The following is a 57,671-nucleotide window of genomic DNA, read 5'->3' as shown; positions in this document are numbered from 1 at the left end:
TTAAAATACTTTCCCCGTTAGTACTTAGCATATATTCATGATAATCTTGATAATTTCCTTCAAACCATGTAGCATTATTTTCTTTATCATATGATATAATATGAGTGGTTATTCTATCTAAAAACCACCTATCATGACTAATCACTAATACACAACCTGCAAAATCTAAAATAGCATCTTCAAGTGCTCTTAACGTATCAATATCTAAATCATTAGACGGCTCATCTAATAATATAACATTTGCTCCTTCTTTTAGTAATTTCGCCAAATGTACTCTGTTACGTTCTCCACCTGAAAGTTGTCCAACTTTTTTTTGTTGATCACCGCCTCTAAAATTAAAAGCTGCACAATAAGCTCTACTTTTAATTATTCTATTACCAAGTTGTAATTCATCTAGACCTTCTGAAATTTCTTCCCATATAGTCTTATTATCATCTAAATGATCCCGTGATTGATCGACATAACCTAATTTTACCGTTTGACCAATTTTAATAGAACCACTATCTGGCATTATTTTACCTGTAATAATATTAAACAAAGTAGACTTACCTGCTCCATTCGGTCCAATAATTCCTACAATAGCTCCACGTGGAACTTTAAAACTAAAATCTGATAATAATATTTTATTATTAAATTTTTTAGCTATATGTTCTGCTTCAACAACAAGATCACCTAAACGAGGTCCGTTAGGTATAATTATTTGAGTGGGATTGGTTTTTTGTTCTTGTTGTTTATTTAATAACTCTTGATATGCTGTAATACGTGCTTTATTTTTTGATTGTCTAGCTTTTGGAGTTTGACGAATCCACTCAAGTTCACGATTCAATTGTTTTTTTCTATCATCGTCTTCTTTACTTTCTAAAGCTAATTTTTTTTGCTTCTGCTCAAGCCAAGAACTATAATTTGATTCCCACGGTATACAATTTCCACGATCTATTTCTAATATCCATTCTGTAACATTATCTAAAAAATAACGATCATGGGTAATTACTATTACAGTACCTTCATAATGCTTTAAATAATCCTCAAGCCAAGAAACTGATTCTGCATCCAAATGATTTGTAGGTTCATCAAGTAACAACATATCAGGTTTCTCTAAAAGCAATTTACATAAAGCCACTCTTCTTTTTTCTCCACCGGAAATTTTTGTAATATCTGCTTCTTTCGGCGGGCAACGTAAAGCAAGCATTGCGATCTCTATTTCACGTTCTAGATTCCATCCATCACAATTGTCTATTTTTTCTTGCAATTCTGCTTGTTTATCAAAAAGCTTTTGCATTTCTTCATCAGTGATTGCAGCAGCAAATTTGTTACTTATATAATTAAATTCATCAATAAGTTTTTTCTTTTCATGAAGACCTTCTATGATATTATCAAAAACATTTTTACTAGCATCAAGATACGGTTCTTGAGGTAAATATCCTACTTTTATACCAATTCTAGCTGTTGCTTTACCTTCAAACTCTTTATCAACACCTGCCATTATTTTTAATAAAGTCGATTTGCCTGCTCCATTTGGACCTATTATACCGATTTTAGCTTTTGGTAAAAATGATAAATTTGTTTCTTTTAAAATTCGTTTACCATTTATAATTTTGCTTAAACCAACCATTTCATAAACATATTGATATGACATAAATTACTTATTTCCTTATATTATTATTTTACACCGATATATATATTTACTACTGTATTGTATGAATTTATTGCTCTATGATCATATAATTCAAAATCAGAAATTGTAATTTCTATCATTGTTTTCTCGTTTAGATATTTATCTTAAGAAATAAAATGCTGTATATATACTTATAATTTTAGCAGCTTGAGGATTGTGTATACTTTTATACTTATAATTCTTCGTTCAAGCTTATTGATAATTTTTCCATATGCATTTTAATTTAATTTTAATAATATCAAGTCTAATTCTTCCAAATCTTTATAATGAAATATTAATTTTCCGCCTAATGGATAATTTTCTATTGTTATTTTTATACCAAATTTTTCTGATAAAGCTTTTACTAATAATTCTAGATCATTATCCGTAGAGTTGTCCTTTAAAAAACGCTTTCCTATTTTGTTATTATTGTTAGGGGATTTTGTATACTCATTTTTATACCATTGTCTTACTAGTTCTTCTGTTTGACGTACATTTAAATCATTATTTATAATATGATCGGCTATTACTTCTGCATGTTCATGATTTATCAAACACCGAGCTTGACCCATACTTAATATATTTTCATTTACTTTATCTTGAATAGACTGTGGCAAATTATTAAGCCTTAATAAATTAGCTATATGACTACGACTTTTACCGAGCCTTTCAGCTAATTTTTCTGCCGTATAATTAAAATTTTCTATTAAATATTTAAAGCCACGAGCTTCTTCCATCACTGTTAAATCAGTTCTTTGTATGTTCTCAATTAATGCTATTTCCATACTCTCTCTAGCATCTAAATTTTTTATAATTACCGGTATCTCTAAAACTTTTGCTAATTTACATGCACGCCAGCGTCGCTCTCCTGCTATAATTTGGAAATTATTATCAACAATAATAGGCTGTAATAAACCATTATTCAATATAGAATCTGCTAATTCTTTTATTTTATCATATTCAAAGTTTTTTCTAGGCTGATTCTCATTTGGTCTTATTTTATCAATATTTATTATTTGTACTATTTCTGATTCTATAGAAATAACTTCTTCTCCAAGTAATGAAGATAATCCTCTTCCTAGTACTTTATTTTTTGCCATATCTTTCTAAGATTTCTTTTGTAAGTTCTATATATGCAACTGCTCCCGAACATTTATAATCATATATAATAGCCGGTTTTCCATATGAAGGAGCTTCAGATAGTTTAATATTTCTTGGAATAACGGTTCTAAATACTAATTCTCCTAAGCATTTTCTAACATCATCTTCTACTTGTTCAGTTAAACGATTACGCTTATCATACATTGTAAATAATATACCTGCAATCTTTATCTTAGGATTTAATTTTTTCTCTACAATTTCAATTGTTTTTAACAAATGACTTAATCCTTCTAAAGAATAAAAATCACATTGCATTGGAATCAGTACTTCATCGCTTGCAACTAAAGCGTTTACCGTTAATAAATTTAATGAAGGAGGGCAATCAATAATTATATAATCATATAATATTTTTATTTCTTCCAATAGCTTCATTAAAATATATTCTCGGTCCTTTAATTTTGTTAAGTCTAATTCAGCCGCAGATAGATTAGTGTTTGAAGTAATTATTTCTAAATTTGGTATATCTGTAGAAATTATTGCATCTTTCAATTCTATTAAATTTGTTAATACTTGGTATATAGTATTTTTGCGTTGTTGCTGACTAATTCCAAAACCGGTACTACTATTCCCTTGAGGATCAAGATCTATAACTAAAATTTTTTTATTTACAGCAGCAAAAGCTGTAGCTAAATTTACAGTAGTTGTAGTTTTAGCTACCCCTCCTTTTTGATTAACAATAGCAATTACTTTCATATCATTTTTGTCAAATTACTAACTTCTAGAATTTTCCCTTCTTCACAAGTAATACTTTGATGTATTAAATAACCAAATAACCACCTCTCTTTAGCTTCTACTATTTCAGTTAAATAATTTTTTCCTTTTAATAACAAAAATTTTTCCCGTACTGAAATATTTTTTATGCAATTAAATATTGTATTTAAGTTAGAGAAAGCTCTACAAGTTAATATACTACAATCTATTTCTACTTTTTCTATTCTTTGATTGATTATTTGTATGTTATTATTTGATATCTTTGATGCTTTTTCTAAAAATATACATTTACGTAAATCAGCTTCTATTAAACTTACTTGCGCTACCCCCGCTATAGATAATACTATACCAGGCAAACCGGAACCGCTTCCTATATCAACCAAATGTATTTCTTTATTATCAATATATTGTATTAATTGTAATGAGTCTAATATATGACGTTGCCAAAAATTATGTATAGTATTATCCGATACAAGATTGATTGATTTATTCCATTTTTTAACTAACTTTTGAAAAATTTCTAACTTTTCAATTATTTCACGTGGAACTTCCATCACTATATTTAGTTTTTAAATAAATTATAATAGCCGTAATTGCTGCAGGTGTAATCCCTGGAATTCGACGTGCTACACCAATAGTAGTAGGTTTATGGGAAGAAAGTTTTTCCTGTATCTCTAATGATATACTTGGTATTTTAAAATAGTCAATATTTTTAGGTATTAACTGCGCCTCTTCACTTTGAAATAAATTAATATCTGCGTGTTGTCTAGTTAAATATGAAGCATATTTTGCTTCAATATAGAGTAATTGCAAAATGTTATTATTTTGTATTTCTTTAAGCATAGGAAAAATTTTAATAGCTTGTTCAACATTAAAATTAGGTATTTTAAATAAGTCTAATACTGTTTTATATGTACCATCCTGTGCAACCTGTATACCCATTTTAGCAAGTTTACTAGTAGTTAAAGACAAGGTATTTAATAATGATTTTATTTTTCCTATATCTTCACATTTTTTTGTGAATATTTTTTTACGTTTTTCTGATACGACTCCAATGTTCATCCCTAATTCCGTTAAACGTAAATCAGAGTTATCTGCTCTTAAAGATAATCTATATTCTGAACGAGAAGTAAACATACGATAAGGTTCTATAGTACCAAATGTTGTTAAATCGTCAATCATTACTCCAATATAACTGTTTGCTCTTGTTAACATAAACGGTGCTTGATCTTTTACTGCTAAAGCAGCATTTATACCGGCTATTATACCTTGCCCTGCGGCTTCCTCATATCCTGTAGTACCGTTAATTTGCCCTGCAAAATACAATCCAGCTATTTTTTTTGTCTCTAGCGTAACACTTATTTCACGTGGATCAACATAATCATATTCTATAGCATAACCTGGACGTAAAACCTTTACATTTTCTAATCCTGGTATTGTTTTGATTAATTTATGTTGCACATCTTCAGGCAAAGAAGTAGAAATACCGTTTGGATAAATCGTATAATCATCTAACCCTTCAGGTTCTAAAAATATACGATGTTCTGATTTTGTACTAAATCTGACTATTTTATCTTCAATAGAAGGACAATATCGCGGTCCTATTCCTTCTATTTGCCCTGAATACATTGCGGATTTATCAAGATTCTCACGTATAATATCATGAGTTTCTGAGGTTGTTTTTGTGATAAAACAATTTATCTGAGAAACATTAACAATATTTGTTAATTCAGAAAAAGGACGAGGAATTTTATCGCCTGGCTGTAAAATTGTTTTACTATAATCAATAGTACGTCCATCAATTCGAGGCGGTGTACCTGTTTTTAAACGAGCCAGTTTAAAGCCTATTTGTTTTAATGTATTTGATAATCCATACGAAGGCTCTTCATCTACTCTACCGGCAGGAATTTTTTTTTGTCCAATATGAATAAGACCTGATAGAAAAGTACCTGTAGTTAATATAATTTTTTGACAAAGAATTTTGCTACCGTTATTTAAAATAACCGCTTCAATTTTAGAAGATTTAATTTCTATATCTTCCACTTTTCCATATAATATATCTAGATTAGGATAATTTGTTAATATTTGATACATCGCTTTTTTATAAAGCTTTCGATCAGCTTGAGCTCTAGGTCCCCAAACTGCTGGTCCTCTAGTCTCATTCAGCATTTTATAATGTATACCGGCTTGGTCTATAACATAACCCATTAACCCATCAAGTGCATCGATTTCTTTAACTAATGTGCCTTTTGCAATTCCACCGATTGCTGGATTGCAAGACATTTCGCCTAAATTTTCCGGTTTTAACGTAATTAAGAGAGTAGGAACTCCAAGACGTGCAGAAGCGGCGGCTGCTTCTACACCTGCATGTCCACCGCCTATAACTATTACGTCATATTTTAGCATTAATTATTCTATAATTTCAGATTTATTAAAGAAAAATTCGATTTCTCTTTTCGCACTATTTTCACTATCTGAACCATGAATACTATTAGCCTCAATTGATTCGCCTAAATCTTTTCTAATAGTGCCTGCTTCAGCTTCAGCAGGATTAGTTGCACCCATAACGGTGCGGTTTAAAGTTATAGCATCCTCCCCCTTAAGCACTTGAAGTACTACCGCTCCTGAAGTAATATATTCAACTAAGCTATTAAAAAACGGTCTTGCTCTATGCTCATCATAAAAACATTCAGCTTCATATTTAGTTAAAAATTTCATTTTCTGAGCCACTATTTTTAAACCGACATTTTCTAAGTAAGTATTAACTTGCCCTATTTTATTCCTTTTGATAGCATCAGGCTTAATCATTGAAAAAGTATATTGTATTGTCATTTTATAACCTATTTATTATAATTATTAAATTTATTTTTTAGCTGAACGATTCCATATTAAAGCAAATAATCCTCCTCCTAAAAGAGCAGAAATACTGAAAAATATAAATACCCCATTCCAACCATAATTATCGCTAATCCATCCTACGCCGACTCCCGCAATAGCCGCTCCTAAATAACCAAATAATCCTGATAATCCATTAGCCGTACCAACAGCCTGACGGGTACTAAAATCAGCAGCTGCTATACCTACAAGGAGCTGAGGTCCTGAAACAAAAAAGCCTATTAAAGAAAGAATTACTATACTTAATAATTCACTGTGAATAGGAAGTTTCCAAAACAAGACTAACAATAAGCTAAGCAATACCATACATATGGATGCAACAGGACCTCGACGACCTTGAAATAGTTTATCAGATAAAACACCTGCTATTAATGCCCCTGGGATACCTATCATTTCATATAAACCGATTTGTAAGCCTGCATTTGCAAGACTTATATTACGTAAATCTTTTAAAAATGTTGGAGCCCAATAAATTACTCCGGAACGTATTATATAAACAAACATGTTTGCTAAACAAACATACCATATTAGCTTATTACAAAAGACCATTTTAAGTAATTGTGGAGTTAATAGCTTCTCATAATCTCCTATAGCTTCAGGCGGATATTCTTTATATTCCTCTACGGTAGATAAACCTACTTCTTTTGGAGAATTACGAAGCCTATTATATAAAAAAAGCGATACTACACAAGCAACTACACCTGGAACAAAAAAAGCAGTTCTCCAATCAAACTTATCGATTAAATAACCGCAGCTTATCATAGCAAGGGCACCACCTATTTGATTAGAAGTTGCACCCATAGCCCATTTAGTTCCAAGTTCTTTTGAAGCGAACCAGTGAGTAAGCATCTTTGTTGCAGGAGGCCAGCCCATAGATTGAAACCAGTTACTGGCTATCCATAAAATTCCTATAAGCCATAAAGAATCTGAAAAACCTATTAGCATAGTAATGATCCCGACAAACAAAAGACCCAACACCATAAATATCCGAGCATTAACTTTATCGCTAATAAACCCGTTACAAGCTTTACTAACTCCATACATAATAGATGAAGCAGTTAATATCCAGCCAATTTGTGTTTTAGTAACCCCAAAATATTCCCTTATAGCAGGAGTTGCTATATTAAAATTCTGACGACAAAAATAAAAAGTTGCGTAACCTATAATAATAGAATACAAAATCCTTACTCGCCAACTATTATATTTTTTTACATATGGCGATCTTGGAGTTTTAATTTTGGATCTTGTATTTGTCATATTATAAACTCTCCGACTATAAAAAAAGCAAGTTTAAGATTCTAGCAGTAAATAAATTTTCATTAATAATTAAAGAGCTTTTTTGCTACAAATTATAAGATTTTTGAAGGAATATTATTCATATTTCACAAAAATCTTATAATTTGTAGCAAAAAAGCTCTTTAATTATTAATGAAAATTTATTTACTGCTAGAATCTTAGAAGCTTATTTTTTTATAATATTAAATTTTAACAAATTCTATTTTTCAGTTTTATTTACCAAAACTTTATACTCTTTATTTAAACCTTTGACAGCATATATCCATAATATTACTATTACAAAGAATATAGAAGCAAAATAAGGAGTTGCCTCTACAAAACCAAATGCAGGAAATAAAATAAAGAATGTAGATTGAATAATAGCACCACCTGATTTACCAAATCTTCCTCCGATAACTTCAACAGCAGCTTGCCCTTTTGCTCGTAAATCCTTATCAAGCGGAATATACGCCATGTTTTTAGTGGCATCAAATAAAGAATATTTTACACCTTTACTTAAAACATTTTGAATCATACCGATCATAACAGCAAGTGCTAAAGGACCTGAAGCAAGAATACCTGTTAAATGCATAGCAATAACACTATCAAAAAAGATAAATGCAAAAAACGCTGCACCGGTAATTAACATCATTAATGGAGTTATCATAGCTGCAGTTAGCCATGATACTTTTCTTAAAATATTACTACCTATAAGCATGAAAGCAATTGCAACCCAACCCTGATAAAATTGGAACTTACCCATATATATAGTATAAGCCTCTTTCGTCGGATATAATTCTTTTACTTTGGATTTCCAAACACCTTCAACTAAATTTACTGAAACACCGTAAGCAATAAGTAACAATGCAATATAACCTACATACTTAGAAGTAAAGATCATTTTAAAACTGTCTATTAATGACATTTTAGCTTTAGCTTTCTTTTCTTTTACTAATGCCGGATCATAAAGTCTAGGATCGGTTAGAACGTTTTTATTCATCCATCTATATGTTAATATTACCAAAAAGCTACTTGTTATCATTATAACAAATAAAGGCACAAATTTTAGATGTTCTGCAACTATTTGAGTTTTTTCATGCAAGCAATATCCAATAATTACGGATGTTACAGGCAATGCTAAATTAGCAAGTAAACCAAACATTGAGTAAAAACGTTTAGCTTCATCGGTTTTAGTAATTTGGTTAGCAAATTGCCAAAATAATAAACTAAGCATCATTGTTCCCCAAAGCTCTGCCATAGTATAAAAAGATGCAAAACTCCATTTCCCAACTATTCTTATAAACCATTTGAAATTAGGATAAGCGAAACTCCAAGATTCTATGGTTTCAGGATCAGGATGAACTAAATCAGGGTATGGGTAAAGAACAAACGCAAATAATGCAAAATACCCTAAGAAAAATGAAGTAATAACATAAAACACGTTTTCTTGCTTTAAAATATCGCAGAGCTTAACATAAATTACCATAGCGATTACGGCAGAAGGTAGTACTATATATGTTTTTAAGAAACTTATTGCTTCTGCCCCTATATCTGTTACTACAAACCCGTCTTTAATTGAACGAAGCGTTGAGTAGTTTAATAAAATACAGAACATCATAAACGCCATAGGAAGAAACTTCTTATTTTCATATCTTTCTATAGGCCAAATTACCTTTCTTAGTTCCGAGAGATAATTGTCACTTTTGGGAGTACTCATAAATTAAATTTTTCTATTTATTTTGAAGATAAACATTGTACTAGAATATGTTAGAAAAGTCAAACCTATTGATTTTTTCTCAAAAGAAATTAAATAAAATTATTAACTATAGGATGCGTAAAAGAAATATGACAATTTATTTACTTGATTTTAGTTTCTATCTATCAATTTTCTATTTATAAATTATTATAATAGAAATATATGTCCAAATTAAAAACAGCTCTATTATTAACTGCTATAATTTTTATAACAGGTTGTAAAAGTAATATGAAAAATGAACACAATATTTCATTACCGCAATATGTGACTTTGAATACTCAAACCTTAAATAGTTCAGAGGATAAAACTATTAGAATAAAGGCAAAAACTTTAAACTTTCCGTTATCTTCAGAAGATTTACGTGATATATCTATTTTAGAAAAGAAATATGATCAAGAAGAAAATTGTGCAGGACTTGCTGCACCGCAAATAGGCATATCAAAATGTATAATAATATTTGCAGTACATGAAGATGCAGAGTTAAAAAAATGGCGTCCTGACCTTAAGGATACAATGCCTAAAACTATTTGGATTAACCCCTCATATAAACCGATAGGTATTGATAAACATGAAGATTACGAGTGATGCTTTTCTGTTGAAAATGCTACAGGACCGGTAGCAAGATTCAAGAAAATTCATTATCACGCATATGATATAAATGGAAATCAAATTCAAGGTATCGTAGAAGGATTTTTAGCAAGAGTTATCCAGCATGAAATTGATCATCTAAACGGAAAAGTATTTTTAGATTATGTAGCTCCCAAAAAAATAATGACTAAAGAAGAATATTTAGAAATGCGTAAAAAAGCAATGGAGCAGGAAAATATAAAATCTTAGAGTTCTCTAAATCTCAAATATCATTCTAGCTAAAATTTGAGTATGTCATTACCGCGAAAGCGGAAATCTAGAAAAAAGCAAAATTATCCGAGCTTTTAATATGAAAAATTAAATATATTTGTATCTTTTAGTTACTGAATTCCTGCCTTCGCAGGAATGACATTGTTCCATGTTAAGGCAACGTAAATTTACTTTATATTATTTGGTATAATACTATTGCATCGGATACGGGACGCACTAGATGTTCGCCTAAAGCTTCATCTTCATCACCTATTACATTAAGGCTTAACATATAATCTGCAAGTTCTGTTTTAGTTAATCCTATCACAGTATCATTAACAAGGTGTTTTTCTAAAATTTTTAAAGCTTAAGGGATTGTTAATTTATCAACATTTATTTCTTTCTCTTTCCGTAATATTGATCTTACTTGCACAAGCTTAAGGTCTTTTACATGTTGCTTATAAATATGCTCAACTATAACTATAGCGCCGTCATTACGCACTCCTAAGGCAGTACGAGCATGAGCCGGATCATCTTGTTTTGGATTATCTACAACATTTTTACCGTTTTGAACCAATAAGGGAATACCGGTTACTATTGAAGCAGTGTTACTTAAATTTATAAGCTTACCGTCTTTATCGATAAATTCCAAATTTAACTTTACAGAATAATTTATATTTACTACCGGCAAACTTGTTTCTTGTGGAAAGGACAATATAAAGCCTTTCTGTGGAATTTGATTATCACCATGCTTGCTTATTGCCGTAACAATAAAATTAGACCTATTCTAATCAATCAAAATTTCTTTGTTAGTATACGGCGTTAATGTGGTAGACGCCCAAACACTCATTATAGAAAGTAATATCTTTTAGGTTTGAAAAATAATTAACTTGATTTGAAATAACAGATTTATCGCCTATTTCTACTAAAATTTTTGCACTAGCCTTGGTAATTTGAATATTGCCCTGATCTATAATTAACAAACTTTGTAGTTGTTTTCTAAGACTAAATAGCTTGCCGTCAATCATTAAAGTAAGGCTTGGTCTGCCGTTATCACTACCGGCGATTTCAAAGAATCCGGCATTAATAGCAGCAGCTGCATTAGTGCGGTGTGCCATAACGTTTACTGTTTCTCTGCCTATAACCTGATTATGAGCTTTAACTAGTTTTAACCCAAAATTCTTAGGATCAATAGTTAACACATGAATCACATGCTTATCTTTTTCATAACGATTATATGTTAAGCCTTTATATTCCTTTGCATATATTTTAAAACTGATTATTAAAACAAGAAATAAGTAAACTAATCTAATCATATTGTTTTACTTTTTTTAACAATAAAATTTAACCATAATGCCTCTTTACTTGGAGAGAATCTCTTACTCCTTTCCGTCCATATTTTAACTATTTCAAAAAGCCTGTTAAAATAAGGTTTTATTGTATCTTCATGCATATTGTAAAAATCGCGATCATCACGTTGTATAATATCTGAACTGTATCCGTAAGAAGCATCAAAAATGCCTTCCAGCTTTAATGCAGCATGAATTTTTTATACACATTGATTGTTTCATTATAAGGTACATGAAGGAGAGTTGCTTGAGCCCAAACATTATCAAACGACTCCTTAAAATCGATATCTTGAAAAGTGGAGTGCAGTACATCTATTCCGGTTTCTTTTGTAGCTAATTTAACCATTTCGGTTGAACCGTCAAAAGCAGTAACTTGATATCTTTGACTTAAAAAATGTTTTGTATCACGACCAACTCCGCAACCTGCATCTAAAATATGAGCTTGTTCAGGTAAATAGCTAGTAAATGCTTTATAGTTATCAGACAAATCTGCATTGATTGTTTTACTATAAAACTCTTGAGCGTTATTATTATAATATTGTATATCTTTCCCAACTATTAGTATATTTATACTCACCAAACAATAAAATACAAATGGAAAATACATATAATTTCTATTATATAATAGACTTCTTTTCGAACTCGCTTATAGGGAGGAATTTGGAGGAAACACGGAACACAGCACCGCAGCGTATAAAAAAGTACGTGAGAATGCGAGTACCGGATTGACGTACAAATTACCCCTAGAAGTAGAGTTCCAAAAGAAGTCTATTGACTATTAGACTTAAAAATGGTCTACTTATCAAGAATAAGGCTTAAGGTTTATATGATAAAAAAAATAATATTTGGAATAGCTATTTTACTTAGTACAAGTTGCTTTGCTAATAGTACAACTTCTGACGGCTCAAAAAAAGATGCAGCAAAAACTAACGATGTTACAACACAAAAAATTATAGATGATTTTTCTGCTTACGCCGGTACTATAAAACCGGAAGTACGGGAGGAAATACAAAAATATAGAGTAGCAATAGTCAAGATTAATAAGAAGAAACGTGAACTATATAACAGCCTTTCCAAAGAGGCTCAAAATTTTTTAGCAGAGCAACAAAAGTATAAACAAAAACTATCTATCTCTAAACTACCAGTAGAAAATGGACAAAAGAATAATACTACTGATTCTAACGGTAATAAGAGCAAAGATACAAAATAAATTACTTTTCTTAGCCGTTATTGTGCGGGTCAAAAATAGTCATTGTGAGAAGCCGTAGGCTGTGCGACAATCTCATGAAATAATAACAAACTCCTGAGATTGCTTCGTCGAATTACTGCGTAATTCTTCTCGCAATGACGATTTACCGATCCATGCAACAACTCCGCTTTTAGCTAGGTATTTCATAAATCTGCTCTACTACACCATCAAGACCCATTAAAAAAGTATAAACTTTTAATTGGGGGAATTTTTCTTTTATTATATCACGGGCCTTGTTTAAAATTGCTGCATGTGCTGCCGTTTCTTTTTCCTTGATATTTAGCTGTTCCTGACCTATAAGTATTTTATAAGCTCCACATTCTCTATGATCAAGAAAAACAATTTGTTTTATGTTATGTAATTCTTGCAAAATCTCAATAGTATCTTCTATTGTTTTTCCCCAATAAGTATATTTGTCGTTAACGAGGGCAAGCGATGCACCGGGCAGTGATACTTTATCAAAATTATCTTCTAATCCTAATTGCTTCATTAATTTATCTGTTTCGTCTATTAATCTAAAATCTACACAACTAATTAAAAGAGTAGAAGCTTCATTTAATGTTTTTAAATGTTCATTACTTACTTCTACCTTTACAACTTTCTTATTGGCAATTATATCATTGTTAGCAGCGTAAAGATTTAAACTAGACACCATAATAAACCCTAAAATTATATATTTTACATGTATCATAAAATTCTCCTATTTAAAAATACTTCTTACAGGCTTTAAAATAAGAATAACCTGTAATGATTGTTAAAAAAGCGGCAATCCATAAAATTATTTCCCCTACTATATCTAAATAAATAATTCCTGAACCTTTTGAGCCTAGTATCAATATCGATAAAGCAAACATTTGTAAAAACGTTTTTACCTTAGCGAGTCTCGATACAGGCACACTAACCTTTACTAGAGCTAAAAATTCCCGAAGACCGCTAACTAAAAATTCTCGTGCTAAAATTAATAAGCAAGGTATCTCATCTACATTATCTTTTTTTAGTAGCATGATAATAACGCAACCTACAAGTAGCTTATCTGCTACAGGGTCAAACATCTTGCCGAAACTTGTAACTAAATTATATTTTCTTGCAATATAACCGTCAAAAAAATCCGTAATACTAGCTAAAACAAATAATAATGCCCCAAGTTTACGTGCAAGTGAATTATTTATATAAAATACCAGTATAATAACCGGAATTACCATTATTCGAGCAATAGTTAGATAATTAGGTAAATTTTTATCTATTCTCATTAATTAATTAAATTTATTAATATAATATTGTTGAATGATGGATAGAATATTATTCCAAGACCAATATATTAAAAGTCCCACAGGAAAACCATTAAACATAAATAAAAAAATTAGCGGCATAAATTTCATTACTTGAGCTTGCATCGGATCCGCAGGTTCAGGACTCATTTTTTGCTGTAAGAACATAGTAATAGCCATTAAAATAGGCCATGCTCCAATCACTAAAAATGAAGGCGGCGAGAACGGTAATAAGCCGAATAAATTAAAAATAGTAGTAGGGTCAGGTGCAGATAAGTCTTTAATCCAGCCGTAAAACGGTGCTTGCCGCATTTCAATAGTTACATACAATACTTTATAGATGGAGAAAAATACCGGAATTTGAACAAGTATAGGTAAACAACCAGCTACCGGATTTACTTTTTCTTTTTTATATAAAGCCATAATTTCTTGATTTAAACGTGCTTTATCATCACTGTATAAATTTTTTATCCTATCGATTTCCGGCTGTAAACTTTTCATTTTTTTCATCGAACGATAAGACTTATTGGCTAAAGTAAACATTAATAGCTTAATTATAACCGTAACAATTAATATACTAACACCGAAATTACCGACATAGCCATAGAAAAAATTCATGGCGTAGAAAACCGGTTTAGTAATTATATAGAACCAGCCAAAATCAATAGCTCTATCAAATAATTTAATATCATATTGCTTTTCATATTTATCAAGCAAGTCTACTTTTTTTGCTCCGGCAAAAATTCTGCTTTTAATTGAAAAATTTTCGCCGGGCTTTATTATTTGTACCGGTGAAATAAAATCTACCTGATATCTTTCAGTCCCTTGCTTAAGAGCATAATTAAAATTCGAGCTGTAATTACTTGATTTATCCGGAATCAAGGAAGATAACCAATATTTATCGGTAATTCCTATCCAGTCAACCTTACTTGCTGCAAATTTTTCACTTTTCTTATCTTTAATATCATCATAAGAATATTCTTTAAGATTCTCGTCTATACACCCGATAGGTCCTTGATGTAATATATTCACCGCTTTCTCTACGGCAATATATTTACGATTTATTAAACCGTAAGATTGCACAGGAAGTTCTTTATCACTATTATTAACGATGGTTTGCTCTATAGTAAACAAATAGTTTTCATCGACAGTAATAGTAACTAAAAATTTAACTCCGTCTTCATTAACCCAAAATAAATGAACAGGTTTTTCAGGGCTTAATATTTCACTATCACTATTCCATATAGTATCGTTGTTAGGGAGTTTTACACTAGATAAATTACTAATTAAACCAATTTCAGCAAAATATGCATTTGCTGTATTAGCCGGTGAAAATAATCTCACTTCAGGACTATTTTTAGATAAATCTTGTTTATATTTCTTTAATATTAAATCATCAAATCTAAGTCCTTTTAATGAAATAGAACCAGTGAGTGATTCAGATTCTATTTTAATACGCTGTACTTGACTTTCTTCTTGAACAACAATACCAGTTGCAGGTTCGACTAAAGCTTTTAACTGTTGTTTCTTTAAATTTTCTGCTTTCTGCACTGCTATTTGCTGTCGCTGTTTTTTTTGTTCAGGTTTTACAACAAAATACTGCCAACCGAAAATTATACTTAAAGACAGTATAATAGCGGCTATTAAATTAATTATATTATTATTCATTCCTAGGTCTTAAATTTTAATATTTTTAAAGCTTTAAGTTTTAAAGCATTTAGAGAAAATAATCAAGTAGTATATATACTTCTTTGCTTTCAAAAGTAGTGAATACCCAAGATGAAAGACGACTTCCATCTTGGATACAAATTTAATTTATTTTTTTATTTTTACTACTTTTCATTTTACTTCGGATATATTATACCACTCCTACATTCTGAAATATTTTTAATTTAAATTCAGGAAGTATAGAAATGAAATGTTCAGAAATATTGTCCTGTATATTTTCATAACCTACTAAATTTACTTCTTTAACAAAGATATATATTTCTATAGGCAACCCATTAATCGTAGGTTCAAGCTGTCTTACTAGAAAAGTAAATCCTTCGGTATAAACTGCCGGATTATTTTTTAGATATTCCTGAATATATAATTTGAATAGTTTAATGTTGGTTAAATCTTTCTCTTCTTTATCAAGAGTGATTTTATCTATTACATCCTTTGATATATAAGGAGATTTTTTTAGTGCTTTTAAAATAGTAGCATCACAGAAGTTAATAGTTGCCATATTAATATTAAATGCTCTCTTTACCCTTCTTGCTCCTGATTCACTAATTCCTCTATAATTAGTTACGTTAGAATTTAAAATGCTGTAAGTAGGAACTGTGGAAATAGATTGGTCAAAATTCCTAATTGTTACTACGGAAATAGTAATTTTTTCAACTGTTCCTTCAATTCCGCCTATACGTACCCAGTCTCCAATATTAATAATTCCTTGAGCAGTTAGTTGCAAGCTTGCAAGTAATCCTAAAACGGTATCTTTGAAAACAAATGTTAAAAGAGCTGCGGCTGCACCTAAGCTTGTTAAGAATGTACTAAGCGAAATATTTAATATATATGAAATAGTTACCATTGCTGCAATAACTATGACAATAATTTTTAATATTTGAAAATATAAGCTAAGCGGTGCATTTTTTGTAACGGCTTTGATTCTATTGTGATACAGATCTGCAAAAGCATCTATAAGCGTTAATAATAACATCGTCACAGATATACCAGTATATAAGATTACTATAGTATCTTTGATTCCCAGTAATACATGTGCTTTAAAAGAAGTAGGATGAAAAATATTTCTCCAACATACAAAGTAAAGTGCTAATAAAGTATGTAATAAATAACGAAATATAGGATATTTTTTTATCCTTTCATAATCATCATAATGATGTCTAGTTAAATAATTTTTTATAGGAATAAAAATTAATCTTTTAATTAGAAATATCACCGGTATAAGAGATACTAACATAACAAACAATAATACTAACTCAGTACTTGAGGTATGATATAGATCCATTAAATATTGCATATTTTACCTATCATTATTATTATAAATATAAATCTTTTTTATTATTACTAAGAATTTTATTTTTATCAATAATTTTAACTCAAAAGAATTTGGTATTGCTAAGCAAATATAGATACTGTCATTGCGAAGTCACGAAGCAGCTGCGGCAACCCATAAAAATAATAAAAAACTGAATTGCCCAGTCAATTACTTACGTAATTTTCCGTAACTCAGACGTTAAATGAATTAAATAACTTATTTATCTATGACATTTCCTAATATCAATCCAATTATTTTCTCTATAGGTCCACTTGCTATCTCTTGGTATTCTCTTTCATATGTAATAGGAATTTTGCTAGGCTGGTTCTATGCAAATAAAATTATAGAAAAATTTAAGCCTCAAATTACCAAAAAAAATCTAGAAGATTTCATTACTTATGCCGTTATAGGTATAATAGTCGGAGGCAGACTAGGGTTTGTTCTATTATATAACCCTTCTAGATATTTTTCAAATCCAATAGATATCTTAAAAACTTATGAAGGCGGGATGTCTTTCCATGGCGGAGCTTTAGGGGTGATTATTGCTGCTTATTTGTTTTGCCGAAAATATAAAATTAATTTTTTAAGTCTCACGGATATAATAGCCCCTGTAGTACCTATCGGATTATTTTTAGGTAGAATCGCTAATTTTATTAACGGCGAACTATACGGACGTATTACAAATTCTTCTTTTGGTATGATTTTTCCGAATAGCGATTTGATGCCAAGACATCCTAGTCAATTATATGAAGCTTTTTTTGAAGGTTTAGTATTATTTAGTATCTTAGCATATGCAACATTTAAGCACAAAACTCTTAAAAAGTGCGGTTTAAACTTAGGAATATTTTTAACATTTTACGGTCTTTTCCGAATCACTATTGAAATATTTAGAGAACCCGACATACAAATCGGGTTTATTTTAGATAACTTAACTATGGGACAAATTTTATCTGTACCTATGTTACTTTTAGGAAGTTATTTAATATGTCAATCGAATCCAAAATAAGACAATTAATTGATCAAAACGGTTATATTACTTGCGATGTCCTCATGCAGGAGGTATTAAACTTAAATCCTACTTCCTATTATAAGCAAGTAAAATCATTGGCTAGCGAAGGTGACTTTGTTACGGCTCCTGAAATTTCACAGCTATTCGGTGAAATTATCGGCTTATGGTGTATCAGAGAGTGGCAAAGAATTGGCTGCCCAAAAAGTCTTAGTTTAGTAGAGCTTGGTCCTGGTCGAGGTCTATTAATGCGTGATTTACTACGTACTGCAAAATTAGTACCGGAATTTTATAAAGCTTTATCAATTGAACTAATAGAAATTAATAAAAATTTTATTGCTCATCAAAAGGCTAATTTACAAGATATTAATTTACCGATTAGTCATCAATCATTTGTAGAAGATATACCAAAAAAACCTACTATAATAATAGCTAACGAATTCTTTGATGCTATACCGATAAAGCAATATATTAAAGTCAAGGAATTATGGTATGAAAGAATATTTGTAGTGCAGCCGGTAGACGAAAGAATTAAATACGATAAAATAAGCGTTAATAAGCAATTACAAGAATATCTGCTGCGTACTCATATTGAAGCAAAAGACGGGGCAGTACTTGAAGAATCTTATAAATCGATAGAAATTATAAAATTTATAGCGCAGCATCTAAAAAGACTAAGCGGCAGTGGCTTAATAATAGATTACGGCTATGATATAGCTCCGAATGGTAGAACTAGATATCAATATAATCAAACATTACAAGCGGTTAAAAACCATAAATATTGCCCCATCCTTGAAAATCTTGGAGAAGCTGATTTATCGGCACATGTGGATTTTTATGCATTAAAGACGGTAGCTAAAAACAACAAAATAAACGTAATAGATACAATATCGCAACGAGATTTTTTAATAGAAAACGGAATCTTATTACGCAAACAAACATTGCAAGACAAGCTTAATGATAGACATCTTTCCAAATTCGCTTATAGAGAGGAATTTAAAGGAGACACGAAACGCAGCACCGCAGCATACACTTTAGTACGTGAGGATGCAAGTATCGGATCGACGTATAAATTACCTCTAGAAGTAGAGTTTGGAAAGATGTCTGAGCAGGCACAAATAATAGAAAGACAGGTAGAAAGACTAATATCACCGAAACAAATGGGAGAATTATTTAAAGTATTACAAATTATGAATTAATTTAGGTTTTGTGGATATTTCAGCATGGCTTCAAATTCTTTTATACGCTCTTCGGTTTTTCCTGTAAGACACATAAGCAGTATAATTGGATATACGGAACCGCCATAAACTCCAAAACTTCGAAATTCACAATCAGCATCTCGGTACTTAATCCATAAATTTTGGGACTTTTTAAGTAAATTAACTTGTTCTTGTTTGTCTGAAATATGTTTTAATATTTCTTGGTATATTTGATTTAGTTTCTTATCAACTTTCTTATATTCTGCAGCGACACAATAATTCATGTCACCTTGTGTCAACAGAAAATAATTGCTTTTTTCATTATTTTATCATTTTTAAAAATAATTAATTAAGAATCACACACCGTGACGTTCTGCAATTAAACTTTTTATTTTACCGATAGCTTTAGCAGGATTTAAGCCTTTCGGGCAGGTCTTAGTACAGTTCATAATCGTATGACAACGGTAAAGCTTAAATGGGTCTTCTAAAGCTTCAAGACGTTCACCGGTATTATCATCCCTTGAATCGGCAATCCATCTATATGCTTGTAGTAAAATCGCAGGACCCAAATATTTATCACCGTTCCACCAATAGCTAGGACAAGAAGTAGAACAGCAAGCACATAATATACACTCATATAAACCGTCAAGCTTTTCTCGGTCTTTAATCGACTGTAACCTTTCAGAGTTTGAAGGGGTAGGACCATCGGTTTTGAGCCAAGGTTCTATAGATTCGTATTGTGCATAAAAATGCGACATATCAGGTACTAAATCTTTCACTACTTTCATATGAGGAAGCGGATAGATTTTGATATCACCTGATATATCTTCTATTGGTTTTATGCATGCTAAAGTATTTGTACCGTCAATATTCATTGCACAACTACCGCAAATTCCTTCCCGACAAGAACGCCTAAAAGTTAAAGTAGAATCGATTTCGTTTTTGATTTTAATTAAAGCATCTAAAACCATCGGTCCAGTTTTGCTTAAATCTATCTCAAAACTATCTATAGTAGGATTCTCATCAAGATCAGGATCATACCTATAAATTTTTATCTTTCTAGGTTTAAGCATTTCCTCTTGTTCTTTATGCTCTCTACCTTTTTTTACTACTGAATTTGGCGGTAACCTTAACTCTGCCATTTAAGTACTCTCTTAAAATTTGTTTTTTAGAACTATACAAAATAATTAGCTAATTCACAATCTTTCATACCTATTACGTGGATGACATTAATGTCTCTAGGTTGCCATGCTACTTACAGTTACTCACAAGGTATTGCCAGCGTGGGTACCGCAGTACTTGTGAGCGACGTAGCCAATTTTTGAAGTTGCTATTATGCTGATAAAGTGAATGACCAAAAGGGCTGTAAATCCTTTCACCTTGACCGCCTTTATTAACTTGACCAATCCTAATTGGCTTTAATTGCTTTTCAACCGGTGTTTTATCTAGAATAACATCATCTCTATTAATATATAAGTTTTTATCAACATCCTGTGCTAAAATATCATTAAGAAAAATCCTTTCATAAGACTCTTCCGGTTTTACATATTTGAGTGTATATTCACTACTAAAATCTTTTCGTAAACAAACAAAATAAACTCTTTCTCTTTGTTTGCGGTATTCCAAATAATAAAGCATTTAACACATTGCTATATACTTTATAGCCAATCTCATCTAATTTTTGGTCTATAGTTTCAATTACGCTGCCATTATTAATATTCAAAATATTTTTAACATTCTCAAGTTAATAATATATAGGGTTTGTGATATTGTGCTATTCTGATTATTTCATACAAGAGTCTACATCTCCTATACCAAGCCTCTTACCTGAAATACTAAAAGATTGGCAAGGAAAACCGGCACATAAAATATCATGTTTAGGGATTTTGGTTTCTGATATTTCCGTAATATCACCGTATGACTTATCACCGAAATTTCTTTTATATGCTTCTTGTACGTCTTTGTCTATATCAGAAGAAAAAACACACTCAAGACCCTTTATTTCCAAGGCTTTTCTAAAACCACCGATACCACAAAATAAATCCATAAATTTATACATAAATTATACTACTAAACTTAGGAAGCGGAATTTTCTTTTTTAGCTTTAGTTGTTTTTGTTTTCTCAGGTGATTTTTCTTTATCTATTTTTATAGTAGATGAATCATTAAAAGGAAATTTATTCTCCTCTTCTGAATCTAAAGCTCTACCACTAAGTAAATTTTTAATTTGCTGACCGGACAATGTCTCATATTCAATTAAAGCATTTGCTAAGGTATGAAGTTGATCTATATGTTTTGTTAAAATATCTTTTGCAAATTCATATCCTTGCGTAATAATTCTTTTAACTTCAGCATCAATTAACTCTGCAGTAGCTTCCGAGGTTTCATTATTAGGTTGTCTACCATACATATCGTCACCACTTGAACCGTGAAATATCGGTCCTATTAAATCACTTAAACCTGCTTTTGTAACCATCGCTCTTGCAATATTAGTTGCACCTTTTATATCCGACGAAGCTCCTGAGGTAACTTTATTTCTACCGAAAATAATTTCCTCCGCTACTCTTCCTGCCATATAAACTGCTATAGATGATTCCATCTGTTCACGATTCTGAGAATATTCATCAGTTTCAGGAAGTCTTTGCACCATCCCAAGAGCATTACCACGCGGTATAATCGTAGCCTTATGAATAGGTGATGCTGCAGGACAATAAAGTCCTACTAATGCATGTCCGCCTTCATGATATGCAGTCAACCTTTTTTCTTTCTCCGACATTGCAATAGAGCGACGTGCAACTCCCATCAGCACCTTATCTTTTGCCTCTTCCATGTCGTGCATATCTACCTCTTTCTTACCAAGCCTTGCAGCAATAAGAGCAGCTTCATTAACTAAGTTAGCAAGTTCAGCACCGGAAAAGCCCGGGGTACCGCGAGCAATAATTCGTGCTAGTACCGTACTATTATATTTAATTTTCTTTAAATGTACTTTTAGAATTTGCTCACGACCGTTTATATCAGGGTTTGCAACGGCAATTTGACGATCAAACCTACCGGGACGCAGTAATGCACGATCAAGAACGTCAGGACGGTTTGTAGCTGCAATGATCACAACCCCCTCGTTTGCTTCAAATCCATCCATTTCGACTAACATTTGGTTTAAGGTTTGCTCACGTTCATCATTGCCGCCACCCATACCGATACCTCTATGGCGACCTACCGCATCAATTTCATCGATAAAGATAATACAAGGAGCATTACGTTTACCCTGTTCAAACATGTCACGCACACGGCTTGCACCGACACCTACAAACATTTCAACAAAATCAGAGCCGGATATGCTAAAAAACGGAACATTAGCCTCACCTGCAATTGCTTTAGCAAGAAGTGTCTTACCGGTTCCGGGAGGACCTATAAGTAAGCAGCCTTTCGGTATTTTACCGCCAAGCTTTTGGAACTTGCTTGGATCTCTTAAAAAATCTACTATTTCAGTTAATTCTTCTTTTGCTTCATCGATACCTGCTACATCTTTAAAGGTAATTTTTGGTCCTTTATCTGATAGCAACCTAGCTTTAGATTTTCCAAACCCCATGGCTTTCCCGCCTCCATGCATTTGACGCATGAAAAAAACCCAAACACCTATCAATAAAAGCATAGGAAACCAAGAAATTAAAAAGCCTAAAAAGGTATTCATTCTTGTTTCAAGAGGCACTACTTCAATATTAACGTCATTGCTAGTAAGACGATTTACTAAATCAGGATAATCAGGAGCATAAGTGTTAAAAGTAGAGCCGTCATTTGAAGTGCCTTCAATTACTCTACCCTGAATTTTTACCGAATTAACGGTCTTTTCATCAACTCGTGTTAAAAAATCCGAGAAAGTTATATTATTTCTTCCACCAAGTAAACCATCAGATTGGAACACATTAAAAAGTAATATTACAAAAACAAAAAGTACTGCCCAAGCTAAAATACTTCTACCTTGATTATTCATCGATATAAAACCTAATAAAAATTTTTATTGGTATAAGAGGTCTGTAAATAAATTTTAATTAGTAGTTAAAATTTATTTACAAATAACCTCTTAAATACCGGTGTTAGCAAAAATGGGTGAAACGAGATACAAAATTTGGAGCAAAAGATACTTCAAAGTTCCACATGTCGTTATCATAATATGATATATGTGGTATTGCTATAACTTTTTCAAGTATTTTAATAATAGGTAAGGTCAATAAAACTGCATTGTGGTTTTTGCAGGATAGATTTTTCAAAGGTTCTAAATCTAATTGTTTCTTTATCATTTTATAATCTTCTAACGATAGATGAGTTACAAAACAATTTGGAGTTTCTTGATTTTTTGTGATACAAAATCTATTATCCCAAATAACGGATTTATCTAGTAATATTTTACTCTCAGGTAATTTTTTGCCGAATTCCCTGTATATAAGTAACTCGTTTTGTATACGCTTAATTATACAGCCATGAAGTGTATTCTTAAAGTTTACGTCTTGAGTAATTAATTTCAAAATAGGTTCTACCGAATAAAAACGAGCTGCTCTAGATTGTCCACTAATTATTATCAGTAAAAAATTAATTATTTGTACTTTCACCTCATTTGAAAACTTATCAAATTTAACTAAATCAAGAAAAGCAAAGCCATATTCAAAAATCTTGACCGCTTCAGCTATCGCCGATATTAATTCAGGCTTAAACTCGTTTTCTATAAGTTTGTTGATTTTAAGTTGTTGTGAGATTATTGCGGCTTTAGACATCTTTCCAAACTTCGCTTCTAGAGGTAATTTATACGTCGATCCGATACTTGCATCCTCACGTACTAAAGTGTATGCTGCGGTGCTGCGTTCCGTGTCTCCTTTAAATTCCTCTCTATACTCTCTATAAGTTAGTTTGGAAAGATGTCTAATATAATCTGCGCCTTTAGCTAATTTTTGCCTAATAACATTTCGTCTATATTTATCAGATGAATTTGACTCATCTTCAAACCATTTTATATTATGACTGACTAAATATTCTACTAATTCACTTTTTGGAATATTATATAGCGGTCTAATTATTTGTATATTATTATACCAATTGATATTACTGTTACTAAGTCCAAATATACCGCTATTACGCTCTAATCTTAAACAAAAATTTTCTACGTAATCATCTTCATGGTGAGCAGTTAAAAGTACTAATATATCGAGTTCTAAACACAAATTTGTCATCAAATCATAGCGTCCTTCTCTTGCTCTTTCTTGTAAATTGGAAAAATTATTTTGATGGTCAAAAGATAAACTATAATGCTTGCGATTTAGACTATTACTGATATTTTGGATATAATGGGTCTCTTGCTTCGATTGTTCCCGTAAGTTATGATCAACCGATATAACAAATAATTCTATATTATTTTTTTCTGCCCAAATATTAGCAAGATAAAGAAGTGCTACCGAATCGCTCCCACCAGATACTGCAATCGATATTTTAGATAAGCCAAAATTACCTATTAGATTATTGATATTATACTCAAATTTTTCATATAGCATGGTTGAAAAATGTTAGTATTGTAAAGTGTTTGGATATTGTGGTCAAACGTAGTAGTATGTCATTTCCGCGTAGGCGGGACGTTGTTGCATGGCTCTTATGTCATTCCTGCGAAAGCAGAAATCCAGAAAAAAAGTATAAATACAGCAAATTTTTGAAATTAAAAGCCCGATTTATCTCGCTTTATGCTGGATGCCCACCTACGCGGGAATGACACCGAACAAGTTTCTCAATCCATACAACAATGCTCTGCTTTTGCAATGGTAACAAAAAACCACACAATTAGATGATAAAGAAAATTTATGCTGACTCAGCTAAATCTTCTGAAGTTTCAGTCTTTTGCTCGCGTAAATAATCTTGTGCTTCTGATTCTGATCTTGCAACAATAACCGTAACTATAGCATTAAGCTCTGCATGGAGTCTTATTTCAACTGTATAAATTCCGGTAGATTTAATTTGTTTATCAAGAATAATATTTGAATGAGAAATATTATAAAATACATTTTTAGATAATTTATCGGCTATTTCTTTACTAGTAACCGAACCGAAAAGTTTACCGTCATCTGATGTTTGACGGATAAAAACTAATTTTTGATCTTTAATAAGAGCATTAATTTTTTCTACTTCTTCTCTTATTTGCTTATCTTTTGCTTCAAATTCGTGTTTTTGTTTAACTATTAGCTCTTTATTAGGCTCAGTAGCTCTAATAGCTAATTTTTGCGGTAAAAGATAATTACGACCAAACCCGTCTGCTACTTTGAGTATGTCGCCAATTTTACCTAATTTTCTTACGGGTTTTATTAATATAACTTCCATGTATTATGCCTTTATTTAGCTTGAAATACAAAAGGTAATAACGCTAAAATTCTTGCAATTTTAATAGCATTATTTAGCTTTCTTTGTTTCTTTGCACAAACATTTGTGATCCTGCTTGGTAACATTCTACCGCCTTCAGAGACAAACTTTATTAAGAGCTCAGGATTTTTATAATCAATAACAGGTGCATTAGGCACAGAAAGAGGACATCCTTTACGTCTTCTAAAAAATACTTTTTTAGCAGTTTTATCTCCTACCTTGCGAGCAGCTGTTTCACTAGCATTATTACTTTTTAACATTCTTTAACCTTAATTCTTACAAATTTAATTATTAATCGTTACGTCAATTACCGGAATATTCTCTGTACTCTGATTTTTTAATATCGGTGAAGGTTCACTACTAATTGCATCTGCTTGAATTGTAAGAAATCTAATGATATTTTCGTTAAGCTTCATTTTTCTTTCTAGCTCTTCTTTTACATTACCAGTAATATCTAGACCTAAAAAATAATAATGTCCTTTTTTGTTATTACCGATTTTGTAAGCTAAAGTTCTTAACCCCCAATATTCTCTTTTTATGATAGTGCCATTATTATCTTTAATAATTTTAGCAAAATCATCAACGATTTTATCTATATCGTTTAATGATACGTCTTGGCGTATAATAAAAACTGATTCATAAAAGCTCATGATATACAAGAATCTCCAACAAACAAACTTTAAAATAAAGCTACTTATAGCAACTAAAACTATTAAATTCAAGTATTATCTTTAAAAAATTATTATTTCTTTGTTTCTTTTTGTAAAAAGTTTGCTATAAACCCTAATAAATTAGAAAATTATTACAAAAATTTTTAATTATTTACTAAATATTAATGAAGATTAATTCAGTGTTTGATAAGCTATTGCCTGAAGTTTTAATTATAGAAGAAAAAAATAAAAAAAGTGTTAATATTTCTTTAAGTAATGATATAGAGAGAACAGGATTTAATATAATGAGGGCTTCAACTCTAGAAAAAGCATTAACTTATTTTTTTAGTCAGCCGCTTACTATCATGATTATTAGTGCAGAATTACAAGAAAATCCTTTAATAGCAGTAAATAAACGTTAGAAAAATTAATAAATTTTCTAAAACGCCTACAATATTTTGATTATCAAACAAACAATTAAATTTAACAGAAATAGACGATAACGTGCTATTTTTTTATAAACCCTTCTTATCTGAGCAAATAGTAGGTACTTTAAAGAGCTTATTGAGACGTTCCAAGTCAGTTGTACAAGATAATATTATTAAATTTAAGAATCTAAATATTGATAAATACTGAAAAAGTATACAAAGACGGACTGAATATTCGTCTAGGTCCTACTGAGTTTAAAATTTTACGACTTTTTTTTCAGGTTCCAAATGAAGTATTTTCGCGTCAAGAAATAATAAAATATTTATGGGAAAGTGAAGAGACCTTTAATGAATGTCTCATAGATGTTCATATAAATAGGATTTAGAGAGGCTAGGGAAAAACAATTTAATTATTACAACCTTTCGTTTTATCGGTTATTGTCTAAATAAGGATAACTAGAATTTTATTGTTAAAATTTTCTTTGTATTTATGCATTAAGTATGTTAGTATCTACTAATATTTATGTATAATGTAATTAAGATTTCATTCGTTGCCAATTTATATATTTTATAACTAAAAACTATAAATTTTATGTTAAGTAAACTAAATAAGCCCGCTTTATTTGCTTTAATATTTTATCCTATTTTTATTATATCTCTTGTAGTTAAATATTCGTTTGATTATGGAATAGGGCTAACTGAAGTTATTTTTATAATTGCTAGTTATTATATTAATAATATTACCGTTGGGATCGGTTTGCATAGGTTATGGTCTCATAATGCCTATAAAATAAATAAATATGCCGAGTTTGTCTTAATTATGCTGTCTGCAGGAACATTACAAGGACCGGCTTTATCTTGGGCATCGAATCATTATAAACATCATAGATATACGGATCAAGATCAAGATCCGCATACTCCTTTAAAATTTGATAATAAATTTTTAGGTTTTATGTGGTCTCATATAGGATGGATGCTAGTCGGGAGCGGTAGCTATAAGTCTATTGATCGCATTACTTGGGCTAAGCACGGGAAAAACAATTTATTAAAATGGCAGCTAAAATATTATTGGCAAGTAGCAGCTTTTATGAATATTGTCGTGCCTTTATTTATCGGTTACTTAGTCGGCGGTACTATACAATCGGCATATGCAGGATTTTTATTTATGGGGCTCGGTAGATTCCTACAGCAGCAAGCAACCTTCTGCGTTAATTCTTTATGCCACTTTGCCGGTAGTAAAAAATATTACAAAGGCACTGCCGGAGATATTTGGTGGATGGCATTATTCTTACTCGGTGAAAATTGGCATAATTACCATCATGCTTTTCCTTCAGATTATCGTAACGGTACAAAATGGTATCATTTTGACGTTCACAAATGGATAATATTTTTAATGAGTAAAATCGGTTTAGCTTCAGAACTTGAACGTACTACAAAAGTACGTATACAGGCAAAAATGCAAGAAACTTTAAGCTATCTTAGTGAAAAACAAAAGCAAAAATTGACTTTAATGCAAACTAAAATAGATCATTTATTAGAAAATCTATGCTTAAAAATTAAAGAGCTTGAAGAATCATCTATTACTATTAAAGAGCAATTTAAAAAATCTTTTGTAGAAATACAAGAATCACTTAAAAATTTAGCAGAGCAAGTAAGTTCTGCAACGCAAATAACAGGAAAACCTTCGGAAAAACTATTAAAAATAGTTAATAAAAAAATTATTGATGCCGAACAATCTATTTATAAGCTGTATAATCAATTAAATACCTTAAAGGTATCTAATATAGGTATTATTAAATAAGATATCGTGATTGCAAGCGGGTTATGTCATTCCCGCGTAGGCGGGAATGACATCGGTATCCACGTGGGCAACACCTTCTCACAATGACGCAAACTATCATTTTTTACTTAACAACGACTCTAATTAGTTTTAATTTGAATGATAAAAATTTTAGGTATAGAATCAAGCTGTGATGATACAGCTGTTTCTATAATCACCGAAAATCGAGAAATCTTATCTAATATAATCATTTCACAAAATACAGAACATGCAGTTTTTGGAGGGGTAGTACCTGAAATTGCTGCACGTTCTCACTTATCTCATCTAGATAAAGCATTAAAAAATGTTTTAAAAGAAAGCAACACTAAATTAACGGACATTAGTACAATTGCCGCAACTTCCGGTCCAGGTTTAATCGGCGGTGTTATAGTTGGCTCAATGTTTGCAAGATCGCTAAGCAGTGCTTTAAAAAAACCCTTTATTGCAATTAATCATTTAGAAGGTCATGCCTTAACCGCAAGACTAACCGATAATATTCCTTATCCTTATTTACTCTTGTTAGCTTCGGGCGGACATTGCCAATTTGTAGCAGTTTTAGGTCTCGGAAAATATAAAATACTAGGATCTACTATAGATGATGCCGTAGGCGAAGCCTTTGACAAGGTAGCCAAGATGCTAAACTTAGCTTTTCCCGGAGGACCTGAAATTGAGAAAAGAGCAAAACTTGGCGATCCTCATAAATATAAATTTCCAAAACCTATAATTAACAGCGGTAATTGCAATATGTCCTTTTCAGGGCTCAAAACTGCCGTGCGTACTTTAATAATGAATTTAAAGGAAATTAATGACACTGTAATCAATGGTATAGCGGCAAGTTTTCAATTTACTATAGGAGAAATTCTAAGTAGTAAGGTACAAGATGCTATTAGAGCATATGAACAAATAACAAATAATTTTGATAAGAAGAATATAGTTATTGCCGGCGGTGTCGCTGCTAATAAATATTTACAAGAAATATTAAGTAGTTGTGCTAAAACATATGGTTATCGGCTTATTTATCCACCTATCCACTTATGCACCGATAATGCTGCAATGATTGCATATGCAGGACTTGAGCGTTACAATAATAAGTTATTTACTCCTTTGAATTTCTGTCCAAAAGCTAGGTGGAGTTTAGAGGATATTAGTAATTAAAATTTATTTACTGATATCCTCTAAGAAGAAATATAATTTTTTAATATTGACACTTCTTAATTTAGTAGTATGATATGTAATTACCATGAAATATGGCAATTACATATATAAAAAAGAGGTAAGTTTATGAGCAATAGCAATTATGAAAACATATACAAAGCATTTAATTGTTTTTCAGAAGCAGCCAATTCTGCCTATTCAGCCGTAAATACTTTTTTAGAACTACCTAATGTATTTAATAAATATCCTACTGTTATTTCTTTAATTTTTTCTAAAACAGCAAAATTAGACTCTAATATAACCAATACAATTAAAAACTGTGTTATTATATATGAGATATCAATAACCTTAATAGGGGCCGTAAATACTTTTTATAAAGATAAAAAACTAGTCGATAAAATATTAAAAGACGGACAGAATGCTATTGATAAGCTTATTGAAACAACAACCTATTTATCGCCAATAGTTACAGATATTACAAATTCTTACTTAGTTGATCCGTATAAAGAAGAAAAAGCACTATTATTTGACTTACAAATTCCTAACTCTACTAGTAGTGATTATTATAAATTATCAGGTACTGAAAGTATAACATTAACTGAAATTGAATGTTATCAATACTAATTTATAGAATTTTTTTATTACTTTTTCTAGATGACCATACTCCTTTTAGTTGTGGTCTTGTTGCATTGCTCGTTTTGTGTCATTCCCGCTTCCGCGGGAATGACATCAAGCGCGTTTTTTGAGCCATACAACAAATCTTTTAATAGCCCACAATGACAAAATCAATAATTATTAGACAGTGCCTTTAACAAGAATAGTGGATTATGCGATAATTCGTTATTCGGAAAAAATTAATCAACTCATTGTTACCTTCAATTCTTTATCCTTTGCATTTATTTTAACCGTTTTACCGCTACTTATTTCGCCTGCTAAAATCATTTTGGCTAAATTATTTTGTATTTCCCGCTGGATAAGGCGTTTTAAGGGTCTTGCTCCAAAGCTTGGATCATAACCTTTTTCGGCTAAATAATTTAAGGCAGATTCATCAAATTCAAGAATAATATTTTGTGCTAGTAAAATTTTCTTTAAGCTTTCAAGCTGTATCTTAACTATATCATGAATATTATTACGATTTAGGCGATGGAATAATATAATCTCGTCTAGTCTGTTTAAAAACTCGGGTTTAAATACTGCTTTTACATATTCCATAACCTCATCCTTTACTTTATATATATCTTCGTCCTCTTTCTGATTAACGAGTATCTCAGCACCTAAATTAGACGTTAAAACTATTATAGTATTCTTAAAATCAACCGTTATACCTTGACTATCTGTTAATCTTCCCTCATCAAGTATTTGCAGCATAATATTAAATATGTCGGGATGGGCTTTTTCAACCTCATCAAATAATATTACCTGATAAGGACGGCGTCTTACTGCCTCCGTCAACACCCCGCCTTGATCATATCCGATATAGCCGGGAGGAGCTCCTATCAGGCGAGAAATAGCGTGCTTCTCCATATATTCCGACATATCTATACGAAGTATTGCATTACGGTCATCAAAAAGAAAACCAGCTAAGGCTTTGGTAAGCTCGGTTTTACCGACTCCGGTCGGTCCTAAGAATAAGAACGAACCAAGCGGGCGGTTAATATCTTGAATCCCTGCACGTGATCTTCTTACCGCATCACTAACACCTTTAATTGCCTCATCCTGCCCTATTACCGATTCTCGTAATTTCTGCTCCATCACAAGCAGACGCTCACGTTCACTTGATAGCATCGTATCAATTGGAATACCAGTAATACGAGAGATAATACTTGCTATATCGCTTTCCGATACAATTTCTTTTAACAGCCCTTTATTATCCATACTTTCGGCTTCCTGAATCTTTTTCATAATCTCAGGTATAATTCCGTATTTTAGCTCACTAGCTTTAGCGAGATTAGCATCACGTTCGGCACGTTCAAGCTCGTTTCGGCTACGGTCTAGTTCTTCTTTGAGCTTTTGTGTTTGCTGTAGTTTAGACTTTTCAGCTTGCCATTTAGCTCCCATATCATAGGATTTAGACTCTAATTTTTCTAATTCTGTAGTTAAATGCTCTATTTTCTTTTTAGAATGCTCGTCATTTTCTTTTTTAAGTGCTGCAAGCTCTATTTTTATCTGAATAATACGACGGTCCAGCTCATCAAGCTCTTCTGGTTTACTTGATAGCTCTATTTTCATACGGCTACAAGCTTCATCAATCAAATCAATAGCTTTATCAGGTAAATAACGATCGGTAATATAACGGTTTGATAACGTCGCTGCTGCAACTATTGCACTATCGGAAATTCGCACTGCATGATGCAGCTCATATTTTTCTTTAATTCCTCTAAGTATTGATATAGTATCCTCAACCGTCGGCTCACTCACGTAAACAGGCTGAAAACGACGAGCAAGTGCTGCATCTTTCTCGATATATTTACGATATTCATCTAGAGTAGTAGCACCGATACAATGCAGCTCACCACGAGCAAGCATCGGCTTTAGTAAATTCGAGGCATCCATAGCACCGTCGGTTTTTCCCGTACCGACTAATAGATGCAATTCATCGATAAATAAAATAATTTCACCGCTTGATTCTTTGATTTCGCTAAGCACTGCTTTAAGACGCTCTTCAAATTCGCCTCGATATTTAGCTCCCGCTATTAAAGCTCCCATATCAAGCTCAATAATACGACAATTAATAAGCGATTCAGGTACGTCCTTACTAAATATTCGTTGTGCAAGCCCCTCTATTATAGCAGTTTTACCGACTCCAGGTTCGCCGATCAATACAGGATTATTTTTCATACGTCGTGATAGTACCTGCACCGTTCTTCTTATTTCTTCATCACGCCCGATTATCGGGTCAAGCTTACCGCTTTCGGCAAGCTCTGTTACGTCTCTGCCGTATTTCTTTAGAGCATCGTAACTATTTTCTGCCGATTCGGTATCTGCTTTTTTGCCTTTACGAAGCTGTAAAATAGCTGCTACTATTTTTTTATTATTAATTCCATTATTCGTTAAAATTTTACCGGCTATAGTATTATCATAAGTTAATGCTTCAAATATACGCTCTATGGTTACAAAGCTATCCCCACTGTCTTTAGCAATGCTACTAGCTTTTTCTAAAACTTTAAGAGCTTCAGCAGAAGAATAAACTTGTCCCCCTCCCTCAACCTGAACTTTTGGGATTTTATTTAGTTCTAGCTGAACTTGATCTTTTAATAAGTTTATATTACCGCCGGTATTATTAATAAGGGTTTGAATTATACCTGTTTCTTCACTTAAAAGACTAGATAATAAATGCAAAGGTAATATTTGCTGATGATCATTTTTAGCAGCAAGTGATTGGCTACTAGCTATCACTGATTTAGCATGTGCAGTAAATTTATCAATATTCATATAAATAACATATTTTAATTAATAAAATTAAATATTTTTAACTAGACTATTTTTATATAATAATTTTTAATTAAAATAACAAGAGATGCACAACTACATATAGACTTTTATAATGCTTTCATCATTAAAAAAACAATTTGATAACGATAAGGAGTTTTTATTAAATCATACAAAAGAATTTTTAACCACACCCGGAGTAGGCGTTACTTTAGAAACAAATAGAGCTAAAATTGAAGAAGCTATTGAAAAAGACAGCTTTACCGAGGCATTACAGGGCTTAGCAATTTTACGTCATAAGAAAACCGGTATAAAGCTTACTAAAATTGAAGGGAAAAATGGTGAAACTCCAATATTAATACGTGACGGTCGTAACAATCCCAATGAAAAAATTGTTTTAGGCACTAAAGCTTTTGAAATGCAATATTTAAATGCTATCAGAGGAGCGATAGACACAGCAAAGGGCGAAAATAAACCTGAGCTTGTGCTGAAATTAAATAAAGAAGCAGTAAAATTTATTAATAGTTTTAATACTTTGAATATGGAAAAATCACAAGAAAATATCTCAAAAAATATGCAAGCTGAAATTGACAGTGTTGCTGAATTGCTAGGAAAAAATGGTATTAAAAATGCTCATAAAAAATTAAATGTTGCTAAAGATTTTCAAAATTTCAATGATGAACATTGTAATATAGTAACTTTGTCAAAAGTCATCAATGATGAGGGAAAAGAGCATATTGTAGTCGAAGCGGAAGTAGCTTTTAAAGGCTTGACAGAAGAACAAAAGCAAGAATATCAAAATAGAGACGGTAAAAACTGGTATAATGTAATGCCTGCATTGGAGAGGAAGCTTGTTGATCAGTATACTGATACAATTTAAAACGGTAGGCATATTATCCCAACCCAGTTACGACAAATTTTTGGCATGAAAAACGCCTTTGAGAAAATTGGGGCAATAACCGACAAAGATGGTAAAAATTTTGAAACATTGCTTACATCTAAACATGCAGGTACATTAGCCTCAATTTCAAATGATATAGATTCTAGACAAAAAATTACCGACTTAAATGCACGCCAAGCCCAAGAATGGCTTGAAGACGGCGTTACTCTTCATACTAATACATTAAACTCAGGCCCTATAGGAGCTGGCAATGATCCCACAATTGTTGATCAGACAAAAAAATCTATGGAAAATGTTGGTGGGAAAAATACTAATACTCCTCTTAATTTATTTCGGCTTATAGGAATAACAAATAACTTTGCAGGAGTGAGAAGGAATTGATGAATTAAAAGCACATATTAAACCTAGAAGCAAATTTGAACGTTTTTTTAGGATAAATAAACCTAAAGGAAATGCAGCAGAAATAATTAACAATGCAAATTTAACGGATCAGGAAAAAGAAATATTAAAAAAAGCTGTAACATTAAGAAAAAATATTGAGCAAGCAGATATTCCTTTTAGAGTATCCTTCGAGACAAAACTTCCTTTTATATCTTTTGATAAAGAAAATATTAATCTAAATATATCAGATGTCTTAAGTAATTTAACAGCGAAAATAAGACAAAATAAACAAAAAACTAAAGCCACTAGTTTAATAAATTTACCTCAGGAAGAAATATTAACAATGTGTGCTAGCGGTAAAGACAGAGAAGGGCTTAATGAACATAATAAAATATCTCAAGCAGTATCAAAATATACCGGTATAAAAAGAACAGACATCGATAAACAATTACTTAAAAACTGTCATATTGCTCAGCAAGCAGGTAGTATTTATGCAGGCGGTGCAACAATAGGTTGTTACGGCACTAAAAAAGAAAATAAAAGAGTCATTCCCAAAAGTAGAAAAGAAACACTTGCTGCTATAATGGCATTAACTGCTAAAACTAATAAAATTGAAGACAAAAAAAAGATGGATGAAGAATATGAAAAAAAAATCACCCTAGAGAATCTATCGCAATACGCAGTGATAGGAAAGTTGTTAAACCGTTAACTAAATCGGTATCACAGCTTAAACCAAGTATAACCCCACCGGTTAAATTTAATAAAAGTCAAAATATAGGTATGGAGAAATAATGTCAGAACTTGCAGTTGTAACAGACGGTACTAGAGGAATAGGTAAAGCTACCATTTTAGAATTAAAAAATAAGGGTCTTACGGTAGTTGCTAATTTTTTCAGCAATTACGACGCTGCTAAAGAAATGGAAGAAAAATACGGTATAAAAACCAAACGCTGGAATGTTGCGGATTTTGAAGAATGTAGAAAAGCAGTAAAGGAAATTGAAGAGGAGTTTGAAAAACCGGTAAGTATTCTTGTAAATAATACCGGTATTACCAAAGATAAAATGCTACATAGAATGAGTCATCAAGATTGGAATGATGTGATTAACGTTAATCTCAATTCCTGCCTTAATATGTCTAGTAGCATAATGGAGCAGATGCGAAACCAAGATTACGGTCGTATAGTAAATATCAGTTCAATTAATGCTCAAGCAGGGCAGGTTGGGCCGACTAATTACTCTGCTGCTAAAGCCGGAATTATCGGCTTTACTAAGGCCCTTGCTCGTGAAACTGCTTCTAAAAATATCACCGTTAACTGTATAGCTCCAGGGCATATTGCAACCGAAATGGTAGGAGCAGTACCCGAAGACGTGCTTGTTAAAATTATTAATAGTATCCCCAAAAAAAAGACTAGGACAGCCGGAAGAAATAGCTAGAGCCGTGGTATTTTTAGTTGATGAAAATGCCGGATTTATAACAGGTGAGACTATTTCTATCAACGGCAGCCATAATATGATTTAAACAATTAACTAATAATAGATTAGAATATGAAAGAGATCGTAAACCAATTAATCTCTAAAGGAAGAGAACTTTTAAGTAAAAATGAATATAAAGAAGCACTTAATATATTTTAAACAATATAAAGGTTTTCTACATATCTATTATTATAAAGGCATCACTTACTTGTGTTGGGGAGAGTATTATAATAATGTTGAACAAACAGACCTTTACCTTAAGGCAGTAGCTTCATTACGACAAGCAGCTCTATATACATCTAAACCTAAAGATACTGATTTTTTATTAGGAAAAGCTCTTTATAAAGCAGGCAAATTAAGCAAAGCTGGTACTGTACTTAACAAATATATATCTTGTCCAGAGAATGAGGAAGAATTTCAGGAAATTCTCAGTCAAATAACTCCAGAACTTAATAAAACTACTAATTCACCGATGTTATCGAGAGATAGTAGTCAATTAACTTCTTTTCATAATAAAGATTCGCATGATATAATAGAAGTGAGTCAAACATTAAATGCATTAATAAGCATAATAGCTAAACATGACCACGATATAGCTCGACATGCACAAGCAATTGCAGATATAAAAAAATGTTACAATCTGCAAATGTTGGGTATGCAGATATAAACAACCAAATTAAAGAATTGAAAGTCATTAACCCTACATTAGAAGAATATTATAAATGTTTTAATATGGCTTTACACAATGTATGTATTGCTGCTAGTGCTGTAAGTAGCGGCCTAGTAGTTCCCCTGATGCAGGGCATTTGGAACGTATGAGTGCCTCTTCTCTTATAAAATGGGTTTGTTATCTTGGCGACATAGCAGCGTCCGGTTTTTTAAATTCTATTGCCACTACTCTAATAGCAGTTCTGCATGATGCCGGTGATAATATGTTTCACTCTAAGGAAGAAAAAAAGCTAGTAGATGTACTTACTAAATTTTGTAAAATGATTAATAAACAATCTAATATAACAGTACCTGTAGGACAAGATCTACAGAGATTAGCTTTACTTTTTGCTAATTTAAGGAGTGTAGAAATCAAAAAAAATAATGAAACAGATTTCAGTAATTTCTTTACGACTAAATTGCCAATGCAAAATAAATTGTTTCGTTATGATACCAATAATACCAAAGAAATGAATAGTAATCCTATTCCTATGGAAAAATTAGCGTTTCAAGATGCTATTTCTTTGATTAGTTATATGTATCATCATGCAGAGGATATATTAAAGAGTTTTAAATCGTTGTTAAATCAAATTTTAACTACTACAAAAGAAGGATTAAGCACATCATGGGATGATATAAAGAAAACTACTCCCGGCAATGTAGAGTACGATTTATGGCAAATGGAAAAGCAAGTACCTGAATCTGAAATAATAACTGAGAAAGCAAAAAGCGGACAGCTGCGAAGTATAAAGATATCTTGCTTTTCGGTTGATTGCTCAAAGCCACTTTTGAAAAAAAATAGCGATTTCTTCAACCGGCATCAGAAGAGGAGTTGAAGATTTTCTTAATCAAAAATAAAAAATATTTTGCTGATAAATTTACTGAAGAAGAACAAGGTTGTTTTGTCTTGTTCTTAGCATATAAAATATTTAGATATGGTAATAAGGTATGTCTCGAATATTTTAGCGAGCAACAGCCGGAGCTAATTACAAAAATTTTCGATGATTATCCTCATTTATTTTTTAGGAGAGAGGCAATTAACATATGTATTAAAAATGAAGATGGTAGACAAAAAGCATTAGATGCAATAAAATTAAAATCGTCAGATAAACTTTTTAAAGATTGCTTTGATACAGTATTTCCCTAAGGTAGATGTTGTTTTAAACCTTATATTTGAAGAAGAACCTAAACCAAAGCAACGTACCTAATGAACCTGAGCTTGTATTTAACTTAGAGCTCATACCTTTAAATATAGACGAAAATGATGATGTACTACCAACAGGTAATGTAGAAAATAACCACTAAATTTTTAAAATGACTAGCATATATCACATTCTTGACCGTGTTCCTGCCATTTATAAGCAGGACATGGAAATAGAGTATGAGCATTTGGCTATGCAATTAATTAAGTCCGGTAAATTACGGATAGATACCGATGATTGCTGCAATTTTGCAAGGTTTACCGAACCTGCTCTTAATATAAGCTTAATGGTTAGTCAAGAAGAGCTAACAAGCCCGCATTTAATCCCTGAAACTACCAAGCTTTTTCAAAATTTATACAGAAATTCCGCTTCAGATCAAAAAATAAAATCAATTTTCGATAATTTAAAAAAGCAAATACAAAAGCTACAGCCGGTTAAGAAAGAAGTAACCGAAATGCTAGCACGTATTTTTGTTCAGTCGGCTCACCCGATTGTAATAAGGTGGCTTCTTCTTAATAAGACGGAAGTATTTCTTACCTACTCACATAATATCGGCGATATGACGGATATGGTTAGCTGGCAACGAGTAGGCGGTAATAGCGGTATGCAAAGCACTAACGCTATTTTTGTTTCATGCGGCGGTAATCCTTTTGCTGAAAACAATAAAGATCATCCGACTTACGGCAACGGCTTTGCTGCAGCAGCAAGACTTCAGATTATCGCAGCCCAAGAGCTTGGGCATTTTGCCGATATAAAAAGAGATGATAAAGGCAGGCAAATAACTCGTCATTCGGCTAATTTTTCCGGTACTAAAGCTACCGATAAAGTACGAATTGCTAGAAAAAATGACATAATACATTGTCATAATTTGCTGAGTAAGCTCCTTAAAGCAGGTATGAAAAAGCAATTAGATTATGAAACAAAACTTAAATTTTATAATGCAAATAAAGTTAGCGGCTTAAAAGTTTATGCTATAAAATTCATGATTTTTATATATAAATTTCGGCTTTTAAATTATAGCAGTAGGAATAATCTAATATTTGTAAGAAAATTTAAAACCGATGAATATATGGCATTAATGATTGATGCTATGTTTAAAGATATGCAAGCTAATTTATCACCGGCAGCTGACGTGTATAAAAATAAAAACCCTGAAATTGAAGAAGCGATAGCCTGCATTGAAGCCTTAGCAAGAGTACCGCAACAAGCCGTAAAATGGGGATATTTAACTACCAAAGAAACTATGCATGACCTTTATAAAATATATTATAACGAGGTTATACCTTCTTTAATTACTAGCTATAATGCTGTCACCGGTGAAAATTATCAACGTGATTTTAAAAAGCCAAAAAGTAATTTCTTTTCTAAAATCAATATCTTTAGTAACAAAAAGTTAGTACTAAAACCGGTTAGGGAATTATGAGTATACTGATGTGAAATGAAGAATGGTAGACGAAGATTAACTTCAAAAAGAGCAAGGAATTCACAAGGCGATGAGGCATTGCTGCATGGATATTGTTGCGTGGATATTGTTTTTTCGTCATTGCGAGGAAAATTACAAAGTAATTTGACGAAGCAACCTCAGGAGTTTGTTATTATTTCATGAGATTGCCACGCAGCCTACGGCTGCTCGCAATGACGATTTGGTATCCCGCACAAGAATGATATTTTTAGAACAATATCTTTAACTTTAATGAACCTTGGTGGCTAGTATATTTGCTGCGTAAATTACAGTTATACGTTGCAAGTAGCTCAATATTCTTATGAGCGGTAAGTAAACTTGCACCTACATTATAGCCGACTTTCGGTGTGCTGCTACTTGTAGTGTTCTTAAAGTAATTATCTGCTCAAATAAATCTAGCTTTTACCTTAGGTTGCTTATTGCTAAAGCTATTTTCTACGGAAGCATGTAGTCCCGGTACTATTTGAGTATCGTTTGATAATCTCTTAGGAGCGGTTAATTTTATGCCTGCAATCCCTGTAGTTAAGTTACCGGACTTACCAGCGACATACATACTATTCACACCTGTACCGGTTTCGGTATAAGCATTATCTTTATATGATTATATCTAATACCGATATTAGACATTAAATTTATACCGTCCATGGCAGAGAATTGATAACCGACATTACCCTCAAAACCATAAGCTTTGCTTGTATATTTACCGCTAGCCGTTTTATAGCTATTAAGTCCGACCGGCCTTAAGTCCTTTTTGTTGATTTTACTGTTTTGCTGAAAATATTTCTTGTAATATAAGGCCATTACTAAATTGTTGTTGACCGTATAGAGAAATAATATCGCTTTCTGCCGATAATTTATCACCAGTGCTTGAACCTTTAAACTTAAAGTCAGAGTTCATACGGCTATATGCAATACCGACAAGACTATTTTCCCTGATGTAAAGCTCACCGCCGATCGTGCCGCCGGATACCGTGCCTTTATAGCTAGGATTACCTTTATATGCATCTTGATTACTTGAACCGAAAGTACCGGCAACCCATAATCCTTTTTTAGTAATTATATGGTTTGCTTCATCACCTGCTGCAACGGCTATCATAGTACCACCTGATAAGTGATTATTAATATTAGTAATTACTGCTTCAGTTGTAACATTTGCTACACTAACCGATCTTGTTCCTTGCTCGTTAAATGCTCTACTACTTTTTTTGCATTATCAGGTGCAACTTGAGCTAAGTTTGCTACGAATAATAAGGATTGTTCTTGTTTTGTTTTACTCACTACAACAGTATCATCATTAGCTACTTCTTTAAGCTCAGCTTTATTATTTACTAATTCCTTAGCAAGCTCTACAGCGTGTTTTTCAGGATTTTGCATAACAAGTGCAGATTTTTCTCTAATCACTTCTTTCTGTGCTTCCGTTACAAAAGTATTTTCCGTATGGACAACGATAGTATTATTGATTGCCTCAGCTAATTTTTGCGACTCAGGTTTTTTAACATATTCCTCTGCTACTCTTATTTCGTTAGCTTGACGTTGCTGATATTCCGCTTGCAGTCTTTACTCTTCTATTCTTCTATTATTTTCTTCAACCACTGCTCTTTCGTTAGCCTCTTATTGTGCTAATCTTTCATTTTCATTTCTTCTTTCTTCTTGCCATTGCTGAGCGTGCAGTCTTTGCTGTTCAGCTCTTTCGTTAACGCTGAACTTGAGCTTGTGCTTGTTGCTGTGCTTGTGCATCTGCCGGTACTACTAAACCGACCAGGTTAGCTTGTGTCTCTGCATCAACTTGATCTTGTCTAGCTTGAACCAATTCTAGAACTATATTATCAATGGGTTATTGTATCTCTACTTTGTCTAGCTTGTCCATCTCGCTGCAGTACTGCAATTTGTGCCGGTACTTCTCTTTGTGCATTTGTTAAGTCCAGCTGTACTACTACAAACGGAGCGTTACAAATATCAAATAAAGCTTGCTGTGCTCGATTTTGTTCCCCTATATCGGTTCCTGCACGTGCAGCATTTAATCGTTGCTGTGTATCTGCTAATTGTTGCGGATTCTCGGCTTGTATTCGTGCTAGTGCATTCTGTGCTTGCTTTAACCTTAAGTTTTCTCTGTCTACTTGTTGTACTTACCGCTTTCTCCTAAAGCATTTATAGTAATATTGCCTTCAAGTACTACATCGCCGGTAAGAATTACGTTACGTCTAAGATCGAATGTCGAGCCGTTAATGTTAGCATTACCGTTAATTGTAATGTCCTGCGTGCGAACATTATAAGTCCCCGAATCAAAATTAGTTTGTCTAGAATGAATATCATTATGCAATTTGTGTTCATGATTACCTTCAAACGTCACTTTAGAAACTTGTTTGGTTTGTGAGCCGATTTCATAAATATCAGGAGTCTTTACGCAAGTTACCTCTCCTCTCATAGTTTTAGCAGTAGTAATATTACCGGTAAAATCTTTATTAACCCTTACCTTCCCAAAACTTATAAACTCTAAATTCCCTGTATCTATTACACCGCCATTGCGATGTTTCATATCAACTTCTTCTTTAAATACAAGCTCAATAGATTTAACGGCACTAATATAATTACCAGTAATGGTTAGCTCAGAACCTGTTCCATTACCACTTGTAAGCTTTAGCTTTGCTTTTGCATTATTATTGGCTCCATATGCAAGAGGTGCTCCTAAAGCATTTTGAACTGCCCTTTGAGTTTGCGGATTGTCAACGTTTGGGCAAAATTAATCCTATGGTTATTTTCTGCGATAATAATATTGTCATTATCTTGCGGAAGATAATGGGATTTCATCGTACCTATATTAGAAGATGGATTTCCCGCCGGAATAATATCCGCCGCAAAGCATCCCATGCTTGCAAGTAGCCCGATACTACTGGTTGCTAGTAAAAGTTTATTAAAAAAAGTTTTTTTCTTATTAGTCATAATTTCCCCTATAACTTATTGCTTTTAATGATTTTACCACTTAACTTATCGGTCATTATACACTATTCATTTACGACACACAATAATTAGTTAATAAATTCACTATTAGTTAATATTTATTAATTATTTACAATGGCGTGATTTATGAAATTTAAGGGAAATAGGCTAGTTTAATGAAAGGTAGGGGTTATGGTGTTTGTTTGGTAGGTAATCGTCATTGCGAGCAGGCATTGCCCGCGTGGATCAGTTTTCCGTTGTCATACCGTGGTCAAGCCACGGGATGACGACACCGAGTGCGTTTTTCGATCCGCACAACAATGTCGTAATTTCCTCGCAATGACGTCAAAATAACATCCTATTCATTATCTATATTAGAAAGCTCATCTTGTAATTCTCGAGAAAATACATCCTCCGATTTCTTAAGAGAGTTTTTGAAATTATTTAGGTCTTTATTTTCAAATATTTCAATAGATTTTAAAGTCTCGTTTGGAATTATAACTATAATATTTTTACTTAATTCATCTAAATAATCAGTGGTAACGGAAACTTTCAGTACTCCTCCATATTTGCTCTGTTTGCTACTTACTACAAAATCTTTTAAAGATTTACTTTTAAAATAGTTTTCAGAAGTAAAGATCATTGTTATAAAAAATAGTACTAACGAGATAGTAGTACCTACGGCCAATCCTGCTAATAGCCCTAAGAATCTGTCAATAAAACCGTTGCACATAAATGAAATTATAGCAAGAAATTTATAAACTATAAAAACACATAAAATTAAAGCAATAACATAAGATATAACACCGGCAATAATTATTCTTATAACCTCATTATCCATATATTTCCCGATTAAGTCAGAAATATATGGATATAAAAAATATCCTAACATTATAGAAGTAATAAAACCGAGTATTCTAGTTGCAAACCCGATTATGCCTTGATATAAGCCGAAAAATGAGAAAAGAGTAATAATAGCAAAAATAGTAATATCAAAAAATGTGATCATTATTGTTAACTTCTATTGAATAATTGGATTTAAATCTTATATATTATGTAATTAAAAAGTTTTATTTATGGGTGATAAAATTTTTCATAACTTATCCGGTAAAACACTGGTTGCTACACCGCATGTAATTACAAAAGGCATTTACCATAAATCCTTAATTTATATGTTATCACACACGGAAGAAGGAGCAATAGGATTAATATTTAACCGCTTAGTAAATCATATAGATTTAAAATCGTTTTTTAAAATAAAAAATGACGAAATAACAACCCCGGTTATGGTTCCTATATATCTTGGCGGACCCGTAGAACATGAAAAAGGGTTTTTTCTTCATTCTAGCGATTATAATAAAAATTTGTTATTGGATTTCCATAATGATTTAGCAGTAAGCTCTAATTTAGAAATTTCAGAAGATATAGCTTTCGGTAAAGGACCTAAAAATAGCTTATTCATTGTCGGCTATACAGCATGGAAACCAGGGCAGCTTGAAGAAGAATTAGAGAAAAATCTATGGCTGGTTATGGATTGTAATAAAGAATTTATTTTTGCCGATAATCCTGAAAGTAAATGGCATAATGCATTAAAACACTTAGGCATTGATGAAATACATTTCTCATCACAAATAGGAAATGCTTAGAGGTTATCTGTTAACCATTTTTCGGTAAGCCTAAGCAATAATGCTTTAAAAATTTTCCCTGACTGCTAATTAAATACACAAAATTAGAATGTTGTAATTCATATTTGTTTGTTTTTACATCAAATATTTTGGATGTATAGAAGACCTTAAATTGATCTGCTAATTGTTCAACATCTTGGACTCTCCCCGTTAAACCTATAAAATTATCATCTATTTTTTCTAAATATTTTTTTAATACCTCACTTGTATCATACTCAGAATCTAGAGTAATAAAAACTACTTGTACTAAAATATTCTCTTTCTTCAAAATCTTAATAACATCTTCTACTCTTTTTAGTGCTTGATTGTCATATAAGGAATAGGTAGTACCAAAATAAATCAAACTTAAATGACCTTGCAAATGGGTACTATCAAATTTCTTTCCTTCTTGATCTATAAGAGTAAACTTAATTTTAGGCGAATCGTCCATATTACTAGTTTTCGCACCAATCTTAAGCTTAGACGGAGTGTTAATGAAGAATACAATAAACATAAAAATACTATGCCCGTAATCATAGCTAGTGCTATAAAAATTTTTATAATATACATTTGGTTTTTATTATTTCTCATAACCTAAGTAATTATTAATATTTATTTATAATAAAACTTATTCTCTCATATGTGCAATAAAAATCATCTTTCAGTATATTAAATATCGTAATATCTAAATTGTAATATTTTTAGTTAAACTTAATTAATTTATTAACTAAATTGAAATTTTTTGAGTTAATCTTAAAGTTAAGATTATTAAATAAAAAAACAACTAGGAAACGGATTAATTATGTACAATTATACCGCTTATGTAAAACGTTTAAATGATAAATTTAAAAAACAAGAACATACGGAAATAGTAGATAGTACTATTTCTGAATACCATTTATTTCAAATACTAAATGACAACAACAATGCAACTCAACCGATACAAACACTCCTAAATCAAAATTCGTTTGAAATAACAAATAATATTGAACACAATAAAGCAGAAAATATGAGGGATATAATGATGTTGAAAAAAGAAGAAATAAAGGAAGCAGAAATGGAAAATTTTATATCCGATATGTTAAAGGATAAAAATTTTATCGACTTAATTAATAAAGATAGTGAGAAATATGAATCTATTATTGATAGGAGTAATAAAGCTATAATTATATTAGGGCAAGAGAAAGAAGATTTAAATCTCATAGCTAATTTTCTTAAAGACGGTGAATTAATATTAGAAAGTAATGAGTATGGAGATTGGGACTTCTCAAAAAAAAGTCTAACAGCAAGTTCAAATATTTTAGATAGTTTTTATATAAAAAACGAACAATACTTAACATATAACAGTTCTTATTTGGATGCTGCTAATTCATCCTCTGAATCTACTATTGACAAATTTTTCCTACAAAAAATTCTAAGTACGACTCCTACTAAATTTATATTAGTAATAAAAAATATTGAAACCAAAAACTCTAACTCTTCCCTTGTCAAAGCCAATCTAGCAAAACTTGTCGGTATATTTATATTTGAACAATTTACTAAATTATTGAGATATATTGATATAAATGAAGGTAATAGTAGTGACCGATAGCCCAAGTAAGCAATAATCATACTCGTATATCTAAAATTATTGATGACACTATAAAACTCGGTAATTTTAGCGATGAACAAAAGAGTATCATTAATAAAATAAAAGATTCTATTTATGACCTCAAACTAGCGAGCAAGCAAAAGACTATACAAATCTATTAAATATTAGAGATGATAATTATATCATTCTAGATGAATATAATAAAATAACAATCGACGGCGAAAATTTAACATATATTTTAAATTCTATAAATGTAATTAATAAAGAAGTACCAATTAGTATCAATGAGCTTAAAACATATATAAAAAAAATGGGAACAAAATATAGAAAATAATTTAAGTTTTGAAGATGTTTTGCCTAAAACAGACAAATTGAAACAATTAATAGATATAGTAAATTATTATAAACAGTTAAAAGACAATGCCAAAACTATAGGAAATTTCTTAGAAACCATTAAAAAATTAAATCAGCTTTTAGAAACACCGAAATCAGAAAATAAATTAGAGAATCTTCTAAATTGCCTTAAATATTTATCTAACATCAAATTTTCCGAAAAAGAAAATTTGATTACACCTGTGTTACCTGATCAAGCGCTACTTATTTATAATTTATTAGAAAAATTACTAAAAGAAACTCATAAATCTATTAATGATTGTTATAAAAACGAAAACTTATATAAACATCAATTAGCAGAAATTTATTGTCAACAAGCACAAATCTGTACACCTAATGGCTCAACAAAACTATCTAAAGACTCAATAGGATTGTATGAAAACGCTGCTAACCTTGGTTCTGAAGAGGCAAATATAAAACTTGGGAAGATTGAATTTAAGAGCGGAAATTATGTAAAAGCTTTAGAATATTTTAAAAATACTACTCATATATCTTATGCAAAAGAAGCTTTTAATAAATTATTACATCTCAAAGAATCAGAACTAAAAAAGCAAATACAGCAAAAGAATCCGCAAGATATAGCTAAATTAGCATCAGAAATAATTGAATTATATTCAAGTCAAGGTGATTTTTATAACCAATATAATCTAGATATATCAGAAAAAAGTCTGCAAGATTCACTAAAAGTATTTTGTCTTAATACGAAAGCTCTCATAGAAGAACATGGAATATTATATTATATGATTTGTCTTAAAGAGTTAACATCAATAATTTCTTCACCGTGTAGCCAACTTAAATTTATGCAAAAAACTGAAAAATATAAAAATTTAGCAGAAAAATTTAAAGAAGAAAAACTAAAAACTGATTATACGAATATTACGACAAGCCGGTCACATGATTCATACTTTAAAGAACCTTTACTTAAGTTCGATGATTTAAACCTTAATTCTTCATTTAGACCATATTATGATAATAATGAAGATTCTAGCAATATGTTAGGTGCTTGTTATAATTCCTCAGAGTATCCTCAATGAGAAAAATTTAATATCTCTTAATACAATTTTATAGACAAGCAGAAATGTGGTGCTAGTATCAAAATAGCTATATTTAACGATGAATTAGATTATGACAAATAATCAATTTTCCGAAGATACCAAAAAAATTGCTGATCAAATAAAAGATGCATTAATGGGTATTAGTGACGATCTTGTACTTGAAAGTAAAGAGGTAGAGGAAATTTTTGAAGAATTAAGCCAAAATGAAGAATTTGAGTATGAGATGGAACGAATGCTTGCTATCTTAAATGAACAAACTATGGATTTAACTCAACTGCAAAGTCGGATTATCTTATTAATCCGTAAGTATTTAGATAAAACTAAAAACTTAAAGCTTAAAATGCTTAAAATGGATGAGAAGCTCATTAACAAGAATGTTGCCGAAGTCAGTAGTTATTTAATGCATCAGCATTCTAAAATAGTTAGAGATGCTAATAAAAACCTTGCAAACCCAAAAGACAAATTACAAGGTTTAACCAAACAATCTAGAATAGACTTAAAACGTTTATTAAAAAGCTTTGCCGTTTACCAAATTTATATGTTTATGAACCCAAAAAGAATAGCAGGCGAAACGAAGCTAATGAACTTCGCCTATAATATGATCAGAGGGGGCATGAAACTCGCTAAAAAATATGAAGGCGGCAAGGAAAAAGACATTAAATCATATTCACCTAGACTTATTAAAAAACTTGAAAAAGCTCATGCCGGCTTTAAAAAAAGTGGCGGTATATCAATTTAACTATTAGAAAAGATTTTTCTAAACGTAACCGTTACTAAATTAAAATCACCGGTTTCAGGAGTGCATGGCGGAGTTTCTTTTTCTTATTCAGGAAAGGAGACACTATGATTTATATTTCTATATGCAGTAATTTAGGTAATAGACTTTTAAATATTAAAAAAGCTCTAAATTTACTAGAAAGTTGTGATTTCATATTGCTTAAGCAATCTATTATTTTTGAAACACAAGCTATTCTACCACCTAATGCAGATAAAGCTTGGGATAAATTATATTTAAATATAGTGGTGCAGGGCAAAAGTACTTTAACGCCTAGTAAGCTTCTAATTGAACTTAAAAAGATTGAAAAACAACTAGGTCGAGCAAGCTCTTACGATAAATGGTCTCCAAGAGTTATTGACTTAGATATCCTACTTTGGAATAATTGCCATATAGATTTACCTGATTTAAAGATACCGCATCCTGAATTATTAAACAGACCGTTTCTTATTCATCTAATTGCAGGTTTTAGCTTGGAATGTCGTTATTCATGTCCGATCAATAATTTTTACAACAATAAAACCTTTGCAGAAATAGCACATTTAATTGAAAATCAAGGAGTTATACACTCTCTTGTTTTAAATCCTCAATTTGTCGGTATTTTAAACATTACTCCTGATTCTTTTTCTGATGGAGGGTTGAGTTTTCATAAAGAAGATGCCGTTAGAAATTTTGTACGCTTGATAAATGAAGGGGCTACAATAATTGAGCTTGGATCACAATCAACACGTCCTTCTGCTTTAATTATTAATGAAGATGAAGAATATGCAAGGCTTGATAATGTTCTTGCAGAGCTTAAGGAAGTTATAAAGGAAAAAGAAGTTATAGTCAGTATTGATAGTTTTACTCCTGAAGTAATTAAACGTGTTTTAAAAAATACCCTATTTCCTGTATCAACTTGGTTAAAAATAATCTAGATGATTATACACTACGATTAATTGCCGATTATAATTGTAAAATTATTACTATGCATTCATTAACCGTTCCACCGCAAAAACAAAAATGTCTTGATTTCGATAAATCTCCGCTTGCTAGCTTAAATATATGGACAGAGCAAGAAATAACAAAATTAGAAAAATGTGGATTTGATAGAAAAAATATCATTCTTGACCCTGGAATTGGTTTTGGAAAATCCGTTTATCAAAATTTATATATATTACAACATACTAAAGAATTTAAAAATCTAGGATGTGAGATATTGGTAGGACACTCACGAAAATCTTATATTTCTGCTTTTTATAATTCCAAAGCATCAGAAAGAGACTTAGAAACAATAGCAATATCAAAATATTTAATGAAAAACGTAGTTGATTATTTACGAGTGCATAATGTTATAGAGCATCAAAGATTTTTTGTAGCAGACCATATGATTAAATATGTATAGTTAAATGCCTTGGTCTTAGTACTAAGGAGTTTGAATATTTTTATCAGACGGTAAAAAATAATATTATAGTCATGGGACGAAAAACCTTTGACTCTATACCCGCAAAGATTTTAAAAAATTGTATTTGTATTGTTTTTTCAAGAAATACACCATTACAATCTTATAATAATATATTTCTTATTAAATCTTTAGATGATTTTTGGCAGGTAATAAAACCTTTTACTGATAAGAAAATTTTTATGGTTGGAGGGGCAGAAATAGCGACTCTTTTCCTAGAGCAAAATCTTATTGATGAATTTTTACTTACAAAAATAAATAAAAAACAATTATCAGATTTATAAATTTACTAAGAGGTTATCAGTAGATAAATTTTAGAACAGCTTAATATAAATCTTGAGCAATATAACCTTTTAAATCATCCATTTTATCAATTATGGAATATAGGAAAACTTACTCATTCTACTTTACAAATTTACGCAAAAGAATATTATCATCACGTTACAGCTTTCCCACGTTATATAAGTGCAATAAATTCTAAAAATGTAGTGATATACAAGCTAGACAAATATTACTTGGTAATCTTATAGAAGAAGAGCAAGGTGAAGAAAATCACCCGGAACTATGGAAACGTTTTGCTGAAGGACTTGGATGTTTAAGAAACCAACTCACTTCAGAACCTTAATTAGACTCAACTCAAAAACTTGTTCAAGGTTATTTTAAATTAACAGAGGAATCTTTTCTATAGGTCTTGGAGCACTTTATGCTTATGAGAGTCAGACGCCTAAAGTATCTGACTCTAAAATTCAAGGGTTACAAAAATTTTATGGAATTTCAGATTACAGAACTTTACAATTTTTCATTGTTCATAGTAAAGTTGATCAATGGCATACACAAGAATGTGCAAATTTGATTAATAATTTAAGCTCAAAAGAACAAAAATTAGCATATCAAGGAGCAAAACTACTATGTAGACGGTATAAATGCAACGTATCAATAATTTAACTATTATTCTTTCATAAAATGAAAAATATCTTCCTACATTCCTTAAGTCTTGAGAATTATCGTAATTTTAAAAATCTTGAACTAAAAACAGATAATACACCAATAATTTTAATAGGTGAAAACGGTAGCGGTAAAACTAATATTTTAGAAGCTATATCGCTATTTTATCCAGGAAGAGGGCTGAGATCAGCAAAACTTGCCGATATATGCAAAACTTCAGAAGATCATTGTCTAGTTAAAGCTCTATTGCAAAGTAAGCTAGGACTTGCAGAATTTACCACCCAATTTAAACGTAGTTCTAATAGAAGGATAACTGAGTATAACGAAAGTAAAATAGCCAATAATGAGTTAAGTAAATTCACTAACATGGTATGGCTGACTCCGCACATGGAAGGAATCTTTACAAGCGGTAGCAGTGATAGAAGAAAATTTCTTGATAGAATAGTTTATAATTTTGATCCAAAGCATGCAGAGCTAGTTAGTAAATACGAATATTACATGCATGAGAGAAATAAAATTCTAGTAGAAGATATAAGAGATGATAATTGGCTTAAAATTATTGAAGAAAAGATGGCTGATATTTCTAACCATATTGCTAATAATCGCTTAAAAACCTTAGAATTTATGCAGCAAGCAATAGATGACCTTGAAAATGAATTTCCAAAAGCCGATTTATCGATTGACGGCATTGTTGAACAAAAAATATTAAACGGCGAAGAAAATATTGTTAGTGTTATTACTGCAGAACTTTATCAAACAAGAAGCAAAGATAAACTACTTGGTCGCACTAGTTTTGGAGTTCATAAAAGTGACTTTTTAGTAAAGCATCAAAAGAAAAATATCTTAGCCAAATTCTGTTCTACTGGTGAACAAAAAGCTATACTAATTGCAATAATCCTTGCTGAAATGAATTATGCTATAAAGCTAACTAAAATAGCACCGATTTTACTTTTAGATGAGGTCTTTGTGCATTTAGACGACAAAAGACGTCAATATTTAATCGAATTTTTTACCGGCTTAAACATGCAACTATGGGTTACCACTACCAATCTAGAGGGCATAGAAAATTTTGCAACTAAAGCACAATTGATTAAGTTATAGTTTGTGTAATAATGTCATTCCTAGCTAAAAGCGGGAATGACATCAAGAGTATTTTCTGATCCATACAATAAAGCACTATCCCAATCAGATTCATAAGAAAAATTTACAACATCCTTCTTGATTTTTATCGCACCTCTTAAAAAACCAAAATAACTATTATTATTTTTCATAAAATAAAATTACACTTCACTTACATATTATATGAGCATTAGTTAAATTTAAAGTTTTTTGTATATAAATATATTGCTTAATCTTTTGAAACTGCTTAGAATTAATTTTTAATTTATGTAAATACTATGACAAAACAAGCTAATAAAATATCCTATGATGAAGTACCTTATTCTCCATTTACTTTCAGTTATACCTCCCCACCTTATTTAAGAACTATCGGCAAGCTATTCGGACTAAACCCTCCACCTCTTGAAACTGCTAAAATACTTGAACTCGGTTGTGGAATCGGTGTTAATCTGCTTAACTTTGCTGAAACATACCCTAAATCACAATCTCTAGGTGTTGACTTATCCAAAACACAAATAGAACTAGGTAAAAAAATTATCAGTGATTTGAAAATAAAAAATGCCGAACTAAAGGCATTATCTATATTGAACCTTGATGAGTCATACGGTAAGTTTGATTACATAGTTTGTCACGGCGTGTATTCATGGGTACCTGAAGAAGTACAAGATAAAATACTTGAAGTCTGTAATAAACTGCTAAATCCGAACGGCATAGCTTTTGTAAGCTATAATACACTCCCGGGCTGGAATATGCAGGGAACAATACGTGAAATGATTATGTTTCATTCAGAGCTATTTAATACTAGCCACGATAAATTACAGCAAGCTAGATTACTTTTAAAGTTCATCAATGACTCATTAGAAAGCTCCACAACGCCTTATTCTAATTTCTTACGAGATGAAACAAAATTATTATCTGCATATACGGACTCATATGTATTACATGAATATTTAGGCGAAATTAATACAGGTACATATTTTCACCAATTTATAGAAAAAGCTCAAAAAAATCATCTAAATTACTTAGGTGATACGTCGCTTACTGCGATGTTTATCGGTAATTTACCTACTCAGGCAGCAGAAAAGCTACAAGCCGTTAATGATATTGTTCGTACTGAGCAATATATGGATTTTATCACTAATAGAAAGTTCCGCTCGACATTATTATGTCATCAAAACATACCTATAAACAGAAAAATTGAATTTAATAATTTAAAAGAGTTTTTTACTAGCCTTAATATTAGACCGGTAATTCTAGAAAAAGCTGTTGATTTAACTAACGAACAGGAAAATGTTAGCTTCTATTACGAAAATTTACCTGAGCCTTTTATTTCAACCACTTCGCCGATCATGAAAGCTATTTTATATGTATATGCCGAAAATATTAGCAATCCGATAAGCTTAGAACAAGTAGCAAAAGAAGCTTTTAAAAAGCTTGGTAAATATCAATTACAAGATTTCTTAGCAGCATTAGAACAGCATTTTATCATATTCATTTTTCAAGGTTATCTCAAAATATTTGAGACCAAACCTCATGCTATAGCAACTATCACCGAAAAACCTAAAACTAGCGAATTTGCAAGATATCAAGCAAAACAAGCACATTTTAATAATGTAACTAGCGTGTTTAGCGTCACTAATAGACTTAACGATATGGTAGGTATACCGATACACGAAAAATATATTTTAGAAATGTTAGACGGTACGCATAATATTGATGATATTAAGAAAGGCATTCTTGAAAAAATTAATTCAAAACTTTTAACTGCTCGTGACGATAAAGGACAGGAAGTAACAGATCCAAAATTATTAAAAGAATTTGTTGACTATGTAGTTAATACATCCCTTGAGAAATTCCGGGTGAATTATCTGTTAGTAGAGTAATTAAAATGTTCATGGTCAAGTCTACTTTGTTGCATGGATCAGCTTTTCCGTTATTGCGAGTAGTCGTAGACTACAGCTAATCCATAAAAATATAATCCGAGTAAATGAAAAGTAGCTATATGAAGCTCAACTTGGAAAAGAGCAAGGAGCCTGTAAACCGAGGAGCGGAGCGTATACTTAATACGTGAGCATCCGAGGACTTACAAAGACGATGTAGCCAATTTTTCAAGTTGAACGAGTATAACTATGCTACTAATTTTTCACGCAATACTTCAACTAACTTATTAATTGCTTCGGTTGGGTGGATGTTCTCAAGGATAGCAAGCTCGCCTGCAAGTCTATTTAAAGCTGATTCGTAGAGTGTTCTTTCACTGTAAGAACGATCATTATCAACATTTTTATGTAAGTCCCGTAATACTTCGGCTATGGCTACAATATTACCTGAGTTAATTTTGCCTTCATATTCTTGGGCTCTTCTACTCCACATTCTATTTCCTTGTTTTGGTTTACCTTGAAGAGTTGAATATATGACATCTAAATCTTTTCTGCTTGCAACCGCTCTAAGACCAACAACCGCAGCTCTACTAACAGGCACTTTTAATGTCATTTTATCCTGCGAAAAGGAAATTACATATACTTTAATTTTAGTACCTGCAATAGTATGATATTCTATATTTGTTATTTCACCAACTCCATGTGCAGGATAGACAATTCTCTGCCCTATTTTAAACTCGGATTTTTGTTCGGATTGTGTTATATTTGCCATTATTAATTCCTCCGTAGTGGTTTTAGTGCCTAAGAACTTAATGTTAGACTACTATTTTCTATAGCATAGCACATTTTGCTTTTATTATAAAGTAGAGATTTTTATTGAAATAAAATTGATACGATTTTATTGTAGATAATATTAATAAGTTAAAGGAATAAATATGCGAAGTATTTTTATTGTACTAATATTTTTATTATTTTTGAGTAGCTGTTCAGAAGAAAAAGCACAAGATAAGAACCATGAGGAAAAACAAATAATAGAGCACGAAACTCTACAAAATAACGAAACTTCTAAAGAAACGAACCAGGAAGCCGTAAATTCTGAAAATACGGCTGAATCAATAGTTCCTGCTAATGATAATAATCAGACTGATGAAGTATCAACGCCAGCTTCACAAGAACAAAAAAATCCTGCAATAAAACCTGTTAAAGTCACTTTTAAAGTTGATGATAATGATATGGTTCTCGGTAACAAAAAATCAAATGTTATAGTAGTCGAGTATTTTTCTCCTACCTGCCCACATTGTGCTTATTATCATCAAACAATTTTTCCAGAACTCAAGAAAAAATATATTGATACTAACAAAATTGCATATGTGGTTCGTGAATTTATTGCTACTAAACAAGATTTAGATGCTGCAATTTTAGCCCGCTGCAAGGGGGATACAAATAGTTTTACACAACTTCATAATATCATGTTAATACAACAAGATAAGTGGGCATATAGCAATAAATACAGAGAATTATTAACTGATATAGGACAACTTGGCGGTATTTCTCCGGAAGAATATAAACAATGTTTAAATAATGATAAAATTACTGAAATACTAATTGCTAATACCAATTTTGTAGCACAAGCACCCCAATTTATAGGTACTCCTTCTTTCTTCGTTAACGGAGTACAAACAGGAAGTTATAGCATAGATACTATTTCCACAGCAGTTGATAAAGCTTTAGAGGAGCAGTAAAGAAAAAGCAAAAAATGAAATGAGCCTGTAATTTAGATCGTTATTGCGAGCAGTCGTAAGCTGTGCGGCAATCTCGTTAAATATCCTGAGATTGCTTCGTCGACGCCTATGGCGTCTTCTCGCAATGACGGGGATAAACTAATGAATACGGAAAAACTAAAAGATATCAAAGCAAGAATTAAAGATTTAAAAACTCCTAATTTTTCTAATCTTAAAATTCGGCAAGAAATTAGCCCGTTCACTATCGCTGTAGATTTAGTTTCAGGTACAATGGTAGGTGTCGTAATTGGAATATTTACGGATAAATTTTTTAATTCTAAACCTTTATTTCTTATTATATTTACAATAATAGGAATGATTGCCGGCTTTAACATTATAAGGCAAAAAGTAAATAATAAAAAGTAAGGAAATGACTCATAGCCCTTTAGCACAATTTGATATCAAAAAATTAATAGACATCAAAATGTTCGGTTTTGACGTCAGCTGTACTAATTCGAGTATCTATATGTTACTTGCTAGCATTTTAGCTCTAACTTATTTTTACTTAGCTTTTTATAACCGGAAATTAGTACCTTCTAGATTACAAGTGAGTGCTGAAATAGTTTATAATCTTGTAGCTGATATGTTAAATCAGAATATAGGAGTAAAAGGACGTAAATTTATTCCGTTAGTTTTTAGTTTATTTATTTTCATTTTATTCTGTAATTTACTTGGTATGACGCCTTATAGCTTTACTGCTACTAGTCATATTATCGTTACTTTTACCTTGGCAATTCTAGTATTTTTAACGGTAACTATAGTTGGTTTTGTAAAACACGGCTTACGTTTTTTAACCCTTTTTTTACCGCACGGTACTCCTTTATGGTTAGCACCGTTGATGATAGTAATTGAACTATTTACATATTTAGCAAGACCGGTTAGTTTATCATTGCGACTTGCCGCCAATATGATGGCAGGACATGTTTTATTAAAAGTAATGGCCGGTTTTACCGTTTCATTAATGATTTACTTGAAATTTCTGCCAATCCCTCTTATGGTTATACTAATTGGGTTTGAAATTTTTGTTGCAATACTTCAAGCTTATATTTTTACTATTTTATCTTGTATGTATCTTAATGATGCTATTAATTTACACTAGGCTTTTTGCACAACTTGCTTCTAAAGGTAATTTGTACGTCAATCCGATGCTCGAATCCTCACGTACTTTTTTGTACGCTGCGGTTCTGTGCTTCGTGTTTCTTGCAAATTCCTCTTTATTAGCTTCGTTGTGCAAAAAGCCTATTATACAGATAATTAGATAAAAATTTTTGATTAATTAAAAGTGAGGTTTTTTATGGATATGGTTTCTTTAAAATTTATTGGTACAGGACTTATGGCTATCGGCATGTACGGTGCAGCTTTAGGCGTTAGTAATATATTTAGCTCTCTACTTAGTTCAATAGCACGAAACCCTTCGGCTACAGAAAACTTACAAAGAATGGCTCTGATCGGTGCAGGTCTTGCTGAAGCAATGGGACTTTTTTCCTTTGTAATTGCTATGTTACTTATTTTTTCTTAAAATTCATTTTTAAATAAGATGCCTCAATTTGATATTGCTACCTATTATTCACAAATTTTTTGGCTTATTGTTACTTTCGGCTTATTGTATATCTTTGTTTATAAATTTATAACTCCAAAAGCTGAAGAAATTTTTAACAATAGACAGACAAATATTCAAGATAATATTATGCAAGCCGATACATTGACCATAGAAGTAGAAAAGCTAAATAAATATTATAACGAGGAAATAGACAAAACAAATACTAAAATAGATAGGCTAAAAAAAGAAAAAATAGACTCTTTAGAATCAGAATTTTTAATTAAAAAAAAGAATCTAGAGCAAGATTTAAAAAACTCTATAAATCAAAACATTGAAGGTATAAATTTAGCTGCTAAGCAATTTAGAACTAATAAAAACGCAGCAATCATAAAGCTTGCCGTTAATATTATTGAAAAAATAGCCGGCACTAAAGCAGATATGAATTTACTACAAAATATAAAAAATATAAAAGTAAAATAATGAATTTCCTAGATGAGAGCTTCTGGCTTGCCGTTAGTTTTGTAATTTTTGTGTATTTAGTTTATAGACCGGCAAAAAAAGCCATTTTAAATTCTTTAGATGCTAAGATTTTAGAAGTCCAGGAAAAAGTTCTAAAAGCTGAAAAGTTAAAAGAAGATGCTGCTTTGCTCTTTAAACACACCAACGCACAAATAAAGAAATTAGAAACTTTACGCTCTCACATGATAGAAGAAAGTAATGAAGTTACCAAGAAAATTATTCAAGAAAAAACTAAAGAAATTGAGGAATTTTTAGAACATAAAAAATCTGATGCTATACAGTTAATGCAAAACCAAAAATCAACCGCAAGTAAAGAGCTACAAGATGAATTTTGTGATGAAGTGATAAAACTTGTATCCGAATATTTTCAATCAGTTAAGCTTTCAGAAAGCAACATTGCTAAAAATTTAATGGATAAATCTGATTTTCCTCAGGATGAGGGTAAAGCTACATAGCCACACTAACCACTAGCTAGCAATTTATTTAAAATTGCTTCATCATTAACACATACCCGTAATATCGAGCCATCAATAAAATATTCAGGATGTTCGTTTGTTATCTTATTTGTTAATTCAGGATAGGCTCTAACAAATTCTTTTACACAAGTGAAGTTTTTACTAGAGCTGTTAATCGCT

Annotated in this window: 60 protein-coding genes and 14 pseudogenes (2 of these 74 only partly in view); 36 read left to right on the top strand and 38 right to left on the bottom strand. The window is 31.4% G+C overall.

Annotated elements, in window-relative coordinates; all coding sequences use genetic code 11:
- The 8 genes from ettA to tlc1 form a co-directional block, all read right to left on the bottom strand.
- On the bottom strand, positions 1-1,636 hold the 5' portion of the coding sequence (ettA, locus tag MCI_RS04445; RefSeq protein ID WP_014409832.1) for an energy-dependent translational throttle protein EttA. It extends 32 nt beyond the left edge of the window; the window shows 1,636 of its 1,668 coding nt (coding positions 1-1,636); its start codon is at positions 1,634-1,636; its stop codon lies beyond the left edge, outside the window.
- 257 nt (positions 1,637-1,893) lie between these two features.
- Entirely contained in the window at positions 1,894-2,754 is an 861-nt protein-coding gene (locus tag MCI_RS04440; protein WP_014409831.1) for a ParB/RepB/Spo0J family partition protein, read from the bottom strand.
- Positions 2,741-3,508, bottom strand: coding sequence for a ParA family protein (locus MCI_RS04435; protein ID WP_014409830.1), 768 nt, complete (start codon positions 3,506-3,508; stop codon positions 2,741-2,743). Before MCI_RS04435 ends, MCI_RS04440 begins: the two co-directional genes overlap by 14 nt.
- Entirely contained in the window at positions 3,505-4,080 is a 576-nt protein-coding gene (gene rsmG, locus MCI_RS04430) for a 16S rRNA (guanine(527)-N(7))-methyltransferase RsmG (RefSeq protein WP_004996817.1), read from the bottom strand. The genes MCI_RS04435 and rsmG overlap by 4 nt, the downstream gene beginning before the upstream one ends.
- Positions 4,064-5,932: a tRNA uridine-5-carboxymethylaminomethyl(34) synthesis enzyme MnmG gene (gene mnmG, locus MCI_RS04425; protein WP_014409829.1), complete on the bottom strand. Its 1,869-nt coding sequence runs from the start codon at positions 5,930-5,932 to the stop codon at positions 4,064-4,066. Before mnmG ends, rsmG begins: the two co-directional genes overlap by 17 nt.
- 3 nt (positions 5,933-5,935) lie before the next feature.
- On the bottom strand, positions 5,936-6,358 hold the full coding sequence (gene ndk / locus MCI_RS04420) for a nucleoside-diphosphate kinase (protein WP_014409828.1): 423 nt from the start codon (positions 6,356-6,358) through the stop codon (positions 5,936-5,938).
- 30 nt (positions 6,359-6,388) lie between these two features.
- On the bottom strand, positions 6,389-7,678 hold the full coding sequence (locus MCI_RS04415) for an MFS transporter (RefSeq protein ID WP_014409827.1): 1,290 nt from the start codon (positions 7,676-7,678) through the stop codon (positions 6,389-6,391).
- A gap of 238 nt (positions 7,679-7,916) precedes the next feature.
- Positions 7,917-9,413 (bottom strand): ATP/ADP exchange transporter Tlc1, encoded by a 1,497-nt coding sequence (tlc1, locus tag MCI_RS04410; protein WP_014409826.1) that lies wholly within the window; start codon positions 9,411-9,413, stop codon positions 7,917-7,919.
- 201 nt (positions 9,414-9,614) lie between these two features.
- On the opposite strand from tlc1, the pseudogene MCI_RS04405 reads away from it, so the two are divergent.
- Positions 9,615-10,289 (top strand): annotated as a pseudogene (locus MCI_RS04405) (peptide deformylase).
- Between the two features lie 193 nt (positions 10,290-10,482).
- Here MCI_RS04405 and MCI_RS10325 read toward each other — a convergent pair.
- The 4 genes from MCI_RS10325 to MCI_RS07835 all read right to left on the bottom strand — a co-directional run bounded on the left by MCI_RS10325 (position 10,483) and on the right by MCI_RS07835 (position 12,245).
- Entirely contained in the window at positions 10,483-10,617 is a 135-nt protein-coding gene (locus tag MCI_RS10325) for a hypothetical protein (RefSeq protein WP_014409824.1), read from the bottom strand.
- Between the two features lie 39 nt (positions 10,618-10,656).
- Positions 10,657-11,004 (bottom strand): phosphodiester glycosidase family protein, encoded by a 348-nt coding sequence (locus MCI_RS04400; RefSeq protein ID WP_232202636.1) that lies wholly within the window; start codon positions 11,002-11,004, stop codon positions 10,657-10,659.
- Positions 11,005-11,098: 94 nt separating this feature from the next.
- The gene (locus MCI_RS09910; RefSeq protein WP_232202635.1) at positions 11,099-11,605 is read right to left on the bottom strand and encodes a hypothetical protein; all 507 of its coding nucleotides are present in this window, start codon (positions 11,603-11,605) and stop codon (positions 11,099-11,101) included.
- A gap of 214 nt (positions 11,606-11,819) precedes the next feature.
- Positions 11,820-12,245 carry a class I SAM-dependent methyltransferase gene (locus MCI_RS07835; protein ID WP_232202634.1) on the bottom strand — a complete coding sequence of 142 codons (426 nt, stop codon included), beginning with the start codon at positions 12,243-12,245 and terminating at the stop codon, positions 11,820-11,822.
- Positions 12,246-12,264: 19 nt separating this feature from the next.
- Here MCI_RS07835 and MCI_RS07830 point away from each other — a divergent pair.
- Both MCI_RS07830 and MCI_RS04380 read left to right on the top strand, forming a co-directional pair.
- Positions 12,265-12,414, top strand: a pseudogene (locus MCI_RS07830) (palindromic element RPE1 domain-containing protein); the annotation flags it as partial.
- A 50-nt stretch (positions 12,415-12,464) separates the two neighbouring features.
- On the top strand, positions 12,465-12,848 hold the full coding sequence (locus MCI_RS04380) for a hypothetical protein (RefSeq protein WP_014409823.1): 384 nt from the start codon (positions 12,465-12,467) through the stop codon (positions 12,846-12,848).
- A 169-nt stretch (positions 12,849-13,017) separates the two neighbouring features.
- On the opposite strand, the gene MCI_RS04375 is transcribed toward MCI_RS04380, so the two are convergent.
- The 4 genes from MCI_RS04375 to MCI_RS04360 form a co-directional block, all read right to left on the bottom strand.
- On the bottom strand, positions 13,018-13,578 hold the full coding sequence (locus MCI_RS04375) for a carbonic anhydrase (RefSeq protein WP_041404118.1): 561 nt from the start codon (positions 13,576-13,578) through the stop codon (positions 13,018-13,020).
- A 13-nt stretch (positions 13,579-13,591) separates the two neighbouring features.
- Positions 13,592-14,137 (bottom strand): CDP-diacylglycerol--glycerol-3-phosphate 3-phosphatidyltransferase, encoded by a 546-nt coding sequence (gene pgsA / locus MCI_RS04370; RefSeq protein WP_014409822.1) that lies wholly within the window; start codon positions 14,135-14,137, stop codon positions 13,592-13,594.
- A gap of 3 nt (positions 14,138-14,140) precedes the next feature.
- The gene (gene yidC, locus MCI_RS04365; RefSeq protein ID WP_014409821.1) at positions 14,141-15,823 is read right to left on the bottom strand and encodes a membrane protein insertase YidC; all 1,683 of its coding nucleotides are present in this window, start codon (positions 15,821-15,823) and stop codon (positions 14,141-14,143) included.
- Between the two features lie 190 nt (positions 15,824-16,013).
- Positions 16,014-17,177, bottom strand: coding sequence for a mechanosensitive ion channel family protein (locus tag MCI_RS04360; protein ID WP_014409820.1), 1,164 nt, complete (start codon positions 17,175-17,177; stop codon positions 16,014-16,016).
- A gap of 244 nt (positions 17,178-17,421) precedes the next feature.
- Here MCI_RS04360 and lgt point away from each other — a divergent pair, with 244 nt between their 5' ends.
- Positions 17,422-18,201, top strand: coding sequence for a prolipoprotein diacylglyceryl transferase (gene lgt / locus MCI_RS04355; protein ID WP_014409819.1), 780 nt, complete (start codon positions 17,422-17,424; stop codon positions 18,199-18,201).
- On the top strand, positions 18,180-19,400 hold the full coding sequence (locus MCI_RS04350) for a class I SAM-dependent methyltransferase (RefSeq protein ID WP_014409818.1): 1,221 nt from the start codon (positions 18,180-18,182) through the stop codon (positions 19,398-19,400). Before lgt ends, MCI_RS04350 begins: the two co-directional genes overlap by 22 nt.
- On the opposite strand, the gene MCI_RS04345 is transcribed toward MCI_RS04350, so the two are convergent.
- From MCI_RS04345 to rpsF, 9 genes and pseudogenes are all read right to left on the bottom strand, one after another.
- On the bottom strand, positions 19,397-19,699 hold the full coding sequence (locus MCI_RS04345) for a lysozyme inhibitor LprI family protein (RefSeq protein ID WP_014409817.1): 303 nt from the start codon (positions 19,697-19,699) through the stop codon (positions 19,397-19,399). The genes MCI_RS04350 and MCI_RS04345 overlap by 4 nt on opposite strands.
- A gap of 57 nt (positions 19,700-19,756) precedes the next feature.
- A complete protein-coding gene (locus MCI_RS04340; RefSeq protein WP_014409816.1) occupies positions 19,757-20,542 on the bottom strand; it encodes a succinate dehydrogenase iron-sulfur subunit in 786 nt (261 codons plus the stop codon).
- A 109-nt stretch (positions 20,543-20,651) separates the two neighbouring features.
- Positions 20,652-21,026 carry a DNA methyltransferase gene (locus MCI_RS09905; protein WP_232202633.1) on the bottom strand — a complete coding sequence of 125 codons (375 nt, stop codon included), beginning with the start codon at positions 21,024-21,026 and terminating at the stop codon, positions 20,652-20,654.
- Positions 20,968-21,408 (bottom strand): annotated as a pseudogene (dcm, locus tag MCI_RS09900) (DNA (cytosine-5-)-methyltransferase). The gene MCI_RS09905 and the pseudogene dcm overlap by 59 nt, the downstream one beginning before the upstream one ends.
- 68 nt (positions 21,409-21,476) lie before the next feature.
- The gene (gene ftsH, locus MCI_RS04325) at positions 21,477-23,390 is read right to left on the bottom strand and encodes an ATP-dependent zinc metalloprotease FtsH (RefSeq protein WP_014409813.1); all 1,914 of its coding nucleotides are present in this window, start codon (positions 23,388-23,390) and stop codon (positions 21,477-21,479) included.
- Positions 23,391-23,493: 103 nt separating this feature from the next.
- Positions 23,494-24,939, bottom strand: coding sequence for a tRNA lysidine(34) synthetase TilS (gene tilS / locus MCI_RS04320; RefSeq protein ID WP_014409812.1), 1,446 nt, complete (start codon positions 24,937-24,939; stop codon positions 23,494-23,496).
- 298 nt (positions 24,940-25,237) lie between these two features.
- Positions 25,238-25,753, bottom strand: coding sequence for a 50S ribosomal protein L9 (gene rplI / locus MCI_RS04315; protein ID WP_014409811.1), 516 nt, complete (start codon positions 25,751-25,753; stop codon positions 25,238-25,240).
- An 11-nt stretch (positions 25,754-25,764) separates the two neighbouring features.
- Positions 25,765-26,052 carry a 30S ribosomal protein S18 gene (rpsR, locus tag MCI_RS04310; protein ID WP_014120459.1) on the bottom strand — a complete coding sequence of 96 codons (288 nt, stop codon included), beginning with the start codon at positions 26,050-26,052 and terminating at the stop codon, positions 25,765-25,767.
- A 24-nt stretch (positions 26,053-26,076) separates the two neighbouring features.
- The gene (gene rpsF / locus MCI_RS04305) at positions 26,077-26,442 is read right to left on the bottom strand and encodes a 30S ribosomal protein S6 (RefSeq protein ID WP_014409810.1); all 366 of its coding nucleotides are present in this window, start codon (positions 26,440-26,442) and stop codon (positions 26,077-26,079) included.
- A gap of 185 nt (positions 26,443-26,627) precedes the next feature.
- Here rpsF and MCI_RS04300 point away from each other — a divergent pair, with 185 nt between their 5' ends.
- From MCI_RS04300 to MCI_RS04280, 5 genes are all read left to right on the top strand, one after another.
- Positions 26,628-26,864 (top strand): hypothetical protein, encoded by a 237-nt coding sequence (locus tag MCI_RS04300; RefSeq protein ID WP_041404116.1) that lies wholly within the window; start codon positions 26,628-26,630, stop codon positions 26,862-26,864.
- Between the two features lie 200 nt (positions 26,865-27,064).
- Positions 27,065-27,256, top strand: a complete 192-nt coding sequence (locus tag MCI_RS09895) for a winged helix-turn-helix domain-containing protein (protein WP_014409808.1) — start codon at positions 27,065-27,067, stop codon at positions 27,254-27,256.
- Between the two features lie 206 nt (positions 27,257-27,462).
- Positions 27,463-28,671 (top strand): fatty acid desaturase, encoded by a 1,209-nt coding sequence (locus MCI_RS04290; protein ID WP_014409807.1) that lies wholly within the window; start codon positions 27,463-27,465, stop codon positions 28,669-28,671.
- A gap of 138 nt (positions 28,672-28,809) precedes the next feature.
- Positions 28,810-29,844 (top strand): tRNA (adenosine(37)-N6)-threonylcarbamoyltransferase complex transferase subunit TsaD, encoded by a 1,035-nt coding sequence (tsaD, locus tag MCI_RS04285; protein WP_014409806.1) that lies wholly within the window; start codon positions 28,810-28,812, stop codon positions 29,842-29,844.
- A 126-nt stretch (positions 29,845-29,970) separates the two neighbouring features.
- Complete coding sequence (locus tag MCI_RS04280; RefSeq protein ID WP_014409805.1) at positions 29,971-30,468, top strand: DUF5424 family protein; 498 nt, start codon at positions 29,971-29,973, stop codon at positions 30,466-30,468.
- Positions 30,469-30,702: 234 nt separating this feature from the next.
- Here the strand turns inward: MCI_RS04280 and clpB are convergent, their stop codons facing one another.
- A complete protein-coding gene (clpB, locus tag MCI_RS04275; RefSeq protein ID WP_014409804.1) occupies positions 30,703-33,276 on the bottom strand; it encodes an ATP-dependent chaperone ClpB in 2,574 nt (857 codons plus the stop codon).
- A gap of 112 nt (positions 33,277-33,388) precedes the next feature.
- Here clpB and MCI_RS09890 point away from each other — a divergent pair, with 112 nt between their 5' ends.
- The 8 genes and pseudogenes from MCI_RS09890 (at position 33,389) to MCI_RS04220 (ending at position 39,360) form a co-directional block, all read left to right on the top strand.
- Entirely contained in the window at positions 33,389-34,153 is a 765-nt protein-coding gene (locus MCI_RS09890) for a hypothetical protein (protein WP_232202632.1), read from the top strand.
- A 45-nt stretch (positions 34,154-34,198) separates the two neighbouring features.
- Positions 34,199-34,555: a hypothetical protein gene (locus MCI_RS09040; RefSeq protein WP_232202631.1), complete on the top strand. Its 357-nt coding sequence runs from the start codon at positions 34,199-34,201 to the stop codon at positions 34,553-34,555.
- Positions 34,556-34,898: 343 nt separating this feature from the next.
- Positions 34,899-35,264, top strand: coding sequence for a hypothetical protein (locus tag MCI_RS09885; protein WP_232202630.1), 366 nt, complete (start codon positions 34,899-34,901; stop codon positions 35,262-35,264).
- Positions 35,265-35,346: 82 nt separating this feature from the next.
- A pseudogene (locus tag MCI_RS04255) lies at positions 35,347-36,073 on the top strand (SDR family oxidoreductase).
- Positions 36,074-36,499: 426 nt separating this feature from the next.
- Positions 36,500-36,694 (top strand): hypothetical protein, encoded by a 195-nt coding sequence (locus MCI_RS04240; protein WP_041404115.1) that lies wholly within the window; start codon positions 36,500-36,502, stop codon positions 36,692-36,694.
- A gap of 148 nt (positions 36,695-36,842) precedes the next feature.
- Complete coding sequence (locus MCI_RS07025; RefSeq protein WP_014409800.1) at positions 36,843-37,571, top strand: hypothetical protein; 729 nt, start codon at positions 36,843-36,845, stop codon at positions 37,569-37,571.
- Positions 37,534-38,040, top strand: a pseudogene (locus tag MCI_RS04225) (hypothetical protein). The gene MCI_RS07025 and the pseudogene MCI_RS04225 overlap by 38 nt, the downstream one beginning before the upstream one ends.
- A gap of 9 nt (positions 38,041-38,049) precedes the next feature.
- Positions 38,050-39,360: a DUF2748 family protein gene (locus tag MCI_RS04220; protein ID WP_014409798.1), complete on the top strand. Its 1,311-nt coding sequence runs from the start codon at positions 38,050-38,052 to the stop codon at positions 39,358-39,360.
- Between the two features lie 247 nt (positions 39,361-39,607).
- Here the strand turns inward: MCI_RS04220 and MCI_RS04215 are convergent.
- The 7 genes and pseudogenes from MCI_RS04215 to MCI_RS04195 all read right to left on the bottom strand — a co-directional run bounded on the left by MCI_RS04215 (position 39,608) and on the right by MCI_RS04195 (position 43,345).
- Positions 39,608-39,952, bottom strand: a pseudogene (locus MCI_RS04215) (autotransporter domain-containing protein).
- Between the two features lie 5 nt (positions 39,953-39,957).
- A complete protein-coding gene (locus tag MCI_RS09880; RefSeq protein ID WP_232202629.1) occupies positions 39,958-40,200 on the bottom strand; it encodes an autotransporter outer membrane beta-barrel domain-containing protein in 243 nt (80 codons plus the stop codon).
- Positions 40,160-40,495, bottom strand: coding sequence for an autotransporter outer membrane beta-barrel domain-containing protein (locus MCI_RS09875; protein ID WP_232202628.1), 336 nt, complete (start codon positions 40,493-40,495; stop codon positions 40,160-40,162). The genes MCI_RS09880 and MCI_RS09875 overlap by 41 nt, the downstream gene beginning before the upstream one ends.
- Positions 40,496-40,554: 59 nt before the next feature.
- The gene (locus tag MCI_RS09870; RefSeq protein WP_232202627.1) at positions 40,555-40,800 is read right to left on the bottom strand and encodes a hypothetical protein; all 246 of its coding nucleotides are present in this window, start codon (positions 40,798-40,800) and stop codon (positions 40,555-40,557) included.
- 727 nt (positions 40,801-41,527) lie between these two features.
- Positions 41,528-42,130, bottom strand: a pseudogene (locus MCI_RS07800) (hypothetical protein); the annotation flags it as partial.
- Positions 42,085-42,339: a hypothetical protein gene (locus MCI_RS08570; RefSeq protein ID WP_014409796.1), complete on the bottom strand. Its 255-nt coding sequence runs from the start codon at positions 42,337-42,339 to the stop codon at positions 42,085-42,087. The pseudogene MCI_RS07800 and the gene MCI_RS08570, both read right to left, overlap by 46 nt.
- Before the next feature lie 355 nt (positions 42,340-42,694).
- The gene (locus MCI_RS04195) at positions 42,695-43,345 is read right to left on the bottom strand and encodes a CvpA family protein (RefSeq protein ID WP_014409795.1); all 651 of its coding nucleotides are present in this window, start codon (positions 43,343-43,345) and stop codon (positions 42,695-42,697) included.
- A gap of 67 nt (positions 43,346-43,412) precedes the next feature.
- Here MCI_RS04195 and MCI_RS04190 point away from each other — a divergent pair, with 67 nt between their 5' ends.
- A complete protein-coding gene (locus tag MCI_RS04190) occupies positions 43,413-43,982 on the top strand; it encodes a YqgE/AlgH family protein (RefSeq protein WP_010420684.1) in 570 nt (189 codons plus the stop codon).
- Positions 43,983-43,992: 10 nt separating this feature from the next.
- Here MCI_RS04190 and MCI_RS04185 read toward each other — a convergent pair.
- Positions 43,993-44,591, bottom strand: a pseudogene (locus MCI_RS04185) (SCO family protein).
- Between the two features lie 211 nt (positions 44,592-44,802).
- Here MCI_RS04185 and MCI_RS09865 point away from each other — a divergent pair.
- The 9 genes and pseudogenes from MCI_RS09865 (at position 44,803) to recF (ending at position 51,301) form a co-directional block, all read left to right on the top strand.
- Positions 44,803-45,591, top strand: a complete 789-nt coding sequence (locus MCI_RS09865) for a hypothetical protein (RefSeq protein WP_014409793.1) — start codon at positions 44,803-44,805, stop codon at positions 45,589-45,591.
- Positions 45,592-45,944: 353 nt separating this feature from the next.
- A pseudogene (locus MCI_RS10540) lies at positions 45,945-46,163 on the top strand (hypothetical protein); the annotation flags it as partial.
- A gap of 946 nt (positions 46,164-47,109) precedes the next feature.
- On the top strand, positions 47,110-47,778 hold the full coding sequence (locus MCI_RS04160) for a DUF5394 family protein (RefSeq protein WP_014409791.1): 669 nt from the start codon (positions 47,110-47,112) through the stop codon (positions 47,776-47,778).
- Positions 47,779-47,882: 104 nt separating this feature from the next.
- Entirely contained in the window at positions 47,883-48,731 is an 849-nt protein-coding gene (gene folK / locus MCI_RS10320; protein WP_014409790.1) for a 2-amino-4-hydroxy-6-hydroxymethyldihydropteridine diphosphokinase, read from the top strand.
- Positions 48,713-49,198: a dihydropteroate synthase gene (locus MCI_RS10315; RefSeq protein WP_014409789.1), complete on the top strand. Its 486-nt coding sequence runs from the start codon at positions 48,713-48,715 to the stop codon at positions 49,196-49,198. The genes folK and MCI_RS10315 overlap by 19 nt, the downstream gene beginning before the upstream one ends.
- Before the next feature lie 4 nt (positions 49,199-49,202).
- Positions 49,203-49,573, top strand: a pseudogene (locus MCI_RS04145) (dihydrofolate reductase); the annotation flags it as partial.
- Positions 49,567-49,785, top strand: a complete 219-nt coding sequence (locus MCI_RS07780) for a hypothetical protein (protein ID WP_083837170.1) — start codon at positions 49,567-49,569, stop codon at positions 49,783-49,785. The pseudogene MCI_RS04145 and the gene MCI_RS07780, both read left to right, overlap by 7 nt.
- A gap of 114 nt (positions 49,786-49,899) precedes the next feature.
- Positions 49,900-50,195, top strand: a pseudogene (locus tag MCI_RS07775) (iron-containing redox enzyme family protein).
- 23 nt (positions 50,196-50,218) lie between these two features.
- Positions 50,219-51,301 carry a DNA replication/repair protein RecF gene (recF, locus tag MCI_RS04140; RefSeq protein ID WP_014409787.1) on the top strand — a complete coding sequence of 361 codons (1,083 nt, stop codon included), beginning with the start codon at positions 50,219-50,221 and terminating at the stop codon, positions 51,299-51,301.
- A gap of 20 nt (positions 51,302-51,321) precedes the next feature.
- Here the strand turns inward: recF and MCI_RS09035 are convergent, their stop codons facing one another.
- On the bottom strand, positions 51,322-51,471 hold the full coding sequence (locus MCI_RS09035) for a hypothetical protein (protein WP_014409786.1): 150 nt from the start codon (positions 51,469-51,471) through the stop codon (positions 51,322-51,324).
- Between the two features lie 126 nt (positions 51,472-51,597).
- Here MCI_RS09035 and MCI_RS04135 point away from each other — a divergent pair, with 126 nt between their 5' ends.
- Positions 51,598-53,202, top strand: a complete 1,605-nt coding sequence (locus MCI_RS04135) for a methyltransferase regulatory domain-containing protein (protein ID WP_014409785.1) — start codon at positions 51,598-51,600, stop codon at positions 53,200-53,202.
- Between the two features lie 104 nt (positions 53,203-53,306).
- A pseudogene (locus tag MCI_RS10535) lies at positions 53,307-53,436 on the top strand (palindromic element RPE5 domain-containing protein).
- Positions 53,437-53,446: 10 nt separating this feature from the next.
- Here MCI_RS10535 and MCI_RS04130 read toward each other — a convergent pair.
- A complete protein-coding gene (locus tag MCI_RS04130; protein ID WP_014409784.1) occupies positions 53,447-53,968 on the bottom strand; it encodes a CarD family transcriptional regulator in 522 nt (173 codons plus the stop codon).
- 163 nt (positions 53,969-54,131) lie between these two features.
- Here MCI_RS04130 and MCI_RS04125 point away from each other — a divergent pair.
- The 3 genes and pseudogenes from MCI_RS04125 (at position 54,132) to MCI_RS04115 (ending at position 56,076) form a co-directional block, all read left to right on the top strand.
- Positions 54,132-54,969 (top strand): annotated as a pseudogene (locus MCI_RS04125) (DsbA family protein).
- 110 nt (positions 54,970-55,079) lie between these two features.
- On the top strand, positions 55,080-55,343 hold the full coding sequence (locus MCI_RS04120; RefSeq protein ID WP_014409782.1) for an AtpZ/AtpI family protein: 264 nt from the start codon (positions 55,080-55,082) through the stop codon (positions 55,341-55,343).
- A gap of 4 nt (positions 55,344-55,347) precedes the next feature.
- On the top strand, positions 55,348-56,076 hold the full coding sequence (locus tag MCI_RS04115; protein ID WP_014409781.1) for a F0F1 ATP synthase subunit A: 729 nt from the start codon (positions 55,348-55,350) through the stop codon (positions 56,074-56,076).
- Here the strand turns inward: MCI_RS04115 and MCI_RS07760 are convergent.
- Positions 56,071-56,250, bottom strand: a pseudogene (locus MCI_RS07760) (palindromic element RPE1 domain-containing protein); the annotation flags it as partial. The gene MCI_RS04115 and the pseudogene MCI_RS07760 sit on opposite strands and share 6 nt — an antisense overlap.
- Before the next feature lie 21 nt (positions 56,251-56,271).
- Here MCI_RS07760 and MCI_RS04110 point away from each other — a divergent pair.
- The 3 genes from MCI_RS04110 to MCI_RS04100 are packed head-to-tail and all read left to right on the top strand — an operon-like array spanning position 56,272 to position 57,491.
- A complete protein-coding gene (locus MCI_RS04110; RefSeq protein ID WP_010976714.1) occupies positions 56,272-56,496 on the top strand; it encodes a F0F1 ATP synthase subunit C in 225 nt (74 codons plus the stop codon).
- Positions 56,497-56,514: 18 nt separating this feature from the next.
- The gene (locus tag MCI_RS04105; RefSeq protein ID WP_014409779.1) at positions 56,515-56,997 is read left to right on the top strand and encodes a F0F1 ATP synthase subunit B'; all 483 of its coding nucleotides are present in this window, start codon (positions 56,515-56,517) and stop codon (positions 56,995-56,997) included.
- The gene (locus MCI_RS04100; protein WP_014409778.1) at positions 56,997-57,491 is read left to right on the top strand and encodes a F0F1 ATP synthase subunit B; all 495 of its coding nucleotides are present in this window, start codon (positions 56,997-56,999) and stop codon (positions 57,489-57,491) included. The genes MCI_RS04105 and MCI_RS04100 overlap by 1 nt, the downstream gene beginning before the upstream one ends.
- A gap of 5 nt (positions 57,492-57,496) precedes the next feature.
- Here MCI_RS04100 and MCI_RS10530 read toward each other — a convergent pair whose 3' ends face one another.
- A protein-coding gene (locus tag MCI_RS10530; RefSeq protein ID WP_014419674.1) for a hypothetical protein crosses the window boundary here: on the bottom strand, positions 57,497-57,671 show its 3' portion. The gene runs 29 nt beyond the window's last position; 175 of the gene's 204 nt are visible here — the last part of the coding sequence; the start codon falls outside the window, past its right edge; it ends in the stop codon at positions 57,497-57,499.

The sequence above is a fragment of the Rickettsia montanensis str. OSU 85-930 genome, assembly GCF_000284175.1.
Taxonomy (GTDB): domain Bacteria; phylum Pseudomonadota; class Alphaproteobacteria; order Rickettsiales; family Rickettsiaceae; genus Rickettsia; species Rickettsia rickettsii.
Note: the sequence above shows the minus strand (reverse complement) of the source record. Positions and strands in the feature narration are given on the sequence as shown.

Excerpts from the sequence above, each read along its gene's own strand:
- MCI_RS04360 (WP_014409820.1), bottom strand. The coding sequence starts at position 17,177 with ATGCAATATTTAATGGATCTATATCATACCTCAAGTACTGAGTTAGTA.
- MCI_RS04100 (WP_014409778.1), top strand. The coding sequence starts at position 56,997 with ATGAATTTCCTAGATGAGAGCTTCTGGCTTGCCGTTAGTTTTGTAATT.
- rpsR (WP_014120459.1), bottom strand. The coding sequence starts at position 26,052 with ATGTTAAAAAGTAATAATGCTAGTGAAACAGCTGCTCGCAAGGTAGGA.
- MCI_RS04135 (WP_014409785.1), top strand. The coding sequence starts at position 51,598 with ATGACAAAACAAGCTAATAAAATATCCTATGATGAAGTACCTTATTCT.
- MCI_RS09910 (WP_232202635.1), bottom strand. The coding sequence starts at position 11,605 with ATGATTAGATTAGTTTACTTATTTCTTGTTTTAATAATCAGTTTTAAA.
- rsmG (WP_004996817.1), bottom strand. The coding sequence starts at position 4,080 with ATGGAAGTTCCACGTGAAATAATTGAAAAGTTAGAAATTTTTCAAAAG.
- MCI_RS09880 (WP_232202629.1), bottom strand. The coding sequence starts at position 40,200 with ATGGCCTTATATTACAAGAAATATTTTCAGCAAAACAGTAAAATCAAC.
- MCI_RS04115 (WP_014409781.1), top strand. The coding sequence starts at position 55,348 with ATGACTCATAGCCCTTTAGCACAATTTGATATCAAAAAATTAATAGAC.
- MCI_RS04340 (WP_014409816.1), bottom strand. The coding sequence starts at position 20,542 with ATGGCAGAGTTAAGGTTACCGCCAAATTCAGTAGTAAAAAAAGGTAGA.
- mnmG (WP_014409829.1), bottom strand. The coding sequence starts at position 5,932 with ATGCTAAAATATGACGTAATAGTTATAGGCGGTGGACATGCAGGTGTA.
- MCI_RS04120 (WP_014409782.1), top strand. The coding sequence starts at position 55,080 with ATGAATACGGAAAAACTAAAAGATATCAAAGCAAGAATTAAAGATTTA.
- MCI_RS04190 (WP_010420684.1), top strand. The coding sequence starts at position 43,413 with ATGGGTGATAAAATTTTTCATAACTTATCCGGTAAAACACTGGTTGCT.
- folK (WP_014409790.1), top strand. The coding sequence starts at position 47,883 with ATGATTTATATTTCTATATGCAGTAATTTAGGTAATAGACTTTTAAAT.
- clpB (WP_014409804.1), bottom strand. The coding sequence starts at position 33,276 with ATGAATATTGATAAATTTACTGCACATGCTAAATCAGTGATAGCTAGT.
- MCI_RS04435 (WP_014409830.1), bottom strand. The coding sequence starts at position 3,508 with ATGAAAGTAATTGCTATTGTTAATCAAAAAGGAGGGGTAGCTAAAACT.
- MCI_RS09890 (WP_232202632.1), top strand. The coding sequence starts at position 33,389 with ATGCTTTCATCATTAAAAAAACAATTTGATAACGATAAGGAGTTTTTA.
- MCI_RS04130 (WP_014409784.1), bottom strand. The coding sequence starts at position 53,968 with ATGGCAAATATAACACAATCCGAACAAAAATCCGAGTTTAAAATAGGG.
- recF (WP_014409787.1), top strand. The coding sequence starts at position 50,219 with ATGAAAAATATCTTCCTACATTCCTTAAGTCTTGAGAATTATCGTAAT.
- MCI_RS04415 (WP_014409827.1), bottom strand. The coding sequence starts at position 7,678 with ATGACAAATACAAGATCCAAAATTAAAACTCCAAGATCGCCATATGTA.
- MCI_RS04380 (WP_014409823.1), top strand. The coding sequence starts at position 12,465 with ATGATAAAAAAAATAATATTTGGAATAGCTATTTTACTTAGTACAAGT.
- tlc1 (WP_014409826.1), bottom strand. The coding sequence starts at position 9,413 with ATGAGTACTCCCAAAAGTGACAATTATCTCTCGGAACTAAGAAAGGTA.
- lgt (WP_014409819.1), top strand. The coding sequence starts at position 17,422 with ATGACATTTCCTAATATCAATCCAATTATTTTCTCTATAGGTCCACTT.
- MCI_RS04160 (WP_014409791.1), top strand. The coding sequence starts at position 47,110 with ATGACAAATAATCAATTTTCCGAAGATACCAAAAAAATTGCTGATCAA.
- MCI_RS09035 (WP_014409786.1), bottom strand. The coding sequence starts at position 51,471 with ATGAAAAATAATAATAGTTATTTTGGTTTTTTAAGAGGTGCGATAAAA.
- MCI_RS04440 (WP_014409831.1), bottom strand. The coding sequence starts at position 2,754 with ATGGCAAAAAATAAAGTACTAGGAAGAGGATTATCTTCATTACTTGGA.
- MCI_RS04280 (WP_014409805.1), top strand. The coding sequence starts at position 29,971 with ATGAGCAATAGCAATTATGAAAACATATACAAAGCATTTAATTGTTTT.
- MCI_RS04220 (WP_014409798.1), top strand. The coding sequence starts at position 38,050 with ATGACTAGCATATATCACATTCTTGACCGTGTTCCTGCCATTTATAAG.
- rpsF (WP_014409810.1), bottom strand. The coding sequence starts at position 26,442 with ATGAGCTTTTATGAATCAGTTTTTATTATACGCCAAGACGTATCATTA.
- MCI_RS04195 (WP_014409795.1), bottom strand. The coding sequence starts at position 43,345 with ATGATCACATTTTTTGATATTACTATTTTTGCTATTATTACTCTTTTC.
- MCI_RS08570 (WP_014409796.1), bottom strand. The coding sequence starts at position 42,339 with ATGACTAATAAGAAAAAAACTTTTTTTAATAAACTTTTACTAGCAACC.
- MCI_RS04290 (WP_014409807.1), top strand. The coding sequence starts at position 27,463 with ATGTTAAGTAAACTAAATAAGCCCGCTTTATTTGCTTTAATATTTTAT.
- MCI_RS09885 (WP_232202630.1), top strand. The coding sequence starts at position 34,899 with ATGTGTGCTAGCGGTAAAGACAGAGAAGGGCTTAATGAACATAATAAA.
- MCI_RS07025 (WP_014409800.1), top strand. The coding sequence starts at position 36,843 with ATGAGTGCCTCTTCTCTTATAAAATGGGTTTGTTATCTTGGCGACATA.
- MCI_RS09040 (WP_232202631.1), top strand. The coding sequence starts at position 34,199 with ATGAAAAACGCCTTTGAGAAAATTGGGGCAATAACCGACAAAGATGGT.
- MCI_RS04350 (WP_014409818.1), top strand. The coding sequence starts at position 18,180 with ATGTCAATCGAATCCAAAATAAGACAATTAATTGATCAAAACGGTTAT.
- MCI_RS04300 (WP_041404116.1), top strand. The coding sequence starts at position 26,628 with ATGAAGATTAATTCAGTGTTTGATAAGCTATTGCCTGAAGTTTTAATT.
- MCI_RS04240 (WP_041404115.1), top strand. The coding sequence starts at position 36,500 with ATGTTATCGAGAGATAGTAGTCAATTAACTTCTTTTCATAATAAAGAT.
- tsaD (WP_014409806.1), top strand. The coding sequence starts at position 28,810 with ATGATAAAAATTTTAGGTATAGAATCAAGCTGTGATGATACAGCTGTT.
- MCI_RS09875 (WP_232202628.1), bottom strand. The coding sequence starts at position 40,495 with ATGATAGCCGTTGCAGCAGGTGATGAAGCAAACCATATAATTACTAAA.
- rplI (WP_014409811.1), bottom strand. The coding sequence starts at position 25,753 with ATGGAAGTTATATTAATAAAACCCGTAAGAAAATTAGGTAAAATTGGC.
- MCI_RS04110 (WP_010976714.1), top strand. The coding sequence starts at position 56,272 with ATGGATATGGTTTCTTTAAAATTTATTGGTACAGGACTTATGGCTATC.
- MCI_RS07835 (WP_232202634.1), bottom strand. The coding sequence starts at position 12,245 with ATGTATTTTCCATTTGTATTTTATTGTTTGGTGAGTATAAATATACTA.
- yidC (WP_014409821.1), bottom strand. The coding sequence starts at position 15,823 with ATGAATAATAATATAATTAATTTAATAGCCGCTATTATACTGTCTTTA.
- ndk (WP_014409828.1), bottom strand. The coding sequence starts at position 6,358 with ATGACAATACAATATACTTTTTCAATGATTAAGCCTGATGCTATCAAA.
- pgsA (WP_014409822.1), bottom strand. The coding sequence starts at position 14,137 with ATGAGAATAGATAAAAATTTACCTAATTATCTAACTATTGCTCGAATA.
- MCI_RS04105 (WP_014409779.1), top strand. The coding sequence starts at position 56,515 with ATGCCTCAATTTGATATTGCTACCTATTATTCACAAATTTTTTGGCTT.
- MCI_RS04375 (WP_041404118.1), bottom strand. The coding sequence starts at position 13,578 with ATGATACATGTAAAATATATAATTTTAGGGTTTATTATGGTGTCTAGT.
- tilS (WP_014409812.1), bottom strand. The coding sequence starts at position 24,939 with ATGCTATATGAAAAATTTGAGTATAATATCAATAATCTAATAGGTAAT.
- MCI_RS09865 (WP_014409793.1), top strand. The coding sequence starts at position 44,803 with ATGTACAATTATACCGCTTATGTAAAACGTTTAAATGATAAATTTAAA.
- ftsH (WP_014409813.1), bottom strand. The coding sequence starts at position 23,390 with ATGAATAATCAAGGTAGAAGTATTTTAGCTTGGGCAGTACTTTTTGTT.